This is a genomic window from Selenomonas ruminantium subsp. ruminantium ATCC 12561 (genome assembly GCF_000424065.1).
In the GTDB taxonomy this organism is placed as follows: Bacteria; Bacillota; Negativicutes; order Selenomonadales; family Selenomonadaceae; genus Selenomonas_A; species Selenomonas_A ruminantium.
On the sequence record NZ_AUJE01000002.1, the window covers coordinates 57,672 to 115,342 of the forward strand.

Consider the following 57,671-nt stretch of genomic DNA (forward strand, 5'->3'; position numbering starts at 1 on the left):
AGTAAGTAATGATACAATAGATAATCTTTACGATAGAGCACGCAAGGCAGGTGCTGTTGGTGGTAAATTATTAGGTGCTGGTGGCGGTGGCTTTGTAGTCCTGTATGTAGAGCCAGAACAACAAAGTCGGGTATTAGAAGAATTGCGTGATTTGCTTTATGTGCCATTTTGTTTTGAAAATGCGGGGACACAGGTTATTTATTATAATTCTGAGGATTATGAATTACCATTACGGTTTATGAATGCCTAAAGAGAAAAATTACATCTGCAAAATTATAATAGGATGTGTTTTGTTTGATTAGAATACAGGATTTCTTTCTTGCATATACATTGTTCATAATGTTGATGCCAGGTAATGTATTTAAACTGACAAGTCTTTATCACATGGAAACGCCTGGATATATAGGATATACTGCCGTTGATTACGATTTTAGTGTATTGATGATTCCAATTATTTTATATGGTTCATATATTTATTATAAAAATTATGATTATCGATATTTGGCATTATTAATATTATTGTTTGTTAATGATGTTATGAGAGATATGTTAGACTTGGGAAAATTCTTTGCTATTGGTGATTACACATATTACTTGGCTTTTACGTGTGGCGTTTTATCAGCGTATATATTCTATTATGTATTGTTAGAGAAAAATATAAAATATTTTCATTATTTTTGGCTAGTAAATATAATAACACAAGTAGGAAATGTTTTTTGGGGAAATTCACCATTTGAGGGGCGCTGGTATGCTATAAATTTCGGTTTGGCTGAAACAGGAATAATATCAATGATGGGATTGTTTATGATTATATTTTCAGGAAAAAATAAATCAAATTTTGAAAAGTTTATGATTCCTATATATTTACTATCTATGATTTTGGCTGGCTCAAGAAGTAGCTTTGTTTTTCTTTTATTAATTTGTTGTATTTATAAAATAAGAAATGCAAATATATCAACAAAAAGCATTGTTAGGTTTTCTATATTTTTTATATGTATGTGTAGTGTTGTTATAATTATTTTTTTGACAAATGACAAAGTACAAAGTAGTGTATCAGAAATGGTCGAGTTTTATAATTACCTATTGAGTATAGATTTGCAATCGTTAAATTTGACTAAGATAGATGAGCGCATTGCAACAGAATCTTTATTTGGAAGATTTTATTCGATATATTGGGGAATTTTAATTTTAATAGATAATCCATTTGGTTTGGGATCTTCTGTTATTTTGATTCAGGATGGTATAAAATCTTTAGGCGGTTATCCATCTTTTCCACATTCGAGTTTTTTGTCATATTGGTTATTGTTTGGAATAGTAACATGGATAATTATTATTTATGGTATTACAAGACTCAAGGCACTTATTAAAGAAAAATCAAAATATGAAATGATAGGGTGGTATTTGTTTATATCCTTTTGGTTTTATGGTGGGCCACCTACAATGAATTTTAAGGCTTGGTTCATGTGGGGAAGTATATTTTTAATAATTAGTAATGAGAAGTATTTAAAAAAATATGATAATGATGTTAGTGAGGTTTGATATTATAATGAAGATTCTTGCAATGTATTTACCGCAATATCATGAAATAAAAGAAAATAATGAGTGGTGGGGAGAAGGATATACTGAATGGAATGCGGTGAAAAATGCAAAAAAACTTTTTAAAGAGCATATACAACCAAGGGTTCCTTTGAATAATAATTATTATGATTTATCTGACGAGAATGCTAAAACTTGGAAATGGCAAGCTAATTTAGCCGAGCAATATGGTGTGTATGGATTTTGTATATACCATTATTGGTTTGGTGAAGGAAAGCAATTGCTAGAAAAACCTATGGAAATTTTATTAAAGCATCCTGAAATTAAAATTAATTATTGTGTTTGCTGGGCAAACCATAGTTGGCGAAGAACGTGGTATGGAGTGCAGGATGAAATGCTCATGGAACAAAAATATGGTGATGAGAGAGAATGGGAAAAACATTTTTATTATTTATTACAATTCTTTAAGGATAAAAGATATATAAAAATAGATAATATGCCTGTAATAAATATCTATCATTCATGGGATATTGAATGTTTAAAAGAAATGCGTGTTATTTGGGATGAATTAGCTAAGCTAAATGGGTTTAATGGTGTATATATTGTTTCTGGTAATACAGGAGTTAAATTGGAAAATAGATATGATTTAATTGATGCATTTTATAATTTTGAGCCTAGTTTTACACTTACGAATAAAATGAATATATATAAGCGTGTCGGATACGTTATAAAAAGAAAATATCGCTCACTTTTTAATAAAATGAAAAGAGAAAAAATGTTAGAGGGGGGGATAGTGGATGCAAATGATTTATACGATATAAATTATAAATGTATTGCAAGAGGTGGTAAAAAATGTTATTTGGGAACATTCCCTCAATGGGATGATACACCTAGAAGGCAATATAAAGGAATGGCTTATATTAGCGATAAAAATAAATTCAAAGATAACTTGATAAAAATAAGAGATACATTACGAAAATATAATAGAGAAGATGATTTTGTTTATATCAATGCATGGAACGAATGGGGGGAAGGTGCATATCTTGAGCCTGATGAAAATAACAGATATTCTTTCTTAGAAAGTATAAAAAATATTCAGTTATAAGTTATTATATCTAGGTGATGATTTTGATAAAATATAATTATCAAATGTGATAGATGCATGCTGATTGAGTAAATAGTAAATATAGACGTTCTTTGTAGATAAAAATAAAGGATGGGATTATAATTTTACAAAAATCTTTTTTTTCGCGTGTTGCCAAAGTGTTTGTCCTTAAAGTTTTTGCAGCAATTTTAGCATTTATTATACAAGTACAACTGAGTGGATTGTTGGGAATAGATGGATATGGAAGCTTTAGTTTAATTTTATCTGTAGCCAATGTGATAAGTATTTTTCCGCTGTTAGGAATGGATTCGGGATTGATACGCGAGGTTGCATCTGCAAGTTCACTTGGAGTCAGAAAATGGTATGCGCTAGTATCATTTTTATGTTCTTTTGCATTGCTGATTTTTCTTGGGATATTGATGCTGCCGATTTTTCCATATATTGCAAAAGTGTTGTCATTACCGGCTGATATGTTGTTGTTACTGATGAGTTATCTAGTATTACTGGTGTTTAATACCCTAGCTGGTGCATTCTTGCAAGGGGAGCAACGTAATGTTTTTAATGATGGAACTTTGGTTTTGACACTAATAGGAAAATTGTTTTGCATTTATTGGTTAGGAATAATTGGAGCTGGATTGCAAGATGTTTTATTTGCTTATATTTTCCTAGAATTTATTTGTACTGTGGGCCGATGGAGCAATATTGTCTTTCGTTATAGGCATATGAATATTGAACGGCAGCCTCTAGTGGATGTAAAGAGATATTTACTATATTGTATACCACTATTTTTTGTATCATCCATTGGTATAGTTCAGTGTTCTTTACATCGATTTGTCACAGCATTTTTTATGGATAATTATAACGTGGGCATTTTGCGTGTATGTGAGAATTTTAGTGCAGGGTTAGCACTTTTTGTTGCACCGTTTGTTACAACATGGCCATTAATGGCGGCTTATTATAAAGAAGCACGTTTGGATGATATACGAAAAATGTTTGAGGAATCATCTGTAATAATAACAATGTTAATCATGCCTGCTTTAACATTTATTTTGGTATGTGCACCAGAATTGTTTCAATTGTTTCACTTATCCGTTCTTGATAATCCAACTTTAATAACCGTCTTGTTCATTTTTTGCTTAGGTACGGTGTACGATGCAATTATCGGTCCAGCAGGAGCTTTATTGAAAATGACAGAGTACTCAAGGGTTGCATTTTATAATTCAGCAATTTTATTGGTGTTAACGATTATATTTAGTTATGTGCTTATACCAATGTTTGGTTTAATCGGTGCAGCCAGTGCATTATCACTTTCACATTTTGTAATAAATACTATGAATGCTTATCAAAATTATAGATTCTTTAAATTGATGCCTTATGGTAGACGGCAAATAGAATTAATTTTATTTGCCGTTCCAGTTGCTGGAATGTTATTGTATTTACGAGAAAAAGTTATTTTCACACCATTTCTCAATATTATAATTTATGGCATCTCTATTTATTTTATCTTTATGATATGGGCTTATATACGTAATCCAGTATTATTTAAAAAAACAATTAAAAGGTAATTATGATAAAGGTGATTTGAATGATATATAGATTAATAAATAAACTATCTGCACCAGTGATTAATGCTTTGGTAATGGTTCTTAATTTGTTTATTAGACGTGATAATCATATTGTATTGTTCGGCGCATGGATGGGGATGAATTTTGCTGATAATACACGTAATTTATTCCAATATCTGCATAATCATGGTCATGAATATGGATTTCATAAAGTGATTTGGGTTACGCGAAAACAATCCATTTGTGATGAATTAACAAATATGGGATATGAGTGTTATATGATGTATGATATTCGGAGTATTTATTATCATATTAAAGCAGGATATCATATTAATTGCAATTGTAATTATAGTTCCGGTAAATATGCTGGTGATTTTATAGGGCATCTTTCCGCGGGGGCAAAAAAGTATAACCTGTGGCATGGTATTCCATTAAAGGCTGGAAGTGATGTAAAGTTTCGCCGAAAAGATAATATTGTTAAAAAGATATACAATAAATTTTCATATAGCAAGTTTTTTAAATCTCTGTTTACTCAAGGGCAATGGGATAAAGTTCTATATGCTTCATCTGGCAGGTTATGTACAGAAAGATGTTCTATATTCCATGGAAGAGAAAAATCAAGCTATATAGAGTGTGGATTTCCAAGAAATCTGCCAGTACCTAAGATGACGTGTAAAGAGCAAATAATTTTGGATACGATAGAAAAATTTGACCATGTTATAATTTATTTGCCAACTTTTAGAGATAATGGTTCCTATGAGCACCCTTTGATGAATGATATGTTGAAGGATTATATAGTGGAAAATGATATATTGTGGATAGAAAAGGAGCATTCGGCAGAGAAACATGATATTCCGAAGATAGAGGATATTCATTTTTGCTATTTGCCTAAGAGTTTTGATGTGAATGTGATTTTATCTTCAATAGAGTTGTTGATTACAGATTATTCATCTGTTTGTTATGATGCTTTCTATTGGAATAAACCTGTCCTATTTTATAGTCCTGACTTTGAAGAGTATAATAATAATGAACGTGGTTTCTTATGTGATTATTTATCAGTTGTTGATAAATTTTGTGCTTATGATAGTGATGGATTGCTTGTTAATATAAGAAGATATGTGGAAGATAATGGTTATAAGGATAAACTGGTAGAACATAGTATAGTGCAAAAAAATAAAGCGTATGATTTTGAGTTTAGCTATTATAGTATATGTGGAAAGTTATTTTCAAATAAATGAGTTTATTAAAAGCTTTGGTGATAGGTGATGAATAATAACGTTATAAAAATAGGAATTGGGAGAATTTATGAGATTGAACGTACTCTCAAAGATTATGGAGTGTCTGGAAAAGTTTTATATATTGCTGGCCCATATGTTGATTCTCTTTATGGGAATGTAGTACGTCCACAAATAAAAGCTGTTGGAGAAATAAAAGAACAAGCGGTTGAATATAATACTATAACCTATGCTATGGAGGTGGCAGAGCGAGTTATTGCTACAGATATAGCATGTATAGTGGCTATGGGCGGCGGAAAAATATTGGATGTTGCCAAATATGCTGCGTTTATTTCTAAACGTCCGTTTCTCTCGATTCCTACAACTATGGCACATGATGGAATTGTGTCACCTATAGCAGTTCTTAAACGGCAGGATGGAAAACCTAAAAGTTTAGGTTGTACTATGCCATCGATGATGGTTATGGATACAGGGCTTATAGCAGATTGCCCGCTACATTTGATTCAAGCAGGGATAGGAGATACAATTTCTAACTATATGGCGCTTAAAGATTGGGATTTTGCTGTTGAACGTGGAAAAGATGAAATGAATGGATATGCCTATATGATGTCACGTACATCTTTAGACGCACTAATGAAGACACAGTTTGATAGTATATGCCCAGAGTTTTTAGAGGTTCTTGCAAATTCGTTGATATTATCAGGGATTGCTATGGACTATGCAGGAAGTAGTAGGCCGGTAAGTGGTTCGGAACATCTTTTTTCACATGCGTTAGACTATTACTGTGATAAACAGAACTTGCATGGTTTTAATGTAGCTTTAGGAACTGTAGCGGTTTTGAAAATTATAGGCGAAGATCCTTCGTGGGTTATTTCTTATTTGAAGAAATTTGATGTGGATATAAATCCGGTAAATATGGGAATAGATGAAGATACATTTATTTATTGTATGCAACATGCGACAGAAATGAGAAAAAATCGATATACTTATTTGCATGAAGCAGATTTGAATGAAAAGAAACTTAGATTGGTTTATCGCGAGCTTGAGGAGGAGTTGTAAATGAAAGCACTTATTTTAGCAGCAGGATTAGGAACTAGATTGGCACCGATTACTGATAAATTACCAAAATCATTGGTTCCTGTTAACGGAAAACCAATATTGGTTAAGCAAATTGAGAATTTGCTTGAAAACAATGTAACAGATATAACCATAGTCTCTGGATATAAATCTGATATATTGAAAAAAAAGATTCATGATATTTGGCCGGAGATAAAGATAGTTGAATCTGTTGATTATGCCAATACTAACAATATGTACTCTGCTTATCTTGGAATAAAGAAAATGTTTCCTGATAATATATATGACTCGTTTTTGATGATGAATGCTGATGTGTTTTATGATGCGTCAGTTATTGCAGCATTATTAAATGATTCTTCTTCGAATGCTATTGTAGTTGATATGGGGAGATATCTGGATGAATCTATGAAAGTAGTAGAAAATGATGGGAGAATCACATCTATATCTAAACAGATTAGTGAAAATGAGGCATTGGGTACGTCGATTGATGTTTATAAGTTATCTTCTGAAGGTGGGAAAAAATTATTTAATCATTGCGTGGATTATATAGAAAACAAAAAAGAACTAAAGCTTTGGAGTGAGGTGGCATTGAATGACACTTTAGAAGATGTTGAATTTCATGCTTGCCCTTTACAGGGGAGATGGCTGGAAATTGATAACCATGATGACTTAGCTGCTGCAGAGGAGCTGTTTGCTAAATGAATGATTGCTTTGGAGTAGATGCAACTGAATTGAAAAAGAAAAAGTTGTGGCTATTTGATATGGACGGAACTATTGGTGAAGAAGAGATTCTTTATTCTGGCAGTTTGAAGTTGCTGAACTGGATTGCGGATAATGGTGGAAGGTATGTTTTTATTACGAATAATTCATCAAAGTCTGTTGAAGATTATGTATTAAAGGTTAATAATTGGGGGATAAAAGCTGATAGGAATAATTTCTTTACATCAGCTCAGGCAACTATACTTTGGTTAAAAAAAAATATGCCGAATGCTAAGGTATATTGCCAAGGAACTAGGAGTTTCTTGAATGAATTAGTAATGGAAAATATAGATATAACTACAGAAGTGGAGCCGGTAGATGTCGTTTTGGTTGGATTCGATATGGAACTTACTACTAGTAAGGTGAGAAATACATGTGAGATATTGAGTACTCAAGATGTTATGTATATAGCTACTAATCCAGATTGGGCCTGTCCGGTCAAATTTGGATTTATTCCTGATTGTGGAGCAATCTGTGAGATGATTAAGCGTGCTACAGGAAAATGGCCAATTTTTATAGGCAAGCCTGAAGCTACTATGGTTGATATTGTAAAAGATAAGTTAGGGTATGAAGTGAACGAAATATGTGTAGTTGGAGATAGATTGTATACAGATATTGCAACGGGGATGAATGCAGGGGTTAGCACGGTTTGCGTGTTAACCGGAGAAGCAAGTATTCATGAAATATTAGAGGGGAATATTAAACCTACCTATACATTTGCTAGTGTTATGGATATTTATAATTGTTGTTTATAAATTGACGGCTTATACCAATGAAAGCAGGCATGACTGTTAGCGTGGTCATGCCTGCACCTTTTAGATGGTCCTCTATAAAGTGATTTATCTAGTAATATTTATCCTGAGTGGGTATTCTGCAATGCGTTTTGCAAGTTGTATTATATCGCTATAAATACTGGGGCGTTTAGTGTTTTTGCATAAGATTCTAGGTTAGTAAACATTTCCTGTGTTAATCTGTTAACATAGCAGTGTGTTTGTATGGCATCTTTTCTATCGCTGTAAATTTATCTTCGAAGCGCATGAGGTAATAGGGAATGAATGGCCAAAGATTTCTTTGATGGCTGGGATTATGGTTGGAGGCAACTTTTGTAGTATGAACATGGTATGGTGTACATCATCATTGAAGCTAGTGCCTTGAGGAAGACTTTTATCACTTTTTATTTTCAAAAAATAACCTTATATCAATACTTATATTATACCTTAAAAAAGGGGGCAATAGAGTGGGAAAAACTAAAAGTACCCTATATCATTATTCAGTGAGCGTTTGATTGTTGGAGGTATAGTTTATAAATGAAAACAGTTATAATGGCCGGTGGCCGTGGTACAAGGATTGCTGATTACAGCAAGGCGCTTACCGGGAAGGTGCTGCCTAAGCCTATGATTCCTATTGATGGTGTGCCAGTATTGGAATGGGAAATCAATTCTTTGCGTGAGCAAGGTTTTACGCAGTTCATCATTACCGTATCCTATCTGGCTGAGGAAATCGTGGATTATTTTGGTGATGGTTCAGGCGTCAGCCCTGTTACGGGTAAGCCTTTTGGGGTGCAGATTGAATATTTTCATGAACAGGAACCACTGGGCAATGCGGGTGCTCTTTATAAGTTGCGGGATAAGCTGGTTGATGATGCAGATGGCAGTGAGGACTTTTTGCTTCTGAATGCGGATAGTATCTTTGATCTGAATTTTCAGCGTTTGGTGGCGTATCATCGTGCCAAGGGGGCTCGGGCGACTTTGTTCACGCATCCCAATTCGCATCCTTATGACAGCGGCCTGATTCTGGCGGCTGTTGATGGTGGTGTGGAAAAATGGCTGACCAAGGAAGATGTGCGTCCGGAATATTATAAAAACCGCGTCAATGCAGGCGTGCATGTAATGAATGTGGCTGCATTGGATAAAGCTGCAGTAGTGTCTGGTATAGATGTGTCGCAGATAGGTAAGGTTCAGGCTGATAGCAAAATCTATAAGGTCGATTTGGACAGACAGATTTTGAAACCGCTTTGCGGCAGGAATGTAGCTGGCGGGTACAACGTATACTGCTACGATTCGCCGGAGTATGTCAAGGATATGGGCACACCCGAGCGTTTTGAAGCGGTGGCAAAGGATTTTAAGGCTGGAATTGTTCAGGCCAAGAATCTTTCGCACAAGCAAAAGGCCATATTTTTGGACAGAGACGGTACATTGAATAAATATGTAGGTTTCTTGCGTAAAACGGATGAATTGGAATTGTTGTCAGGAGTAGCAGAGGCTATTCGAAAAATCAATGCGTCAGGGTATTTGGCTATTGTTATCACCAATCAGCCGGTCGTAGCACGTGGTGAAGTAACTTTTGAAGGATTAGAGGAAATTCATCGTAAGCTGGAAACGGACCTGGGCAAGGAAGGTGCTTATATCGATGCGTTGTATTACTGTCCGCATCATCCGGATAAGGGCTTTGCTGGTGAGGTGCCGGAACTGAAGATGGATTGCACCTGTCGTAAGCCGAAGCCCGGAATGATTCTGCAGGCGGCCAAAGATTTTAATATTGATTTGGCAGCTTCGTGGATGGTAGGTGACAGTGAAGCGGATATTGCGTGCGGGAAAAATGCAGGTGTGCATACTGCTTTGCTAAGTCGGGAAAAGACGGATGATTATGGGCAGGAGGTTACTGTCGATAATCTGCTGGATTTTGTGGAAGAACATATGGAGGCATAAATGAAAGATTATTCATTAACCAAAATTGAAGAACTGGTTGAGCGTTATCCGGAACTTCGCGTCAATAAGTCCGAAATCGTGAAAGCTGCAGAGTGCATCATAGATGCCTACAGAAATGGGAATAAGATTTTGTGCTGCGGCAATGGCGGCAGTGCAGCAGACTCTCTGCATATCGTTGGTGAGTTGATGAAGGCGTTTGTTTGCAAGCGAAAAGTAAGTGCTGAATGGCAGGAGAAATTCTCATCTTGCAAGGATAGTGATTACATCATCAGGAACCTGCAAATGGCTCTGCCGGCCATTTCCTTGGTCAGCGAGACGGGGCTTTTGACGGCTTATGCCAATGATGTGGCACCGGATATGAATTTTGCCCAGCAGGTCTTTGGGCAGGGCAAGGAAGGTGATGTTCTGATTGCAATAAGCACTTCGGGAAATTCTGCGAATGTCATTTATGCAGCCGAGGTGGCACAGGCAATGGGGATAAAGGTGATTGGTCTGACGGGGGAATCTGGCGGGGCACTTAAAGTTTTGGCAGATGTGCTGATCAATGTGCCGCAAAAAGAAACGTTTAAAATTCAGGAAATGCATCTGCCTGTATATCATGCTATCTGTTTGGCGGTTGAGGCAGAATTTTATCCTGATGAGATGGGGGATAAACGTATTTAATTGGTTAAACTATAGTAAGCAATTAGGAGTGTTTTCCATTGATCAATAAAGGAATAATATTGGCAGGTGGTTCGGGAACTCGCTTATATCCATTAACGAAAGTGGTTTCCAAGCAATTGATGCCTGTCTATGACAAGCCAATGATTTATTATCCTTTGAGCACGTTGATGCTGGCGGGGATAAAGGATATTTTGATTATTACCACGCCGCAGGATAACGAATCCTTTAAAAAATTACTGGGAGATGGCAGCCAGCTGGGAATCAGCATTTCCTATGCAATTCAGCCCAGTCCCGATGGCTTAGCGCAGGCGTTTATCATTGGTGAAGAATTTATCAATGGTGAAGGCTGTGCATTGGTGTTGGGTGATAATATTTACTACGGTTCAGATTTAGCACAGTCGGTACAGCGTGCTGCATCGATGGAAGACGGTGCAACAGTCTTTGCTTATTATGTGTCCGATCCGGAGCGTTATGGCGTAGTGGAGTTTGATGAACATGGCCACGCGTTGAGCTTGGAAGAAAAACCAGCACAGCCCAAGTCTAATTATGCGGTAACTGGTCTGTATTTCTACGACAAAGATATTGTAAACGTAGCGAAATCCATTAAACCTTCGGCTCGTGGTGAACTGGAAATCACGGATGTCAACAAGGTGTATTTGGAACGCGGCAAGCTGCAGGTGGAGAAGATGCGTCGTGGCTATGCGTGGCTGGATACCGGCACGCATGAATCCCTGCTCGATGCAGCCTCTTTTGTGCGGACGATTCAGGCACGGCAGGGACTGAAGATTGCTTGCCTTGAGGAAATTGCCTATCGTATGGGCTATATTGATGCAGCACAGGTGGAGCACTTGGCGCAGCCTTTGCTGAAGAATGAATATGGCAAATATCTTATCCGCATGATTCGGGAATAGAGGGAGTTTTTGTTTGGCATGAAGGTTATTAAGACAGATATCGAAGGTGTGCTGATTATCGAGACGGATGTATTTGGTGATCATCGCGGTTATTTTACGGAAACGTATAACAAACCGAAGTATGAAGCGTTGGGCATTACGAATGATTTTGTACAGGACAATATGAGTTTTTCCGCGCAGAAGGGGACTTTGCGCGGGCTTCACTGGCAGAATCCGCCCTATGCACAGGCGAAATTGGTTTCCTGCTCCAAGGGCAGGGTTATCGATGTGGCTGTGGATATCCGCAAGGGCAGTCCAACCTTTGGCAAGTGGGTTTCGGTGGAACTCAGTGCAGAAAATCATCGTCAGTTCCTGATTCCGCGTGGCTTTGCGCATGGATTCCTGACCTTGACGGATGATGTGGAGTTCCGCTATAAATGCGATAATGTCTACAACAAAGCATCAGAAGGCGGCATGCGTTATGATGCGCCGGAGGTAAATGTGGACTGGGGCTCTTTGCTGGCTGGCATTGAGCCGGTGCTCAGTGAGAAAGATACAACCGGGCCGACTTTGTCCGACAGTGATAATCAGTTTGTCTATAAGGAGAATTGTTAAATGAAAATCGTTGTAACTGGTGGTGCCGGTTTTATCGGCGGAAACTTCGTTTATCATATGCTGAAAAAACGTCCGGAAGATACGATTATCTGCCTGGATAAGCTGACCTATGCGGGTAATATGGAAACCATGGCTGAAGCCATGAAAAATGACCATTTTAAGTTTGTACGCGCAGATATTGCTGACCGTAAGGCTGTGTACGAGTTGTTTGAAACGGAAAAGCCGGATGTTATCGTGAACTTTGCGGCAGAATCCCATGTAGACCGTTCGATTGAAAATCCGGAAATCTTCCTGCAGACCAATGTTATCGGCACGAGTGTGCTACTCGATGCCTGCCGCAAGTATGGGATTAAGCGGTATCATCAGGTGTCCACGGATGAGGTTTATGGGGATTTGCCGCTGGACAGACCGGATTTGTTTTTCACGGAGACAACTAATCTGCATACGTCCAGCCCGTATTCGGCTTCCAAGGCTTCGGCAGATTTGCTGGTGATGGCTTACCATCGCACGTACAAAGTGCCGGTGACCATTTCTCGCTGCTCGAACAACTATGGACCCTTCCATTTTCCGGAGAAGCTGATTCCGTTGATGATTATCAATGCGCTTTCGGATAAGAAAATGCCGGTCTATGGTGACGGCCTCAATGTCCGTGACTGGCTCTATGTGGAAGACCACTGTGCGGCCATCAATCTTATTTTAGAGAAGGGCAAAGTCGGTGAGGTTTATAACATTGGCGGCCATAATGAGCGGGCTAATATTGATGTGGTTAAGACAATCCTCAAACAGTTGGGCAAGAGTGAAGATTTGATTGAATACGTTGGTGACCGCAAGGGCCATGACCGCCGTTACGCCATTGATCCGACTAAGATTCATAATGAACTGGGCTGGCTGCCGGAAACGAAATTCGAAGATGGCATAAAAGCCACGGTACAGTGGTATTTGGATAATCGCCAGTGGTGGGAAAATATCATCAGTGGTGATTATCAGGATTATTATGAGCGTATGTATGAAAAAAAATAAAGAGGTATGTTATCGTGAAAGTTTTAGTGACAGGTGGGGCTGGCTTCATTGGTTCACATTTAGTGCGTCTGCTATTGCTGAATAATCATAAAGTAACAGTCTTGGATAATGTGAGCACAGGAGCATGGGAACATTTGCCGCAAGGTAAGGATACTTGTACTTGTTGGGAAATGGACATTCGTGATAAGTTGGTTCGAGAAAAGATTGAGCAAGGTAGATTTGATGTTATAGTGCATTTGGCAGCCCAAACTATGGTAGATGTATCTATCAAAGATCCAGAATTTGATGCATCAGAAAATATCATGGGTACGGTAAATGTTTTGGAGGCGGCCCGTCATAGTGGCGTCAAGCGTGTAATTTTCGCTTCTACAGCGGCTGCTTATGGTAATGTTTCAGAAGATAAGCTGCCTATTCAAGAGAGCGAAACGCTGGCGCCCATGTCATTCTATGGTCTAACTAAGGTGACCGTGGAAAAATACCTGCAGCTTTATCATGATTTGTACGGTCTTGACTACGTAGCCTTGCGCTTTGCCAATGTCTATGGCGAGCGTCAAGGGGATACCGGTGAAGGTGGCGTTATCAGCATTTTTGCTAAGCGTATTGCCAATGGACAAGATATAACGATCTTTGGTGACGGTAAACAAACACGTGACTTCATATATGCCGGGGATATTGCTAGTGGTATCATTGCAGCCATGACTACGGATAAGGCCAATACTGTTTATAATCTTAGTAATCAGACGGAAACCAGTCTGTTGGAACTTGTTGAGTTAATGTCTAAAGCTGCAGGGAAAGACGTAAAGCCTAAGTTTGCAGATCCAAGAGAAGGCGATATCAATCGCTCGATGTTATGTAACGAGAATGCACGGCAGAATCTTGGTTGGAAGCCAGAGATGGATTTAGCTGATGGGCTAGCACGTACCGTGGCATATTTTAAGGATTGTTGATAATAAAGAATCTTTATCGTGAAAGATTTTCTACGATAAAGATTTTTCTTTCGATGATAAAGACAGAATATACAGCCAAATAAAATAATTTAGATATGTAACAAATAATATTGACACCTCCAGCAATTTGGAATAAACTGCAAACGAGTATTGTGCAACATGCAGCTGCGCATGTATTTCGCTCCGTAGAACCAGGTCAATATCCTATTGAGAGCCACTCGTTATGCTGCACGGAGCCACTTATTGTCGTGGTACAATGAATATGTGGAATGGTTTATGGATTTCATTATATAGGGGGGGTTAATTTGAGTAAAGAAAAATTCGAAAAAATAAATATCGAGGATATTTTAAGGGAAGATATATATGACATTGATTCTGCAGATTTTGGTTGGCAAAGAGATGTGGAATCTCATTCAATTATATCTTTTGGCTATATAATGTCATATAAAGAGGCTGGCGATACTCTGATTGAAAATCATGGAGCTGCAGATATAATGATGTTTGCTATATTTTTTAGTTATAGACAATATCTCGAACTATTACTTAAAGAGGTATATCGAAAAAAAGTTAATTATGATAATGAATTGTTTTCTGAGTTTTTGCATCGTGTAGGTCATGACTTAGATAAAATTTGGAAAGAAACGAGTGATATTGTTAAAGAATATTTGAATGGATATAATTTTAAAGAAAAGAAGATAAATCGTTTTATAGATTTTTTTGGTAAAATAATAGCAATTTTTGCAGAATTAGATCCGATGTCATTTAACTTTCGTTATCCAACTGATAAACAAGCTAATGATTCACTAAATGTCATTTTACACATTAACTTTAAACATCTAAAAAGAGCGATAGAAGCAATAGACGATATAATGTATGGAGTATATGGACTTTAACATAATAAACGTAAGGCTCCCACTGGGGATCTTTTGTAGTTGTGCCACAAAAGTGGGGGATGATGGTTATTATAAAAACTATAAGAGATGCATAATGGGAGGTTAACTATGTCGAAATTTAATTTTTATAGATATGATAATGAGAAGAAATGTGTAATAGCAACTAATGTACCACCAAATCCTGATGGATCAGATAAGGGAGAATACATGAAACCTACAGGATTAAAGGATAAAAATAATAAAGATATATTAGATGGCGACAGTGTAAAAAACATACATAATGATACGATTGGAACTGTAATTGCTAATATAAAAATTGAAGAACCACAAGGAGATGTTAAAATAAAAAATATTGTCATAGATGATAACAATAATGTAATAATTATTGACAAAGATAATTGTTCTTCATATGAAAAAAATAGTTGATAGGTGAAGACATGTAAGAGGCTTTAGATATGATAAAAAATGATTTACGAAAGTTAAGAAAAGCACGCGAGTTAGTTAGTATTTGCCTAGAGAAAATTAGAGAACAGAAAAAGCATGGTATTGATACACATAAGTATGTTTACCAAGTAATAGTATCATATCGTAGTTTGTTTTATAATATTTTTTATGAAGATCGTTTTAGAATAGATTCACTTTTCACGTATATTTTTCCAATTGATAAGTTTGATAATTTTTCTAACGTATTAAAAATTATATCAACTGCAAATGGGTCATCTTCAAGTAATAATGGTATAATAATTTCTTCTTCGTTTGGATTACAAATACAAATTAATATCTTAGAAAAATTGCTTGAGGAAATAAGTACAATACTAAAGGATGCTTTAAAACAAGAATCATATAAAATTTTTTATTCATGGCAGGGTGAATTATCTTTTAAAACAAATAGAAATCTTATAGAAAATGCATTGGAAAATTCTATAAAAGTATTAAGTAAAGAATATTGCTGTCCATTAATGCTTGATAAAGATACTAAAGGCAAAGCTGGGGCGCCAGAAATTACGAAAACTATATGTGATAAAATTGACACCTGTATTGCGTTTGTTGCAGACATATCTTTCGTAGGAGTAGATGGTAAATCAGGTCGAAAATATCCAAACTCAAATGTAATGCTGGAATTGGGGTACGCGATTAATTCGGTAGGAGATGAAAATTTAATACTAGTATTTAATGTTGCCACAGGAAAAATAGAGGAATTACCATTTGATTTACGTGGAAAACGTATATTATGTTATGAATGTAATGAAGCAGATGATGATGATTTAAAGAAAAAAGTTAAAGTTGATTTAAAGAAGTCAATTCATGATGCATTAAAGTTAATATATAAAAATAATTTTATTTGAATGTGAGAGAGAAATTTTTATTCGAATATAATCCTGTGATACAAAGGGGGAGAAATACTTATGTGAGATGAATGACATCTTATCACTGACGCGCTCGTCTATATAATGTCGCTTTTGAAATTCCCAATTTTAAAGCAGCATCATCGGCAGTGATATCTCCAGATTTCCATTGACTATATGTGACGTCCCAATCAGCTGTAATAGTTGCTTTGGGGCGACCATACTGTTTGCCGGCCTGCCTTGATGCCTCTATCCCTTGGCGTTGCTTTTCAAGTCGCTTTTTTGCTATCAGTGCATCGACACGCAACTCACAGTCAATTTGGTTGTTAATACGGAGCCGGCCTTCGTCAGATAAGCGGTTGTATTTATCAACTAATTCCTTTATATCTTCTGGCATATCCTTGTCTGGAGTATGGCCTAGCAAGTAATCAACCGAGACTTCATAAAGGTCCGCCAACTTAATCAGCATAGCAATATTCGGCTCGCGGGATTCTCTTTCGTAGTTAGGGCGTGTTGAAAAACTCAATAATCCAATATACATGTATTTCTAAAAACGAGAATCTTTTCTTTTTCCACAAAAAACATAGGTAACCTCCCCTATAATGAATTTGACGAAATATCCAGAAAAGGGGGATCACCTATGTCAGATTCATTATATACAATCCATGAGTCATATGCAAGATACAGTTTAACTGATGAGGCATACGAGAAAATACGGGAATATTTGCCAAAAGAAAAAACAACTGGCAGACCTGGTATTGAACGCCTTTTTCTGGATGCATTGATTTTTATCGTGCGTGAGGGATGCAGCTGGCGAAGTATCCCCGCAGCATATGGAAAATGGAATTCCATTTACAAGAAATTCAGGTCGTGGGAATCTCAAAATATTTTCCAAAGAATTTATTTTTGTTTAATGGGATTATGTGACCCAAACGCAGATGGTCTTGTCCTTGTCGAGCAGATTTACTATGCCATTTTCATAGACAGTACCTCGAACAAAGCCCATCAGCATGCTGCCGGCGCCCGTAAAGACGCACCTGAATCAGATGTAAAGCAACATATAGGCACATCTCGTGGTGGACAAAACCCCAAAGTTCATGCATTGGTTAATGATGAATTGGAAATGGTGGCATTTGAGCTTACGGGTGGACAGGTTCATGATTCAAAAATGGCAATTTCACTGTTAGAAGCAGCGAATATAGCTTCAATGCAGACATGGCATATGGAAACAAGAAAATACGTGAATACATTAAATCACTTGAAGCAGATATGGCGTGCCCCAACAAGTCCAATGCCAAAATTATTTACAAATTTGACAAAGGACAATATAAAGGGCGTAACGTTGTGGAAAGATACTTTCAAAAGCTAAAATGTTATCGCCGAAACGCAACACGCTACGATAAATTGGCTTGTGTTTACCGAGCCTTTATATACATTGCATCAATTTTGGTAAAAATAGGAAACCAGGCAAGAGGAAGCACTCTAAAGACAACATGCGCTACAGGTGTGCAAAAGTCTTTTTAAGCAGACTTTTTCAACACGCCCTAAGCAAATGTATAAGACATACCTCAATCTGGCTACCAATACATATTTCTATTTTATTGAAAGTGAACATGAAACGGCGCATTATGGAATTGAGCGTCAAAAGTTCGGATTAATCAAAAGATACTGTTTTAGCATGAAAGTATTGGAAGATTTTGATGCAGAGTTTCATTTTTCTGATGAAGAGAATAAAATATGTTTATTCAGCATACTCTAACTATGCTCGAAGGTGTCCGGTGGGGTTATCGCTAACTCCAAGATAAGATTTTAATGCTTCTTGGAATATATGTGAATAGTTAACTTTTTCACGACGAGCCAGCGTATCGAGCCAACGAGGTATGGTTACGGTTTTGCTGGTCGATTTGTTGGACATTTTTTCGCGGAAGGGCGGCATCCAAGCTTCAATCATAGCTAAAGAGTCACCAGCATTTAGTTGCATTGAAGCAACGGATGAGGGACTAGGGATATCCTCGTTATCCTCTTCCATGCCGAAGATATGAAGTTGCAGTGCTTCTTTTGCATTGTTAAAAGCTTCCTCCATTGTTTGAGCATAGGGAAGGCAACCAGGGAGATCCGGAAAAGTAATAGAGATACCATCATCAGCGGAGTGGAAAATAGCAGGGAAAATATATAGGTCTTTCATATCAAATCCTCCAGATAATCAATAAGGCATCACGGGAAAGTGATGCCTGCCTGCTGTGAAATGCTTTTCAATGTTTCGTATGGTATGTCTTTGCGAGGGTGAGTCACTGTAACGCGTCCTTTTTTTGAAGGATGCTTGAATTGGTGATGGTCGCCAACACAATTGACTTCATACCAGCCATCAGCTTTCAAGATTTTGAGCACTTCACGCGAAGAATAACTTTTCATGAGCTTCCTCCGTGTTAACATAATAACACATATAATAATACGTGTCAACTTTTGGGGTACTGGGTGATAGAAAGGATAGTAAGAGATATATTTTGAAATGAAAACAGTTATAATGGCCGGTGGCCGAGGAACAAGGATTGCTGATTACAGCAGGGAGATTACCGGAAGGTTCTGCATTCACTGGCTGCGTTTTCTGGTGGACAGTTTTTTGTATTGGTTTACATGTATTTTGTTTGTTTGCCCCGTCCGATGCGGGTAATTCTTTTCTTCATTAGTAGAGTCTGTAATATTCTTGTGGCTGTGGACGTACTGGTGTTTAGGAGAGTCTCGATATCTTTGCGGGTAACGGCATGATGTTGTTTGATGTAGGCAAGTACCTTGTCTTCAGGTGAGAGGGGAGAATCGTTTACATAATCAGGGGCTTGCTCTAATCGGGGGAGTATAACCTTGAATACGTTGGGAGAAATCCGTAAATCTGGCTGAACAAGAGTGGCTTCGTAGGCATTTTGGATTTTCAAAAGTCCGGTGCCATACGCCTCGATAAGTTCCAACCGGTAAAAAATGTTGGCTAGTTTTGGATTGCGGCAAAGGGAGATCCCCAGCAAAATATCTTCCTTTTGTAATCCGGACACAAGTCCGCCGATAGACGTGAATTCAATGCGGTTATTGTAAACGCTGACAAGGTTGCTGGCACTAAAGGCATAGTCACGGTGTACGATGCTGTTGAGTAGAGCCTCTCTAATGGCTTCTTCGGGATATCTTTTACAGTCGCTGCGATATAGTCCCTGAAATTTGGCTGATGTTGGATTGTTAAGCTGTAAATAGGCGAAACAGTCTTCGAGTTGTGTTAATAGGGCCCCGGAAAATTCGCGGCGGTCCTGGAAGTTTTTTTGACCTGTGTCCTGGAATACGGCAGCTTTAATGGTAAAAGGACATTGGTCGGATAACAGGAGCCCAAGGTTTGTGTATACACCATCAGTTTGCATAATCCCCAAGGAAATCATTTGTTCTGAAGCAAATTTTAGATTTTTTTTGTGGAATATATCGGAAGTCTTTTTGAATGTCAGTTCTTGATTGAGGGAAATATTGTCTTCAAAAATGTCTCCGTCAGCATCTTTTATCATTTGTCGTATCTGCTCAGGTGATGCTTGTACAGAGGCGCTGCCTTGGCGAACATATACACCGGATGGTTTGAGTCCGTTTTTTATCAGGTAATATGGTTTGTTGGTGCCGCTGGAGATAAGAAGGTGTATAATGTCTTTATTTTCTTTTTGCTCAGCTTGAATAGAAACGAACATCATTGCGTCAGGATGAATAGAATCTCTAAGCATACTGGCTATACGAAGCATAATTTGGTCGCTGTCTGTTACGCCTGCGATGGAGCCGTCATCATTAACGCCAATATAAATCGAACCGCCTTGGGTATTGATGAAAGCGAGAACTTCTTTTGTTAGCCCGTTGGTAAGTTCACGTTTGTATTCCGTTTGCTCATTTTCTTTTGGCAGCATATCAATCACCTCTTTCTAATCAATATTATAATCATTCTATTCATTATCGTCAATAAAATAGAAAAAAGCATGAGGCTGCAATAGTTTGGCGCCTCATGCTTTTTATTAGGATATATTTCCTGCCAAGGTGGTCAGATGCCCATCTCGATATTGTGGATAATCGTGGTCAGTTTTTCCATTTCTGCACTGGTGCGTTCGTTGATGGCATCCAGTGCTTTGATGGACTGGGTCGATTTTTGGATATGGGTGATACCTTCGTTGAGGTTTTTGTGCAGTTCCTTCATCTGCTTCGCGAAGTTGGCATCGAAATCGTTGATGCGTTCTTCAAAGTCCTTGTTATCGGCCAGAATCTTGTTGATTTCGTTGACGTCATGGATAAGGGAACTGATAGCGTCATCGGAAACATGAACATTGGTCTGGGTGTTTTCAGCCAGCTTGCGTACTTCCTGAGCCACAACGGAGAAGCCGCGGCCTGCCTCGCCTGCGCGGGCGGCCTCGATAGCGGCGTTGAGGGACAGGAGGTTGGTCTGGGCGGCAATCTCGTTGATGAGCTTCATGACATCGTTGATTTTCTGGGTGCTCTGGGAGAGCATATCCAGTTTCGGGGTGATTTCCCGGTTGCGGTCAGTCAGCTGGTTAAAGAGGCCGTTCTGCTCGTCAATGCCGCTGGACAGCTGCTTGATGGCATTTTGAATCTGGTCGACATCCGTGGACATACGCATGATGGTCTTGACGATATCCGGCATTTTGGACTGATAGTCCTGGAACATATCAATAAGGTTGTCTTTTAGTCTTTCAGTGTGTTTTTGCCGCTCAATGATACGGTTGAAGAAGAACGCATGACAGTTGGAGTAAATATGGGCGAAGTTGTCGATGTAAGCATCGGAGAAGTGGGTTCCTTCAGGCACATGATAGAAGACGATGGCCGTCAGGGTTTCGTTTACATGCAGCCCGGAAATTTCGCCAAAGCTGGAAAAACCAGCTACGGGAATGTCTTTGAACTCGTCAATATGCGTGATTTCGTCCGGATAACCTAAACGGCGGAGAATGCAGTCGTTTAAGATTGCGCCGATGGGGTGGGGTTTGTTTTTGCTGAATTCGCGCAAATCCCGGGATAAGGTCTGTGACAGGGATACGCGCTTCATCAGGTGCAGGCGTTCGCCTGTGACCACATCGCAGAAGAAATTGATGCGGTTGTTGGCTTCATCGAAACCGGAAAGTGTACGAATGTAATCTTCACCATTTACATCGGTAGCAAAGGTATAACCCTGCATACAATCCTGTACTTCGCTTACGGTCTGTACATGGAAATAGTCTTTCAGGGCATCGATAATCGGAACTTCGCCTTTTGGCCCTTCAACGGTTTCGATATAGCGCAGGGCACTGTTGGCACTGCCGACAGTCACCGATTTATCTGTCCGTTCAACAGCCTGAGATTTCAGAATGCCATAGCGGTATTCTTTGCTCAGGCGGCAGATAATGATGATGGCGTGATTTTCCAGGCAGGTATTGTCATCGTAGATATAGGTATGGGCAAAATCCAGATTGCCGGCGGAACTGCCGCCGATAAAGGGAATGGGGAATTGTCCGGAGGCGTACAAAGCCTGTGATACGAAGGTTTCACAGCTGGATACGCCATCGATATAAACCATGGCAAAAGTATGGTTTACACTTAAACGGAAGGGCGGACGATGCTTGTCGATTTCCTTGCGAATAGCGTCTACGCGGTCGTTGACAGTCATGCTTACCGTGCCGCTGCGCAGGTCTTCATTGGGCAGCGGAATATGCATGGTAAAGGTTTGTTCAAGCATGCGCTTGGAGAAAGACTGCAATAATACTCTGCCACGACGTTCAGGTGCGTCACAGTACAGCGTATGACTGCCCTGTGGACGGCAAAGTTCACCGGAAGTCGTCATGAGCAGCAGCTTGGCAGAGGACGGAATTTCGGTCTTAATCAGGCGGGCAACTTCCGGGACATCCAAATCCGGGGAAACAAAGCCAATAATCATAGACGGGCCGCCAGCCACATCGACCAGTTCTTTCAGGCGCAGGGCGGTCAGTTCGCTTTTGGCCAGATATGCTGTCTTGATATCGGGAAGGTCAGTGGCTGCCGGAACAGCAGTGGGTGCAGCCGGCGCAGCTGCTTCGGCCCTTTTGGGCGTTTCGAATAGTTTGAACATGTATAAACACCTCTCAAATTTAATCAGTATCCCATATCCATAAATCCATTTGTTTGTTCTATTCGTGTTTTATAGCGAAATTCCTTCTTTATACTCAATATATTTCGGATAAATAATAATGGAATGCTGAAGGCAAGCTGTATTTTTCAGTTAATTCGGCTGGTGTAACCCAGGTAAAGGGCAGAGTATTTTCCTGCAGGAGATGGTCAGAAGGTGGTGTGAGTTCTATCCGCCAGCCGGAAAGATGCCATTCGATATGGGAAAAGACATGTTTGGCTGTCGGCAGTTTTTGTATATGCTTAACCGACAGACCCTGCGTTTGCAGCCATTCGTTTACGGCTGTTTTGTCAAGTTTTCCCTCGATGTTGGGAAATTCCCAAAGGCCTGCCAAAAGTCCTTTTGGTGGGCGTTTATGCAGGGCCACGGTATCTCCCTGCATCAGCAGGAGAATTGTGCGGTTTTCGCGGCGGCGTTTTTGTGGAGAGCTTTTGCGGGGCAGTTCCTGCTCCAGTCCCTCGGCATGGGCAAGGCAGATTTTTTCCAAGGGACAGCAGGGACAATGGGGCGTGCCTTTAGGCAGGCAGATGGTGGCGCCTAAATCCATAAAGGCCTGATTGAGGTCTCCGGCGGTTTCGCCTTGTGGGTAATGGGGGAGAAGGGCCTGTTCCATACTGTTTTTGGTCGCGGGCAAGGCGATGTCAGCAGTAGAGGCAAGGGCGCGGGAGATTACCCGCAGTACATTGCCGTCAACGGCAGGCCAGGGCTGGCCAAAGGCGATGGAGCCGATGGCGCTGGCGGTATAGCGACCGATGCCGGGGAGAGCCAGCAAGGCTTTGAAATCCTGCGGAATTTTGCCGTTATGTTCCTGACAAATAATCGTGGCGGCTTTTTTGAGGTTGCGTGCGCGTGAGTAATAGCCCAGTCCTTGCCAGAGTTTCATAAGGGCATCATCATCGCAGGCAGCAAGTGACGCGATATCCGGCAGGGCGGCGAGGAAGCGTTCGTAATAGGGAATCACGGCGCTGGCTCGGGTCTGCTGCAGCATGATTTCCGACAGCCAGGTGTGATAAGGCGTGGGGGACTTTCGCCAGGGAAGTTCCCGCAGGTCAGACTGGCTGCGGTACCAGCCGGGAAGTTTTTGCAGTATCTCCGGGATAAGTTCAGTATGCGGAAGCGTAATCGTCTGTGGCAAGATAATGTCCTTTCTGCGTCAATAACAATCTTTTTCCTAGTGGGGCTAATTGTATCATGCGCGCTGTAAACCTTGCAAGCTAGTGTCATGTATATAATTTTCAAAAAAAAGTAACAAGAAAAACTTTTTAATTCTCTGTGAAAGACAAATGTATAATATAATCGTCATGTAAAACTGCTTGTGTATGTTTATGGTGGAAGAAAATCTCGAAAATACACAAATAAGATTAAAAAAGTTACATAATGGTGTTGACAAAAATATCTATTCGCGCAATAATGTATACATATTTACAACTTTACATATTGAATGGACAGCTTAAACGTGTTATGATGTTTTTGTGTGAAAAACAAGGGGGATTGCAGGATGAAACATGTCTTGTCTGTGTTTGTGGAAAATCAGACTGGTGTGCTGGTCCGGGTTGTAAGTATGTTTTCCAGACGCGAATTCAATATCGACAGTCTCGCAGTTGGCGTGACGGAGAAAGAAGGGTATTCCCGCATCACGGTTGTTGTACACGGCGATGAAAATCTCATTGAGCAGATGATTAAACAGCTGGAGAAAATGCCGGTGGTGCAAGCCGTACAGCGTTTGGATGAGAAAAATGCAGTCTGCCGGGGGATGACGCTGATCAAGGTCAGGGCAAATGACACGAATCGTCTGGATGTTCTGAAGATGGCGGAACTTTTCCGCGCCCATGTCGTGGATGTGGACAGTTCCATGGTTATCTTCGAGCTGACAGGCAGTGATGACAAGGTGACGGCGTTCTTGAATCTCATCAAGCCGTATGGTATCGCCGAGGTCATTCGCACTGGTCTTATCGCGCTGGAACGCGGTGAGCATACTATTTATGAACATTGTGAGGAGAGAGAGTATTATGGCAAAAACTTATTATGATCAGGATGCAAATTGGGAAGTTCTTAATGGCAAGAAAGTGGCAATCATTGGTTATGGCAGCCAGGGCCATGCACATGCTCTGAACCTCAAAGAGAGTGGCGTTGATGTTGTGGTCGGGCTCTATGAAGGTTCCAAGTCCAAGAAAGTTGCTGAAGAACATGGCCTGACGGTTAAAAATGTTGCTGATGCAGTAAAAGAAGCAGATATCACGATGGTTCTGATTCCGGATGAGAAGCAGTCCGATGTCTATAAAAATGAGATTGCGCCGAACCTGAAGGATGGCAGTGCTCTCGCTTTTGCACATGGCTTTAATATTCACTACCAGCAGATTGTTCCGCCCGCTAATGTGGACGTGTTCATGGTGGCTCCGAAAGGCCCCGGTCATCTCGTTCGCCGTACGTATACGGAAGGTTCCGGTGTTCCGGCTGTATTCGCTGTTTATCAGGATGCTTCCGGCAAGTGCTTTGACCTCGCTCTGGCCTATGCCAAAGGTCTTGGCGCTACGCGTTCCGGTGTTCTGCAGACGACCTTCCGCGATGAAACGGAAGAAGACCTGTTCGGTGAACAGGCTGTTCTTTGCGGCGGCGTTTGCCAGCTGATGCAGACGGGCTTCGAAGTGCTCGTTGAAGCCGGTTATCCGCCCGAAATGGCTTACTTTGAATGCTTCCATGAGATGAAACTCATCGTTGACCTCTGCTATGAAGGTGGTTTCACGAAGATGCGCAAGTCCATCTCCGATACGGCTGAATATGGCGACTACATGGTAGGCCCGCGTATCATCACGGAAGAAACCAAGAAGGAAATGAAGAAAGTCCTGAAAGAAATCCAGGATGGTACCTTTGCCCGCAACTGGCTGCTTGAAAACCGTGCAGCTGGCCGTGCAAACTTCATGGCTCAGCGCCGTCTGCATGCTGAACATCAGATTGAGAAGGTCGGCAAGGATCTCCGTAATATGATGCCGTGGCTCAAGGGCGCTGATGATTTGGCTAAAGACTAATATGAAACTCCTGAAAAGCAGGAATATATCCATTTAAGTCGAATGTTTTAATTAAACAGTTGTGAGAAGCCTTCCCCTTCCACCTAACGGGAAGGCTTTTCTTGTAGAAAACGGGAGAGTGAGAGCATGGGTATGACGATGAGCGAGAAGATTCTCGCCAAACATGCAGGGCTGGAACGCGTGGAAGCGGGCCAGCTTGTGACCTGTAAACTGGATATGGTGCTGGCCAACGATATTACGGCGCCGCCGTCCATCAAAATCTTTGAAAGCATTGGCCGTCCGGTCTTTGACAATGAAAAAATCGCCTTGGTGCCCGACCATTTTCAGCCGGCCAAGGATATCAAGTCCGCAGAATTGGCGAAAATCGTGCGGGATTTTGCGGTCAAGCATAAGATTGTGCATTACTTCGAGCAGGGGCGTGTGGGCATTGAGCACGTTATCCTGCCGGAACAGGGGATTGTGGCACCGGGCATGTTGACCATTGGCGCGGATTCCCATACCTGCACCTATGGTGCAGTCAACGGCTTTGCCACGGGCGTAGGTTCCACGGATTTGGGGGCGGCCATGGCTACGGGCGAAGCCTGGTTCAAGGTGCCGCAGGCCATTAAGGTCGAACTTACAGGCTCGAAGCCTGCCGGTATCAGCGGCAAGGATGTTATCCTGACGCTGATTGGCCAAATCGGCGTGGATGGAGCGCTGTATAAATCGCTGGAATTTGCCGGCGAGGGTGTGAAGTCGCTGACCATGACGGACAGGCTCACGATTTCCAATATGGCGATTGAAGCCGGCGGCAAGGCAGGCATCTTCCCCTATGATGAAATCACGGCTGCATACGTCAAAGACCGCGTAAAGAAGCCGTTTGAACCAGTGGCCGCTGATGATGATGCGGTTTATTGTCAGGTTGTGGAGATTAATCTTTCGGAGTTGAAGCCGGTTGTGGCGTTCCCGCATCTGCCGGGCAATACCAAGCGGGTTGAGGATATCAAAGAACCGATTGCCATTCAGCAGGTAATTATCGGTTCCTGCACCAATGGCCGTCTGGAAGATTTGCAGATTGCCGCTGAAGTGTTCAAGGGGCATAAAGTCGCTGATGGTGTGCGCTGCATTGTGATTCCCGGCAGTCCGGCGGTGTATAAAGAAGCCATGAAGCTGGGCTATATTGACACCTTTATTGATGCGGACTGTGCGGTGTCCACGCCGACCTGCGGGCCGTGCTTAGGCGGTTATATGGGCATTATGGCGGCAGGCGAGAAATGCGTTTCCACGACCAACCGCAATTTCCGTGGCCGCATGGGGCATGTGGATAGTGAAGTTTACTTAGCTGGCCCTCATGTGGCGGCGGCAAGTGCAATCCTGGGCAGAATTGCCACGGCAGAGGAGGTTCAGTGATATGAAGTTAGAAGGAAAAGTTTGGCGTTATGGGGATAATATCGATACGGACGTCATTATCCCCGCAAGATACTTGAATACTTTTGATCCCAAGGAACTGGCCAGCCACTGCATGGTGGATATTGATGAGAGTTTTGCCGGTAATGTGCAGGAAGGCGATATCATGGTGGGCGGCCGCAACTTTGGCTGTGGTTCCTCCCGTGAGCATGCACCGGTAGCCATCAAGGCTTCGGGGATTCCCGTGGTCATTGCGGCCAGCTTTGCGCGGATTTTCTATCGCAATGGCATCAATATCGGCCTGCCTTTGCTCGAAATCGGTGATGATGTGGAAAAAATCCATGCCGATGATAAGTTGCAGGTGGATGTGACGACGGGCGAAATCAAGAATCTCACCACGGGTGATGTGTTCCATGCGCATCCCCTGCCGGGCTTTGTGCAGGAGATTGCCGAAGCAGGCGGTTTGATTGAATATATCAAAAAGAAAGGGTAAGTGTGGTTACTTATGGCATATAATATTACGGTTATTCCCGGTGACGGCATTGGCAAGGAAATCACCGACAGCGCTGTGGAAGTGCTGAAAGCTGCGGATAAGAAATTCGGTTTGGGACTTAACTTTGCTTACCATGATGCCGGCGGAACGGCTTATGATAAATTCGGCACCCCTCTGCCGCAGGAAACCATTGATGCCTGCAAGGCGTCAGACGGCGTGTTGTTCGGCGCTGTGGGCGGCGATAAATGGGATAAGGTAGACCCGGCCAAGCGTCCGGAAAAGGCTATTTTGGGGCTGCGCAAGGAATTGGGGCTTTATGCCAATCTGCGTCCGGTCAAGGTAGCTGATGCACTTATTGAATATTCGCCGTTAAAACCGGAACTCGTGCGCGGAGCTGACCTCGTTATCGTCCGCGAACTTATCGGCGGCATTTACTTTGGCGAAAAATGCGAATCCGAACAGCATAATGGCGTGGAACGGGCCTGGGATTTGGAAAACTATTCCGTACCCGAAGTGGAGCGCATTGCCAAACTCGCCTTTGAGACGGCCAAACTGCGCCGTGGCAAGGTGACGTCTGTTGACAAGTCAAATGTGCTGGCTACTTCCCGCCTTTGGCGTAGAACTGTGGAAAAAGTAGCCAAGGCTTATCCGGACGTGGAGTGCAATAATCTCTATGTGGATAACTGCGCTATGCAGATTGCCGTAAAGCCGACACAGTTTGATGTTATCGTGACGGGCAACCTCTTTGGCGATATTCTTTCCGATGAAGCGGCTGTGGTTGGTGGTTCCATCGGTATGCTGCCGTCTGCTTCCATTGGCGAATGTACGAGCCTCTATGAGCCGATTCATGGCAGTGCGCCGGATATTGCGGGCAAGGGCATTGCCAATCCGATTGGCACGATTCTGTCGGCGGCTATGCTGCTCAGGTATTCCTTGCATGAGGAAGCCGCAGCCGATGCCATTGAAGCGGCTGTGGACAAGGCGCTTGCCGAAGGTTATCGCACACCGGATTTGTGGAAGGACGGCTTTACCAAGGTCAATACCAGTGAAATGACCAAAATCATCAGCGAGAGGGTGTAATTATGAACGGAGCACAGGCAGTCGTAGCATGTTTAAAAGAACAGGGCGTCGATACGGTGTTTGGCTATCCCGGGGGGATGATACTGCCTTTATACGACGCTTTATATGATAGCAAGGAGATAAAGCAGGTTCTCGTGACCCACGAGCAAAATGCCGCCCACGCCGCTGACGGCTATGCCCGTGCTTCGGGAAAAGTTGGCGTCTGTATCGCAACTTCCGGCCCGGGAGCCACGAACCTCGTGACAGGTTTGGCTACGGCCTTTATGGATTCCATTCCGGTGGTGGCCATTACCGGACAGGTGGACACGGCGCTATTGGGCCGCGATGCCTTTCAGGAAACGGATATCCTCGATGTGACCATGCCGATTACCAAGCACAACTACAAGGTAAAAGACGCTAAGATTTTGGTGGACACGATTAGAGAGGCCTTTGCCTTGGCGAAAAAAGGCCGCCCCGGCCCGGTGCTTGTGGATGTGCCGCGTGATTTGTTCTTTGAGGAGGTTGCTTGGCAAGAGGCCGTAGAAGAAACGAAAAAAGCGGGCAAGCCGGATGCGGATTTTCTGATTTGTGCCGCGGAAGCTGCCCATGAAATCGTCAAGGCGCAGAAACCGGTGGTCATTGTCGGCGGTGGTGTCATTTCGGCAGGAGCAACGGCTGAAGTTACGGCCTTTGTGGAAAAATATCATCTACCGGTGGCCCATACCCTGATGGGCCTGGGGGCTATCCCTAGAGAACACCCGCAGTCCCTGGGCTTTGCCGGTATGCATGGCGAAAAAGCCGCCAATCATGCTGTGGCGGCGGCAGATTTAATCATTGCCATTGGCAGCCGCTTTGGTGACCGTCAGACGGGCAATGTCAAGAAGTACACGCAGGATACGAAATTTATCCATATCGATATTGACCCTGCTGAGATTGACAAGAATATCGGCAACAGCCTGGGGCTGGCTGGCGATATGAAGGTTATTTTGAGCTTGCTGATGAAGCAGGAGACCACGGGGAATCTGGACGAATGGTGGCAGCAGATTCAGGGCTGGCAGGAGACTTATGATTATGACTACCATGTGAATCGGCTGACAGTTCCCTGGGCTTTGCATCAGGTGGCGAAAAACACCAAGGGCAAGCCTTATGCCTTTGCGACGGATGTGGGTCAGCATCAGATGTGGGCGGCTCTGCATCTGCGCATTGAAGAACCGCGCACCTGGCTGACTTCGGGCGGACTGGGCACGATGGGCTTTGGCCTGCCGGCGGCGATGGGGGCGCAGATGTATTACGGTGACAGTCGGCGCGTCATCCATGTGGCTGGTGATGGCGGCATCAAGATGACGGGCAATGAGTTCTATACAATCGCCCGCCTGCAGCTGCCGGTGATTTCCCTGATTGTCAACAATACCAGCCTGGGCATGATTCGCCAGCTGCAGAAGGTCATGTATCAGGAACGCTATATTGCCTGCGAGTTTGACTATCAGATGGATTATGCCGCCTATGCGGGCAGTTTTGGTATCAAGGCCGAAACGGTTTCCACGCAGGAGGAATTTGCCGAAGCACTGAAGCGGGCGTTGGAGGATAAAGACCATCCACGGGTTATTGTCCTCAATGTATGGCGCAGCTTTGTGGAGCCCATGATTAAAGGCGGGGCGCGCATTGATGAATTCGTCGAGTTTAAGTAATCTTGCGATGGCCCGGCAAATGGTATATACTTGTGGTAAGCAATACAGTTGCATATAAGCAAAGGGGCTGAAAAGCCCCTTTCTTTTTGCAGGATAACCATTGACGTGTAGGAAAGGGCAAGGTTATGGAACAGTTTATCAAAATCAAGGGGGCAAGAGCCCATAACTTAAAGAATATCAATGTGGACATTCCGCGGGATAAATTGGTCGTGGTTACGGGCCTGTCGGGGTCAGGGAAATCCTCGCTGGCCTTTGATACGGTCTATGCCGAGGGCCAGCGGCGTTATGTGGAGTCGCTGTCCTCCTATGCCCGGCAGTTCCTGGGGCAGATGGACAAACCGGATGTGGATAATATCGACGGTCTGTCGCCGGCAATTTCCATTGACCAGAAGACCACGAGTCATAATCCGCGCTCCACGGTGGGCACGGTTACGGAAATCTATGACTATCTGCGTCTGCTCTTTGCGCGGGCGGGGCGTCCACACTGTCCCAAGTGCGGTAAGCCTATTACCCAGCAGACAGTTGACCAGATGGTGGACCAGATAAAGGAACTGCCCGAGCGCACGAAGCTGCTCATCATGGCACAGGTCGTGCGGGGTAAGAAGGGCGAGCACCGCAAGATTCTCGACCATATCCGCCATGAAGGCTATGTGCGGGTACGCATTGATGGGGAAATCTTCGACATCAACGACGATATCAATCTGGAGAAGAACAAGAAACATACCATCGAAGTCGTGATTGACCGTCTGGTGGTGCGCGAAGGCATGGACCAGCGGCTCGCCGATTCTTTGGAAACCGCGCTTAAACTCGGCGAAGGTGTGGTCTATGTGCAGGTAGTGGACGGTGAACTTTTGATGTTCAGCGAAAATTTCGCCTGCGTGGACTGTGGCATCAGTCTGCCGGAAATCACGCCGCGCATGTTTTCCTTCAATAATCCATATGGTGCCTGTCCTGTGTGTATGGGGCTCGGCAGCCATATGGAATTTGACGAGGAACTCGTGATTCCTGACCCGAAGCTGTCGGTGGGCGGTGGCGTCTTTGCACCCTTGTCGAAGAACGTCCATTCCTATGCCATGTGTGCTATGGGAGCCGTGCTCAAGGATTATGGCTATGACCTCGATACGCCCTGGAAGGATATGGACAAAAAGACGCAGAAGGTACTGCTCTATGGTTCGGCAGATGAAAAATTCCGCTTCCATTACACCAATATGTTTGGCGAAAACAAGGAATACAATGTGGAATTTGAGGGTGTTATGCCGCTGCTTGCCCGCCGTTACCGCGAAACGGATTCGGACGAAATGCGGGAGTCCTATGAGAATTACATGACCGAGATTCCCTGCTCGGCCTGTCATGGGGCACGCTTAAAGCCGGAAACGTTGTCGGTTCTGGTCGGCGGCAAGAATATCCATGAAGTGACGGATATGAACATCCGGGAGGCAGAGAGCTTTTTCCAGAATTTGGAATTGACACCGCGGGAAGCCAAGATTGCCAAGCAGATTTTGAAGGAAATCCATGCGCGGCTGAATTTCCTCTTAAATGTCGGATTGGATTATCTGACGCTGTCGCGGGCGGCAGGTACGCTGTCCGGCGGAGAGGCGCAGCGCATTCGTTTGGCTACGCAGATCGGCTCCGGCTTGCAGGGCGTGCTCTATGTACTCGATGAGCCTAGTATCGGCCTGCATCAGCGGGACAACAACCGCCTGCTCGAAACCCTTAAAAATCTGCGGGATTTGGGCAATACCCTGCTTGTGGTCGAACATGATGAAGACACGATGTATGCTGCTGACCATATCATTGATATCGGTCCGGGCGCCGGTGAGCATGGTGGTCAGGTGGTAGCGCAGGGAACGGCGCAGGAAATCATGCAGGTGCCGGAATCGGTGACGGGGCAGTACCTTTCCCGCAAGAAGTTTATTCCCGTGCCCTCCCGCCGCCGTCCGGGCAATGGCAAATGTCTGGAAGTCGTGGGGGCTGCGGAAAACAATCTCAAGGATATCAACGTGAAGTTCCCGTTGGGCACGCTGACGCTCGTAACGGGCGTGTCCGGCTCGGGCAAGAGTACATTGGTCAATGAGATTCTCTACAAGGGCATTGCCTCACGGCTCTATCATGCCAAGGGCAAGCCGGGCAAACATAAGAAAATCAAGGGCTTGGAGCATATCGACAAGATTATCGATATCGACCAGCAGCCCATTGGCCGCACGCCACGTTCCAATCCGGCTACATATACCGGCGTTTTTGATGCGATTCGGGAGTTGTTCAGTCAGACTAGTGAGTCCAAGGTGCGCGGATACAAGGCCGGGCGGTTCAGCTTCAATGTTAAGGGCGGGCGCTGTGAAGCCTGCAAGGGTGATGGCATTTTGAAGATTGAAATGCACTTCCTGCCGGATGTTTATGTGCCCTGCGAGGTCTGCAAGGGAGCGCGGTACAATCGCGAAACGCTTGAAGTCCGCTATAAGGGCAAGACCATTGCTGATGTGCTCGATATGACGATTGATGAAGCGGTGGTGTTCTTTGCCAATGTGCCGAAGATTGCCCGCAAATTGCAGGTCATTCAGGATGTGGGCTTAGGTTATATCAAGCTAGGACAGCCGGCGACTACGTTATCCGGCGGTGAGGCGCAGCGTGTAAAATTGGCTACGGAACTTTCCCGCCGCAGTACGGGTAAGACGCTTTATATTTTGGACGAACCGACTACAGGCCTGCATTCAGCGGATATTCATAAGCTGTTGGGGATTTTGCAGCGGCTGGTCGATGGCGGCGATACGGTCGTGGTCATTGAACATAACCTCGATGTGATTAAGACGGCTGACCATATTATCGACTTGGGGCCGGAAGGCGGCGATAAGGGTGGTACCATTGTGGCCTCTGGCAGACCTGAAGATATTGTGAAGGTTTCGGCTTCTTATACTGGGAAGTTCTTGAAGCCGCTGTTGGAAGAAAAGAACGAATAATAATACGCACGATGGTGTTCGTGGTGATTGGCGCGCGGCCTGGGCCTTGCCTGCCATTCGCTATGGTGCTTAGCTAAAAACGATTTTTGCCTATCAATTAGGTATCTGTAAAAATCAAAACTCGCTTTGCTCAGACAGTAGATTTTTACAGATAATATTGCGGTGGGCAGAAATCGTTTTTTTTACGCTAAGCGCCATACGCTGCTGACAGGCAAGGCCCCGGTCGCGCTTAATGCCATCGCTGGCACTTATGGAATGCGTTTTATAAACGACTTCTGCGAATAGTGGCTAAAAGTACGTTGTCGATGTTTATGGAAAAGCTGGATTTAAGTTTCGCTGTGTTTATCCGATATATGGATAAAAGGGGATTTGTCGATTCTAAGGAGGGACGGACAATGCGGATTGTGCAGAAGCTTACGCGCAGTGAGTTGGATGCTTATGTCAAACAGCCAACGGCGAAGAAACTTAGGGATAAGGTGATGAAGGACGGCGTTTATATTCCTGAAGGGGATAAGGAGGCGGCGGCGGTTTATGTGGATTCACGGCAGAAAGAATTGGCGGCGGGCAAGGCAGAGGGGCAGGATAGTGTGGAGATTTCTGCTGATGGCTATGCCTTGAAGGCACAGGAACAGGAGACGGAGAAGGATGCGTCTTTTTCGTATACGCGTATTGGGGATTCCAACCGGTATCGCTTGCAGTTTGACAACACGGCGATGATTAGCCGGGCGGTGAAACAGGGCTATGTGGAGATTGAGGGGCAGCGGGTGGATTTGTCGGATGAGGTCAAAAAGCAATTGCTCGCTGCCGGGAAGGAAATCGACGGTGTAAGAAAGCAGATTTCTACGCATAACTTCTTGTTGCATGAAGCGGCTTATGCACAGCAGAGCCGGGATGCCATGCAGGAGGAAGGGGAGAAGATGTCCCGGGTGATGATGACGGTCAGCCGTATTATGCATGGGCGGAAGGTTTCACCGGCGGACGAAAAGGAACTCATGGAGTTCAATAAAGATCTGTACGCCATGGCGAAAAATGCAGCGGCGTTGGAGCGACACCGTCACAAGCATGATGCGGAAGACGACAAGATTTCTGCGGAAAATGAGCGGGCCAGAGAGCGGGCAGCGGAGCCGAAGGACTACAGTGTTGAGGAGACGCCTATGCCCAATATGACCACGGAAATGACCGTGGACTTGGAAGGGGAAATGCCGCAGATAGAGGATGTGGGAGCCGTGTTGCGGGATTGAAAAATTAATCCTTGCTTTTTCAGGATGTCCGCGCTATAATTACATACAAAGCAGACGAGAGCTGCTCAAGGACAAATGAATACATTGCCTTTTTAAGATGCGTACTGCGATGCGCATAAGGGGAGCCTGACATAAATATAGCTATAAGTATAACTATAACTGGAAGTAAAGCGGGAGCTTTCTTATGCATACGCATAAGGAGCTCCCTTTTTTGTGCTTTATGCAGGCATATTTTCAAAGACAATGGATTTCTCCTTGAAAGTTTATGCAAACTTAATGTATAATTATTAATGTCAACCTGTTAAGGAGTGAATGACTTGGAGAAAAACAAATTGTCCCTGCGGGGAAAGAATGTTCTGGGCCTGGAAGATTTCAGCCCGGAAGAGATTCGCTTGGTGCTTGATACTGCCAAGGAAATGAAGAACATTATTCATCGGGACATCAAGAAGGTTCCGACCCTGCGCGGCAAATCCATTGTCACCCTGTTTTATGAACCAAGTACCCGTACCCGTACTTCCTTTGAACTGGCGGGCAAATACCTCGGCGCAGATGTGGTAAACATCACGGCTGGTTCGAGCAGTATCGTCAAGGGCGAAAGCCTCAGAGATACGCTCTACACCATCGAGGCTATGGGCGTAGATGCCATCGTTATGCGCCATAAGGCGGAAGGTGCGGCAGAATACGCATCGCGGGTGGTAAGTCCCGTAATCCTGAACGCCGGTGACGGCGCACACGCACATCCTTCGCAGGGCCTGTTGAACCTCTTTACCATCGAGGAACATAAAGGCCATCTTGAAGGGCTGAAGGTCGCCATTATCGGTGATGTGCTCCACAGCCGTGTAGCCCGCTCCGATATCTACGGCATGCGCAAGATGGGCATGGAAGTGCATATCGCCGGCCCCAAGACCTTGCTGCCGCGTTTCCTCTATGAAGAACCGGGCATTGTGGTGCATGAGCGCATTGAAGATGCTATCGCCAACGCTGATGTAATCGAAGTGCTGCGCATTCAGCTCGAACGTATGAAGGGCGGCCTGTTCCCGACAACCCGCGAATATGCACGGATTTTCGGTCTCAACGATACGCGTCTGAAGCTGGCCAAGGATGATGTGCTGATTCTGCATCCGGGCCCCATGAATAAGGGCTGGGAAATCTCGCCCTTCACGGCTTACGGCAAGAATTCGGCCATTCAGGAAGAAGTACAGAATGGCGTAGCGGTGCGCATGGCGCTCTTTACCTTGGTGCTGACGGGAGGAAAACAGGCATGAAAATTTTGCTCAAAGGCGGACGCGTAATCAATCCGGAAAATAAATTCGATGCAGTGGCAGATGTGCTCGTAGAAGACGGCAAGATTGTAAAAATCGGTGCAGGAATTGAAGATAAAGCTGACGAAATTTATAACGTTGCGGGCAAAGTGGTAACGCCGGGACTTATTGATCTGCATGTACACCTGCGGGAACCGGGCCAGGAAGCCAAAGAGGATTTTGCCTCCGGCTCCAAGGCGGCAGCTGCGGGCGGTTTTACGACCATCTGCACCATGCCCAACACCAAACCGGTGGTGGATTCGGCAGCGCTCGTGCGCAGCCTGAAGATGCGGGCACAGGAAGCCGCCTGCGTCAATGTGGAAATCATCGGTGCGGTAACGAAAAATCAGGAGGGCAAGGAACTGGCTGAAGTCGGCGATATGATTGAAGCTGGAGCCGTAGCCTTCTCTGACGATGGTCATTTTGACGCCAATGCCAAGGTCATGCTGAATGCCTTTGACTATCTGCATACCTTTGATAAAGTCATCATCAACCATGAGGAAGAAACAACGCTCGTCGAGGAAGGTGTGATGAACGAAGGTCATCGCAGTGCGATGCTCGGTCTTAAAGGCCGCCCGTCTGTTGCGGAGGATATCGCCGTAGCCCGCGATGTGCTGCTGGCTGAATATGCTGGCGCCCGCGTCCATGTGGCCCATATCAGCACGGCCCGTTCCGTGGATATCGTACGCCAGGCCAAGAAGCGCGGTGTAAGGGTGACGGCAGAAGCCACGCCGCAGCATCTGACCATGACGGAAGACTGTGTCAATCTCTTTGATACCTCCACGAAAATCAATCCGCCCCTGCGGGCAGCAAAGGATTGTGAGGCAATCCTCGAAGGGTTGAAAGACGGCACCATTGATGCCATCGTCACCGACCACAGCCCGCATGCGCAGGAAGAAAAGGATAGGGAGTACATCTACGCGCCAAGCGGTTTCCCGGGCCTTGAAACGTCTCTGGGCATTATGCTGACGGATTTGTATCATGAGCAGAAACTGGACCTGCCCCTGATTATCTCCAAGATGAGCTATGAACCGGCGAGGGTTTTTGGTCTTGAAGCAGGCAAGCTCAGCGAAGGTGCGCAGGCTGATATCACGGTTATCGACCCGGAACTGGAGTGGACGGTTGACGAAAAAGAATTCTATACCAAGGGCAGCCATAGCCCGTTTGTGGGCCGTAAGCTCAAGGGCAAGGCGGTGCTGACCATGGTTAAAGGTAAAGTAGTTATGCAGGATGGTAAAATCTTGGACTAACAGATTAATGAGGTGTTTTCATGAAGGGTAAATTAATCCTCGAAGACGGCAGCGTTTTTACGGGGCAGTTATTAAATGACAGCCGGGCGACCGGCGAAGTGGTGTTCAACACCAGCATGACGGGGTATCAGGAAAGTCTTACGGACCCCAGCTATTGCCGCCAGATTTTGACGCTGACCTATCCTATGGTAGGCAATTACGGGATTGCCGATATCTTTATGCAGTCCCGCAAGGCTTTTGTGGGCGGCTTTGTCATCGGCGAACTTTGTGAGCTGGGCAGCAACTGGCATTATGAGGAAAGTCTGGCGGAGTTTTTGACCCGTCAGAATATCCCTTGCCTGTATGATGTAGATACCCGCGCCGTGACCCGCAAAATCCGCAATGCCGGTACCATGAAGGGGATTATCGTACCCGCAGATGCCGAGCAGGCAGAAATCGACAAGCTTATGGCGGTGCCCATCAAAAAAGAGGTGGTTATGGAAGTAACCACGAAGGAAGCTTACACGATGGAAGCCGAGAACGAAGATGCACCGCTGGTTGTGGCCATGGACTTCGGCGTTAAGCAGAACATCCTGACTTCTCTGCACAATATCGGCTGCAAGTTGCAGGTCGTGCCGGCCGATACCAAGGCTGAGGATATCCTCGCGATGAATCCGGACGGGATTTTCCTCTCCAACGGCCCCGGCGACCCTGCCGATGTGCCGGAAATCGTCGAAGAAATCAAAAAGCTGATTGGCAAAAAGCCCATCTTTGGTATCTGCCTTGGCCATCAGCTGATTGCCCGCGCTTTGGGGGCTAAGACCTACAAGCTCAAATTCGGCCACCGCGGCTCGAATCAGCCGGTCAAAGACCTGCGCACGGGCAAGGTGCAGATTTCCTCGCAGAATCACGGCTTTGCGGTCGAGGAGGAATCCCTCAAAGACTTGCCGCTGGAAGTAACCCATATCAATGTCAACGATGGTACGGTGGAAGGTATGCGCCATAAGGAGCTGCCGCTGTTCTCCGTGCAGTATCATCCGGAAGCCTCGCCGGGCCCGGACGACAACCTCTATCTGTTTGACGAATTTTGGACCATGTTGAAGGGAGAATAAGATGCCAAAGAAGGAAAATCTCAAAAAAGTAATGGTTATTGGCTCTGGCCCCATCATCATCGGTCAGGCAGCCGAATTTGACTATGCCGGTTCCCAGGCCTGCCGCGCCCTCAAAGAAGAAGGACTCGAAGTAGTGCTGGTAAACTCCAATCCGGCAACCATCATGACGGATACGCATATTGCTGACCGCGTGTATATCGAGCCGCTGACGCCGGAATTTTTGGCCGAAATCATCGCTAAGGAAAAGCCAGACGGTTTACTGGCAACCCTGGGCGGTCAGGCAGGACTCAATCTTGCCGTACAGCTCGCAGAGCGCGGTGTACTTAAGGAACACGGCGTAGAACTCTTGGGAACGCCGCTGTCGGCCATCAAGCAGGCCGAAGACCGGGAACTCTTTAAGGAAACCATGGAAAAACTCGGTGAACCCATCCCGGAAAGTACCATTGTGGAAGATGTGCCCAGTGCTGTGGAATTTGCGAACGGCATTGGCTATCCGGTTATCGTGCGCCCGGCTTACACCATGGGCGGCACGGGCGGCGGCATTGCCGAGAATGAAGAAGAACTCATTGATATCGTCATCAAGGGCCTGAATTACTCCCTGATTGGCCAGGTGCTCATCGAGCGCAGCGTGGCCGGCTGGAAGGAAATCGAATACGAAGTCATGCGTGATGGCAACGACAACTGCATCACCGTCTGCAATATGGAAAACTTCGACCCCGTGGGCGTGCATACCGGTGACTCCATCGTTGTCGCACCGTCGCAGACGCTGACTGACCATGAGTATCAGATGCTTAGAAGTGCTTCCCTGCGCATTATCCGCGAACTCGGCATCGAAGGCGGCTGCAACGCGCAGTATGCCCTCGACCCCAACAGCAACCGCTACTATGTTATCGAAGTAAATCCTCGTGTAAGCCGTTCCTCGGCGCTGGCGTCCAAGGCAACGGGTTATCCGATTGCCAAGGTTTCGGCCAAGATTGCCATCGGCTATACGCTTGATGAAATCACCAATGCGGTAACGCAGAAGACCAAGGCCTGCTTTGAGCCGTCGCTTGACTACTGCGTCGTGAAATTCCCGCGCTGGCCCTTTGACAAGTTCGTCTATGCGGATAAGACGCTGGGCACGCAGATGAAAGCCACGGGCGAGGTCATGAGCATTGACCGCCACTTTGAAGGCGCTATCCTCAAGGCTGTGCGCTCGTTGGAAATCGGCGTACACCGCTTGTCCATGCCGAAAATGGCCGCCTGGGATGATGCAAGAGTCAAGAAGAACCTCAACCGCATCAACGACGAGCGTATCTTCGTGATTGCCGAAGCCCTGCGCCGCGGCATTGCCACGGTGGATGAGATTCACGCCATCACGAAAGTGGACAAATGGTTTATCAATAAAATCAACAACATCGCGCAGGTGGAAAATCAGCTGGGCAGCGAACCGTTGACGCCGAGCCTGATGCTGGCGGCGAAGAATGTGGGCCTGGCCGATGTATCTATCGCCGAAATCACCGGCAAGAGCATGGATGAAATCCGCACCACGCGCAAGAGCATGGGCGTAATGCCCTGCTACAAGATGGTTGATACCTGTGCGGCCGAATTTGAAGCTGCAACGCCGTACTATTACTCCACCTTCCGCGCGGAGCAGGATGAAGTTGCGGTGTCGGATAAGCGCAAGGTCATCGTGCTGGGCTCCGGGCCTATCCGCATCGGTCAGGGTGTGGAATTTGACTACTGCTCGGTACATTCCGTATGGGCGCTTAAGGAAATGGGCATTGAAGCCATCATCATCAACAACAATCCGGAAACCGTATCCACGGACTTTGATATCTCCGACCGACTGTATTTTGAACCGCTGACCACGGAAGATGTGCTCAACATCATCGACAAGGAAAAGCCGGAAGGCGTTATCGTCCAGTTCGGCGGGCAGACGGCCATCAATCTGGCCGCATCCCTGCAGAAGGCCGGTGTCAAGGTGTTCGGTACTTCCGTAGATGACATCGATAGAGCCGAAGACCGTGAGCGCTTCGATGAAGTGCTGACCCAGACGCAGATTCCCCGTCCGCAGGGTATCAGCGTGACGAACCTCGAAGATGCCATCAGCGGGGCTGAGCGTATCGGCTATCCGGTTATGGTGCGTCCGTCCTATGTATTAGGCGGCCGGGCAATGGAAATCGTCTACAATGAAGCGGAACTGCGTGACTACATGAGCCGCGCCGTAAAGGTGACGCCAGACCATCCGGTACTGGTTGACCGCTATATGCAGGGCACGGAAGTGGAAGTTGACGCCATTTCCGACGGCATGGATGTGCTGATTCCGGGCATCATGGAACATGTGGAACGCGCTGGCGTACACTCCGGCGACAGTATCGCCGTATACCCGCCGCGCACCCTGTCCTCCAAGGTGCTGTACACCATTATCGACTACACCAAGCGGCTGGCGGTGGCGCTCCATGTCAAGGGCCTTTTGAATATCCAGTTCGTAGTCGTCAATGACGAGGTTTTCATCATCGAAGTCAATCCGCGTTCCAGCCGTACGGTTCCCTTCCTCTCGAAGGTTACGGATGTGAAGATGGTCAATCTGGCCACCCGCATTGCACTGGGCGCATCACTTAAAGAAGTCAGCGAACGCACAGGTCTGGTACCGCCCAAACCCTATGTGGCGGTGAAAGCGCCGGTGTTCTCCTTCGCCAAGATGACGGATGTGGATATCGCCCTCGGCCCCGAAATGAAATCCACGGGTGAGGTCATGGGCATTGACTATCACTATGCCCGTGCCCTCTACAAGGCCATTGTCGGCTCCGGCATCAACGTGCCGACCAAGGGTTGTGTGCTCTTTACGGTAGCCGATAAGGATAAGGAAGAAATGAAGCAGCTGGCCAAGGCCTTTGCGGATTTGGACTTCCAGATTGCCGCGACAGAAGGTACGGCCAAGGCCATCAAGTCCATGGGCATTGATGTGGAAGTTGTGGGCAAGGTTCACGAACGCAGCTCCGATATCATCGAAAAAATCAAGACGGGCAAGATTCATATGGTCATCAATACCCTGACCCAGGGCAAGCACTCACTGAAGGACGGTTTCAAAATCCGCCGCGCTACGGTGGAACATGGCATTGCCTGCTTGACCTCGCTGGATACGGCTTGGGAAGTTATGCGGGTGCTCTCCTTTATGCGCGAACGTCGTCTGGTCTATTCGCTGGCCATTCAGGACTATGTGGGAGGCGGTGACGACCTTGCCTAAGGTGGCTGTTGATGGCGAAATCATTGCCCAGCATGAACTGGCAAAAGATGTATGGCGCATGGAAGTAGAAGCAAGAGAAATTGCGCGGGAAGCAGAGCCGGGACAATTTGTCCAGCTGCAGATTCCCGGGGGCGCTTTTACCCTGCGCCGCCCTGTGGGGATTGCCGAAGTCAGCCTGCAAAAAGGCACGGTGGCATTTATCTATCGGGTAGTGGGCAAGGGCACTAAAGCCCTCTCACAGCTTACGGCAGGCACGGTTATCAATGTGCTGGGGCCGCTCGGCCACGGCTTTAGCTGTAAGGCTAAACGCCCCCTTTTGGTGGGGGGCGGCATGGGCCTGTCCCCGTTGCTCTTTTATGCCGAACATGCAAAGGGCAAGGCTGATGTATTGATGGGCGGCCGCTGCGAGCGGGAGCTTTTCTGGCAGGAAATCTATAAGCCCCATGTGCAGGACGTTTTCTGTACCACCGATGATGGTTCCTGTGGAACCAAGGGCTTTACCACAACCCTGTTGCCGGAACTGCTGCAGAAGGGCGATTATGATTTGGTCATCGCCTGCGGCCCGGAAATCATGATGAAAGGCATTGCGAGAATCGCCCATGAATATAACATTCCCTGTCAGGTATCACTCGAAAAACGCATGGGCTGTGGCCTGGGTGCCTGCCTGTCCTGCTCGATTGATACGACCAGCGGTGAGCGCAAGAAAGTCTGCAAGGATGGCCCGGTATTCTGGGCAGAGGAGGTGTTTGACCTCGCATGAGCAGAGCAATCAATATGGCAGATAAACGCCTGCATACGAATCTTGCGGGCATCTACATGAATACGCCGGTGCTGACCGCTTCGGGAACCTTTGGCTTCGGCGAGGAGTTTGCCGAATTCGTTGACCTTTCAAGGCTTGGCGGCGTCATGGTCAAGGGCACGACCTTAAAGCCACGGCGTGGCAATGAGGGTGTGCGTATTACAGAAACGCCGATGGGCATGCTCAACTGCATTGGCCTCGAAAATCCCGGCGTGGAGGTTTTCCTGCAGGAAACTCTGCCGCGGCTCGCGAATTACAATATGAATGTAATCGTGAATATCTCAGGCAGTACCGTGGAAGAATATGGCATCCTGGCCGAAATGCTCGATGTGCCCAGCGTTGCAGCTATTGAACTCAATGTCTCCTGTCCCAATGTCAAGGAGGGGGGCATTGTGTTCGGCACTGACCCCAAAGCTGCCGCAGCGGTGGTCAAAGAGGCCAAGGCCCATACGAAGAAGCCGGTTATCTTGAAGCTGTCGCCCAATGTGACGGATATTGTCACGATGGCTAAAGCGGTGGAAGATGCGGGGGCAGATATCATCTCCTTGATTAACACCCTAATGGGCATGGAAATCAATATCCATACGCAGAAGCCGACCCTCGGCAATGTCACGGGCGGCCTGTCCGGCCCCTGCGTGAAGCCGGTGGCCCTGCGCATGGTCTATCAGGCAGCCAAGGCCGTAAATGTACCGCTTATCGGTATGGGCGGCATCAGCTGTGCGGAAGATGCCATTGAATTCCTGCTCGCCGGAGCCAGCGCTGTAGCAGTGGGCACAGCGAATTTCAATGACCCAACGGTGACCATGAAAATCTGCGATGGCATCAATGATTATCTGGCACAGCGCCATTTGGAATCGGTACAGGATATTATCGGTGCAGCACTTTAATTAAAATTTTACAGTATACAGGAGGGCCAGGTTATGGCAGATGAACGCTTGATAGCAGCACTTGACGTCCACACGATGGAAGATGTGGAACGGCTGGTAACGACATTAGGAGACAGTGTGTCCTATTATAAGGTGGGCATGGAGCTCTTTTACAGTGTGGGCGCTCAGGTAGTAACCTGGCTCAGGGAGCAGGGAAAAGATGTTTTCCTTGACCTCAAACTTCACGATATTCCCAATACGGCGGCGGGAGGCATCTGCTCGCTGATGCGCCTGGGCGCGACCATGCTTAATGTGCATGCCAGCGGCGGCTATACCATGATGAAGACTACGGCAGAGCGCATGCACGCCGAAGCGGAGAAAATGGGCATTGCCTGCCCAAAACTCATTGCTGTTACGGTTCTGACCAGTATCAATCAGGAGGACTGGGAGGGCATGGGGCAGGCTTTGCAGATTAAGAGTGCCGTGGTGCGCCTGGCAAGGCTGGCCAAGAAGGCCGGGCTGGACGGTGTCGTGGCATCCGCACAGGAAGCGGCGCTGATTCGCGAGGCCTGCGGTAATGATTTTCTGATTGTCACCCCGGGCATCCGTCCGGCGGGCAGCGATGTCAACGACCAAAGCCGCGTGGCAACGCCTGCCAACGCCTTGACCGATGGTTCCACCCATTTGGTTGTAGGCCGTCCGATTTATGCCGCTGCCGACCCCAAAGCCGCTGCCGAAAAGATTATTAACGAAATGGAGAAAGTAAGATAAGATGACTGAACAGGAAGTAAAAGAATTACTGATTGAAACCGGTGCGATTATGGATGGCCATTTTCTGCTGACCTCCGGCCTGCACAGCCCACATTATGTGGAAAAGTTCAACGTGCTCCAGCAGCCGAAGTACACGGAAAAACTCTGTCAGGCCATGGCTGAAAAGTTCAAGGATGCCCATATCGAAACCGTAGTCGGCCCGGTGACCGGCGGCATCCTGCTGGCGCATGAAACCGGCAAGGCTTTGGGCACTCGCGCCATCTTCACCGAACGCGTGGATGGCAAGATGACCTTCCGCCGCGGCTTTACCCTGCATGAAGGCGAACGCTGCCTGATTGTGGAAGACATCGTGACGACCGGCGGCTCCATCAAGGAAGTCATCGAAGTGGTCAAGGCCCATGGCGGTATCCCCGTAGCGGTAAGCATGCTCGTAGACCGCAGCGGCGGTAAGGCCAATTTCGGTGATGTTCCCTGCACGGCGCTCCTGCATATGGATGTGGAAACCTACAAGCCGGAGGAATGCCCTCTGTGCAAACAGGGTGTGCCGATGACTAAAAGGGGCAGCACGGGCAAGTAAAACACGTATCATATTGAGGTGTAAAGGCGCCCGTGGGGGCTGGTAATATTTTCCTTCGCCATAGACAGGCTTGTCAAAAGCTGCGGAAAACATTACCAGCCCCCACGGGCTTACTGCGTATTACAATGAAGTGCAAAAGACGCGTGGCGACTGGTAATACCTTTCCTTCGCCATAGACAAGCTTGTCAAAAGCTGCGGAAAGGCATCACCAGTCACCGCGCTTAGTGCGTATATTACAATGCGGTGCTAAGGCGCCCGATGGCTGATAATACTTTTCCTCTGCTTAGACAGGCTTGTCAAACGCGACGGAAAAGCATTATCAGCCACCGGGCTTACTGTGTTATTTGGTTGTCAGTTAACATCATAATGCAAAGACGTCTGTGGGAACTGGTAATATTTTCCTTCGCCATAGACAAGCTTGTCCAAAGCTACGGAAAACATCACCAGTTTCCACAGGCTTACGGCGTATATCCATTGTATGGGGGTGCAGCGAAGTGTTAAGTTCAGGCTGGCAGTGAGGAGGGAGGGGGCGGGGATGGCTTTCGGCAGCGTTTGGCAAGCCTGTCTAAGCAGCCGAAAGTTATCCCCGCCCCCTCCCTCCGTCTTTTTATGTGTGATGTTGTAGGAGTAATGCGGATTTTTTTTGATTACCGGATATCAAAATGATATAATATAATAGTATGATTTTTTAGACCGCGGTTTTGCCGCATACTGGAGGTGTCCTTTTGACACAGTTTGATAAACGCAATATAACGATGATGATGGACTTCTATGAAATGACCATGGCTAATGGTTATTTTCAGGACCATGATAAAGATGTACAGGTAGCTTTTGACGTATTTTACCGCGCCAACCCGGATAAGGGTGGCTTTGCCATTTTCGCAGGGTTAGAGCAGGTCATTGAATACGTGGAAAATATGGAATTCTCCAAGGAAGATGTGGATTATTTCCGCCAGCAGAAGATGTTTTCGGAAGAATTCCTGCAGTATTTGGAAAACTTCCATTTTAGCGGGGATATTTATGCCATGCCCGAAGGCACGATTATGTATCCGAATGAGCCCTGCATTACGGTGGTGGCCCCGCTAATTGATGCCCAGCTGGTGGAGACGGCGATTTTGGCACAGGTCAACCACCAGTCCTTGATTGCGACCAAGGCGCGCCGTATAGTCAAGGCCGCTAATGGCCGGGCGGTGTCGGACTTCGGTGCCCGCCGTGCGCATAATATGGATGCAGCAACTTATGGTGCCCGTGCAGCTTATATCGGCGGTGTAGTCGGCACGGCAACCGTATCTGCCGGTCAGATGTTCAACATTCCCATCTCCGGCACGATGGCGCATAGCTGGGTGATGTTCTACGGTGATGAATTCACGGCGTTCAAAAAATATGCGGAAACCTATCCGGATGCTACGGTTCTGCTGGTGGACACTTATGATGTCATTCACTCCGGCATTCCTAACGCCATCCGCGTGGCGCATGAAATCTTAGAACCGATGGGCAAGCGCCTGCGCGGCATCCGCATTGATTCCGGCGACCTGGCCTATCTTTCCAAGAAAGTGCGCAAGATGCTTGATGCGGCAGGGCTTGAGGACTGTATGATTGTGGTATCCAACAGCCTCGATGAGTTCACGGTGGCATCGCTTTTAAGTCAGGGGGCCTGCATTGACAGCTTCGGCATCGGTGAGCGCCTGATTACGGCTAAATCCGAGCCGGTGTTCGGTGCGGTTTATAAACTGGCTGCTGTCGGGGAAAATGGCGAATTTGCGCCGCGCATCAAGGTATCGGAAAACGTGGAGAAAATCACCAATCCGGGGCTCAAGGATTTGTACCGCGTCTATGATGCCGATGGCAAGGCTGTGGCCGATATGCTCGCCATTTGCGGCGAGCCGGTGGATATGAGCCAGCCCTTCCGTTATGTTGACCCGCAGAAACCGTGGAAGAACCGCACCTTTGAAAACTGCACGCTGAAGAATCTGCGCAAGCTCTATGTGCGTCAGGGCAAGCGGGTAGAAGATATGCCGACTTTGGATGAAATCCGCAATTATGTAAAGGCGCAGCTCGACAATGAAATCTGGGAAGAAGAACAGCGCTTTGAAAATCCGCACCGTCATTATTTGGATATGACGCCGGATTATTATGAGCTGAAGATGGAACTCTTGTCCAAAACCCGTGAGGAGCATGCGTGATGATTACCGGAAAAACGCAGAATTTAGGGGTTATCGGCTGGCCTATCGCGCATTCGCTGTCGCCCGTTATCCAAAATGCGGCGATTAAAGAGGCGGGAGTGGATTACAACTATACTGCCCTGCCCGTGGCGCCGGAAAATCTGGCGGCGGCAGTGGCGGGGCTGAAAGCCCTGAATTACCGCGGCTGGAATGTGACCATTCCCCATAAAGCAGCCATTATGCCGCTGTTGGATGAAGTGGATAAAGCAGCTGAGATTATCGGTGCGGTCAATACCGTAGTCAACGATGATGGCAGGTTGACAGGCTATAATACTGATTATTTAGGCTTTATGGGCGCGCTGAACAGCCGTAAGATTGAGCTTGCCGGCAAGACGGCGGTTTTGTTGGGAGCTGGCGGCGCAGCACGCGCCGTTATCTGGGGGCTCTTGCAGGCAGGAACTGCCGAAGTGGTGCTCGCCGTGCGCAATCCGGCGAAGGCACAGCCCTTGGCAGAAGAATTTTCACCTTATGGTAAGGTAACGGTATGCCATTGGACAGAGGATTTATGCGCAGAACAATTGAAAAAATGCAGCCTGCTGGTCAATACCACACCGCTGGGCATGACGCCGAAGGTGGAGGCTTGTCCGCCGGTTGACTGGTCAACGGTCAATCCGGCAGCGTTTGTCTATGATATCATCTATACGCCAGCGGAAACCCGTTTCCTGCGGGAAGCGCGTGAGCATGGCCATGCGGTGGTGAACGGCGAGGAAATGCTGGCCGGGCAGGGGGCGGAAGCCCTGAAGCTTTGGACAGGCATACAGCCGGATTTAGGCTGCATGCAAAAGGCATTGCGTCAGGCATTAGCTTAAAGATAATAAATTTGCCTCGACAGGATTTTTAGCTGTCGAGGCGAATTTTATTTATATAGATGTGTGGTGAGAAGAGGAGGCGTGACGATGTCGGAAAAAATGTCTTATCTTGAACATGCTGCTGTGACGGTGGCGGATATCGAATGGAGCCAAAAATTCTTTGCTGAGGTTTTGGGCATGACGGAAACCCGCCGCAAGGAAAAAGATGGCAAATTGCAGCAGCTTTGGTTAAAAGGCGGCCTGCAGCTGGTGGCTGCGCCCGATAACCCCGCTGCTGGTCGGGGCCATCACTTAGGAATCGTGGTGCAGGATTTTGCCGCTGCCTTGCAGGAAATGCTTGCCTATGAGGGCGTTCATGCTATGGAAGGCAAGCCGGAAAAATGGGTGCAGTTGCCGGATGGCCTGGTGCTCGAACTCTTTCAGGAAAAGCCGGGCGCTATTGAAAAGGTGCTGGCGGTGGATGTGAAGTGATGAAGTGGTCTATTCGCGGACGCATGATGTTGCTATCCTTTGCCGGTGTCTTTGCTGTTTTGCTGGCCGTAGGCATCGTTGCTCTTTATGGCCTTTATGCTGCGCAAAGCAGTATGCGGGAACAGGAAGAAAGACTGAGTTCCTATATGACCGAATCCATGGAAGGCTATGCTGAAAAACACGCCAAAGATCGGCTCAGGGAAGTGGCGCAAAGCAAGGCCCTGCACTTGGACAGGGAACTCTATATGGTGGGGGAAGATGTGGGCTTTATGTCCGATACACTCTCCCGCATCTTAAAAAATAAGGAGAATTATCGTCCACGCACCTTGCCAAATACGCGTGATGTGCCGGATATTGTTTCTGGACAGCCCTATATTCACTATAGCCCTGATTTTCATGATGGAAATGGTGAACTGCAGGCAGAAATTGCGCTGGCAGCAAATTTTGCTGATGGTCTGGAATCCATCAGCAAATCCTATGAAGGGTACCGTACGTCGTTCTTTGCTGGTTCAAAAAATGGCTATCTTATCTGTTTGGATTTGATTCCTCCGGATGCCGGAACGAATAGCATTTATCCATCGGAAGAAGTGCGGGAGGATTTTGTTTCGCATTATGATCCGCGGAAGCGTTACTGGTATGAAGCGGGGCAAAAGGCCAATAAGCCGGTTTTTACCGATGTGTCCAGGGGGGCAGATGGACATGTTTCCCTGAGCTGTGCAATGCCGTATTATGATGCAGACGGTTTTGCCGGTGTTGTGGGAATAAGCTACAGTGCAGAGGATATTTACCAGTCAATTTTAAGTACTGCAGTAGGCGAAAAATCCACAACCTTTGTTTTGGACAATATGGGAAATGTGATGTTTTCATCGGAAAAAGATGGTTTTTTGGCTGTAAGACCAGACGCGCAAGATTTGCGTAATGTAAATAATCCGTCCATTGCTGAAGCTGCCCGCCGTATGGCTGCCGGGGAAAATGGTGTTATGTCCGTGGATTATGAGGGGGATATCTATTATTTGGCCTTCGCACCGATGAAATCAACCGGCTGGAGTTTGGGAACGGTTATCGAAGATGATGAAATATTGGATCCGGTAGCTGAAGTGGGAGCTGCTGTGGGGGAGAAAATGGGCTATTTCCAAAATGTCATGGAATGGGCCTTTTATGATTTATTCCTGCGGGCAGGGCTCATTTTGATTCCGATCCTGCTGCTTGTTTTTTATGGCAGCGGCAGGATGGCCAGTCGTATGTCCAAGCCGATTCGCCGATTAGCGGATGGTGCCAAAGAGATTTCGGCAGGTAATTTTGACAAGAAACTGGATATACATACTGGTGACGAAGTCGAGTATTTGGCGGTATGTTTCAATGACATGACCATGGCGCTGAAGGAGTATACGGAGAATCTGGCTAATGCTGCAGCCGAACGGGAACGCGTTCGCACAGAACTATCCGTAGCAGCACGGATTCAGGAAGATATGCTGCCCAATCTTTTCCCGGCTTTTCCTGAGCATAAGGAATTTGCTATTTATGCGACAATGGATGCGGCGATGAATGTAGGCGGCGACTTTTACGATTTTTATCTGCTCGATGAAAATCATCTGGTCATTACGATTGCGGATGTGTCCGGCAAAGGTGTGCCGGCGGCGCTCTTTATGGCAAAATCCCAATCTGTACTAAAAAACAGTATTTTGCGCGGAAAGACGCAGGACAGATTATCAGCAGCTATCGAAAATGCCAATCGGCAGCTTTGCCGCAATAATGATTCTGCTATGTTCGTGACAGCTCTCGTCGGTATATTGGATATGCAAAGTGGACATTTTACCTATGTCAGCGGTGGACATTGTCCGCCACTGTTGGGAAGAAATGACCATTATGAATTCCTGCCCATAAAGAAATGCAGCATGCTGGGCGTGATGGAATTGCCCTATACCCAGCAAAGTGTTGACCTTCTGCCGGGGGATACGCTCTATCTCTATACCGATGGTGTTTCCGAGGCGATGGACGAACAGGGCAGACAGTTTACCGAAAGACAGATTAAGGAAAAGCTGAATGGGCTGCCCCATATGTCCATCGAAGATATTTTGGCCCAAATGCGGGAATTTGTTCGGCAGCATGCTGGCACAGCGCCGCAATCGGACGATATCACCATGCTGGGCCTTAGATACTATGGCTGTGCAGGCAGAAAAGAATAGTCGCTTTATTGGTTTTCTGTTTTTGTCTTGTCTGGCGGTGGAACGAGCAGCAGAAAACAGGCGAGAATATCATCGACCTGTGAGGACTTGGCTACGCCGGTTTTGCACCAAAAGGCAAAGTGTTCGCAGTTGTTGAGCAGCAGGTCATAGCCCTGCTCCCCCAACTTGCTGCGGGCACGGGCTATGGTTTCCTGTGGAGAAAAAGGCGTTATTTCGTCATCGAATACCCGCTTGATAATCCAGTCAAAAAGATTGTTTTTGGCGGATGGGCCGATACCATTCAGAACATATAACGTATCACTGTCGGACATAAACTCTGCCAGTGTAGTTTCGGTGATAATCCCGTCGCAAAGCAGGGGATTGCGTTCCTTGTAATAATGAATCACCTGCTGATTTCCGGCATATATGCCAAAATGGCGATATCCTCTGCGTTTGACGTAGACGATATCGCCTTTATTTGCCATCGTCATAAAGACCGCTCCTTATTCATATATTTGTATCTACTATTCGTGGAATACAGGGGATATTCCTTGTACAAACAGTAAAAAAACAGCTTTTTGTAAGGGGGAGGCTTACAGAAGACAGAAAGCCCTGTAAAATGCTCAAACGTGCTTATAGAGACATGATTGGAGGAGTTTTATTTTGCATTTTTCGACAATATATCCTGATTTTTATGCGGATTTTTGCTGTAAGGCCGACAAATGTCAGCATACCTGCTGTGCCGGCTGGGAAATTGATATTGACCCGTCAACAGCGGCCAAATATCAGCAGCTTGAAGGCGCGTTAGGCGGGAAAATCCGGCAGAATATCGTTGAAGTCGATGGTATCTGGCAATTTCGTCTGGGTGAGGGCGATCGCTGTCCGTTCCTGCGTGAGGATGGTTTATGTGAACTTATCCGTACGGCCGATGAATCCATACTTTGTGACATTTGTACGAATCATCCGCGTTTTTTCGTGACTTTAGGCGATTATGAGTTGGCTGGGGTGGGGCTTAGCTGTGAAAAAAGCTGCGAGTTATTATTAGCGGATACAGCGTCGTTAGGCTTTCAGTTGGAAAATGGCGAGAAAATGTCGCTCAACGAACTATTGCAGCGACTATCGTTGCCGGCAGATGACGAGGATTTATGCTACCAGGCAGGTCTTACGCCTGATGATGCAGCTTTTGTGCTCGACTGCCTGCAAAAGACGGAGCCGATTGATGCAGAGTGGACGGCACAACTGGCGCGGCTGCGTTCCGAACAGTTTGCGATTGGTGTTGAGGTCCCGCAGGTTTTTGACCGCATCTATCAATACATTCTTTATCGTGCACTGGAGCATGTGCCGCAGTATGGCTGGGGAACGGTGCTTTCCTATGCTCAGTTGAATGCCGATTTTATCTATTTGACGTATTGTTTTACCGGGCAGCTGGGTGAGTCCATACGTCGCTGGTCGGAGCAGATTGAGTACAGCACGGAGAATGTCCAAATTCTTTTGGAAGCACTTTCTGCTGGAGGAGCGTAATTTATTCGAAAAAAGCAGGTAAAAGCCGGTATCATAGCGAATACAATTAACGGTATTTTTACGAATAGAAAGGCGTGGTATGGTGAAATCGTTCAAGAAAAAACTGTTGATTGGTGCATTGTCGGCTATGGTCTGCTGTAGTTTTGCCTATGAGGCAGAGGCGGCGAGCCGTGCGGAAATCAGCCAGATTGCCGTGAATCAGAAGGGGAGTAACTTTCAGTATTGGAATAAGGATGCTGCCTCCTATCAGGTGCTTACGAATTATGTGAAGGACATTACGGATAAGAGCAGTAAAAATTATATTCCCGAGAAAGACCGCGTAGCGGTGTTTGATATGGATGGTACGATTCTCTGTGAGACGGCACCCTATTATCTGTCGCAAATGTTGATTGTTGACCGTACACTTCATGATAAGACGTTTACCCCACAGGCAGATGATGAAAAGTTCGCGCGGCAGCTTGAGACGTGGCTCAAGGACAAGTCTGCTGTCAGCAAGCCGGGCAGCAGTACCCCGCATTTTGCTTCGGTCTTTAATGGGATGACGGCACCGGAATTTAATGCCTATGTGAAAAACTTTATGGGCAAGCCGGTGGAAGGATTAAGCAATATGGCCTGGGGCGAGGCCTTTTATCTGCCGATGGTCGAGGTCATCAAATACTTGCAGGCCAATAAGTTTGCGGTATATGTTGTCTCCGGCTCCGAACGTCAGCTCGTGCGCCAGCTTGTTTCGGATATGCTCGCGATTCCGGAAGGAAATATCATTGGCACGGATATGGAAATTTTGGCGGCCCATCAGGGGGATACCGATGGGCTAAAATACATGTATCGTCATGATGATTATTTGGTGCGCGGCGGCTTCCAACACAAAAACCTGCAGATGAATAAGGTGACAGCTATTGCTCGGGAAATTGGCAAGCAGCCGGTGTTGGCCTTTGGCAATTCCAAAGATGATGCCAGTATGTTAAATTATGCCATCAGCGGGAATAAATACAAAAGCGCTGCCTTCTTTGTTCTCTGTGATGACCAGACGCGGGAACTCGGTGATTTGGATAAGGCTGAAAAATGCCGGCAGCTTGCCGCGCAAAACGGCTGGAACACCATTTCCATGCGGGATGATTTCAAGACGATATATGGAGAGGACATAAAGCGTACGGCAGCACCGTCCTCTGCGAAAAAAGAGCTGGCAGCCAAGGATAAGTCGGTAGATTATATGGTTTTCGTCAACAAAACCCATAAGCTGCCGGATGATTATGAGGCAAAACTGCCGTTGATAACGGTAAAGAATTCGTTTGGCAAGGAGTTCCAGATTGAGCCGGAAACGTATCGGCATTTTGAGCAGCTGCGCACGGCGCTGAAACAGAAGGGGATTCAGGTTGAACTCGATTCAGTATATCGGAGCGTAGCCCGCCAAAAGGAAATCGTGGCCGAATTTACCCAAAAGTATGGGGCCGATTATGTAAAGCAGTATGTAGCGGTTCCAGGTTATTCCGAGCACCATACGGGACTGGCTGTGGATATCTGTTTGGTCGTGGATGGAAAGATTATTGATGATAACGATGAAATGATAGCGCAGAAGGAAATTTTTGCGCAGATACATCCATTGCTGGCGGACTATGGTTTCATCCTGCGTTATCCGCAGGGAAAAGAAAACCTCACAGGATATAGTTACGAGCCTTGGCATTTCCGCTATGTTGGCCAGGAGACAGCGAAAAAAATCAGCGGTGCAGGCTTGGTCATGGAAGAATATATGAAGTAAATATTTTATAGCAAAAGGACAGCTGGTTCGTTTCCGATACAGCTGTCTTTTTGCTTGGGTTATGCTTATGTAGATGGGGATTATGCTTTGCAAATGCTGTCTATCCAATTAAAGAGTTCCGGCAGGTCGTAGTCACCGGCATGGCCGCGGTTCCATGGCGAGTAGAAATTTACATCTACGCCGCTGTTTTGCAGTTTCAGTGCCAGAATGGCCGGAATCGCCAGTGCCGTATCACGGTCGATGGCACCATGGCGAATGCGGAAGTGTTTGGCTGTCACAGCCTTGCCGTTGCCGATGAAATTCATGGGATTCATGAGTTTTATGGTTTCGCTGTCGGCCATTTCGCCTGTTTTGCTTTCGTACTGCTTAGAGATAGCCGAAAAATGCTTGGGCGTATTGTTTTCGGTGCCAAACTCGTCATTTTCCGCTGAACTTAAATTCAGCTTGTCAAAGGCAGGGGCAGCTTTCATGCGGGTGGCTACGGCAGGGTAGGCGTCCAAATCCACATCTACGACTTTGCCGTTTTTCACCTTTACCCAACTGGCAGAGGAAACATCAAGGCCACGGCTCAGTGCATCCTGTGCCGATTGCATATACTTGCCTTTGATGTAATCGCTGGAGGCAAAATATCGTCCCGTCTGTTTATATCCCAGTCGTCTCTTTCCAAGCACATCAGTCAGTTGGAAAAAGAAGTAGGGGTACCGCTTTTTGACCGTACCGGGCGGACGCTGCATATTACCACGGCGGGGATGGACTTTGCTGAATTTGCCAGGGAAACCGTAAGTAACGCAGACGCTGTCCTGCGGCGCCTGCACGATAAAACACCTTATACGGCGACCTTGAATATAGGAACGATTCCTGTACTTTCGCAGTATGGGCTGCATACAAAGCTATTGACTTTTCAAGAAAAAAATCCCCATATCCAGCTCAACCTTGTTGAGGATAGGGGAGAGGAAATCCTGCGTATGCTCGATGGTGAATTGGTGGAATTAGCTGTGTTGCGTGCGAGCAGTCTGCCGGATGACCGCTATAAAACATTAACGCTGGGCACAGATAAGCTGGTGCTGGTTTGCAGCAGGACACATCCCTTGGCTGCATCAGCAGAAGTCCATCTCAAGGACTTTCAGCAGGAGGACTTTATCCTGCTGGATATGGGGCAAAACTTCGCGGATTCGGTCTATCATGCTTGCGCGCGTGAAGGTTTTGCACCGCATATTCGGCAAAGATTTACCCGAATGGAAACCATCCTGGGTTATGTGGCTGCCGGCGCTGGTGTATCGCTGCTGATGGAAAAGGAATTGACGGCGTTTAACCTGCAAAATATTGAAGTCAAAAAATTATCGCCGGCCATTTCCGGCAGCATTGCGCTGGTATTTCCGCATGGGCGTCATTTGTCACCGGCGGCTGCTGCTTTGCGGAGCTTTTTAGAAAATTTCACAGGGAAAAACAGGTAATTTAGAGAATAGTATCATGGTGAGAAATTATCTGTGAGAAAGGACTGATGTTCATGAACAAAAAAATACGTGTTTTCTTGTGTTGGGCTGTGCTGATGTTGCTGACTATTGGAACGGTTTTTGCAGGGCATTTGGAAGATATTGCCGCCAGAGGTACTATCCGTATTGGGACAACAGGTGATTACATTCCGATGTCTTATCTGAATCCCCAGACAGGCGCATACGAGGGCATTGATGCCGAGTTATCGCAGCTGATTGCCGACTCTCTGGGCGTGAAAATCGAGTATGTGCCCACGAGTTGGCCAACCCTTACCGCAGATACGCTGGCCGGAAAATTTGATATCGCCCTGTGTGGTATCTCCAGAAACTATGCAAGAGCTAAGACCATGGCCATGTCGGATGCCTATGGTGAAGGTGTTTTCGGCAAAACCATTCTGTGCCGGAAAAGCGACGCCAAGAAATATCAAAGCCTTGCTGATATTGACAAGCCGGAGGTGCGTGTCATGATTAATCCCGGCGGCACCAATGAAAAATTCGCCCATGCAAATCTTAAAAAGGCAAAACTGATTGTTCATCAGGAAAATGCCGATATTCCCCGGCAGGTGGCGGAGGGCAATGCTGACATCATGATAACGGAAACCGTGGAGGCCGCCCGTTATATTGAATTGAATGATAAACTCGCGGCTCCGCTGATGAAAGCACCGTTCACCCGTCATTCCTGCGGTATACTCATGCAAAAAGGCGACCAGGAGTTTTTGAACTACATCAACTTTGTTTTGGCAGAACTGAAAATGGACGGAACCCTGGCAAAGCTGGAGAAGAAATACCTATATAAGTAAGAAGCTGGAGAGATACTGTATGGAATTTTAGGGATTTATCCGGCGTAAACAGGTAAAAGCGTTGCGAGGTATTTTATGCCTATTTTCAGGACTGGGAAAATTTAACGCCACCATCGGGAAAGTTTTGGGGAGGAGAATCCGCTTGCCAAAAAGAAATATACTAGGACAAAAGTTGTTTTGGTTCTTGACAATGGCTTTTCAAAGCGAGAAAGAATAAAAACCAATATGCCCCCTACTATTCTCAAGGGGGCTTCGGAATTATTGCCGACAGAGGCCAATATGTACCTTTAAAAAGAACTCCTCCACTTTCTGTTTTGTTAAGCGGACAGCCGAGAAGCCAGCAACTACAAGGACGTATGCTGATTTTTGTCTGACCTTGGGCAAAAAGGGCGTACAGTTCCAGATTGTGCGTCGGAGAGTGACCGAACGGCACCTCAAGGAGGTTTTCATCATGTCTTTTTGGGATATGCTACCGATTTCGAAGGAAATCCGTAAAAAGGAAGAACGTGTTAAGCAGTTGATGGATGATATTGATGCTTTAAGAAAAGGCTTTATCGAAATGCAACTGCAATACAAGGAAATAAAGGACGAGTATCAGCGACTTGACGACGGGTACGATGATTACGTTTCGAGAATAGAAACACAAAAGCAGCTCCTAAGGAAAGAAAAACAGGCATTAAAGGACAAACTTCAAAGAGATTGTGACGACCTGAAAAAGCAACGAGAGGAATTAAGGGTCAGCTATAATACCGAACTTGAACAGAAGCAGGAAAAGCTCAGACAAGAGTGTGCCGACCTTATAAAGAAGAAGGATTACCTAGCTGACAACTATGCTGTTGAACTCGAAGAAACCCGGCAGAGAATAGAAAAAGAGCTGGAAAACGAGCACTGGGAACTTAAAGCAAGGATTGCGAGGGATAAAGAAGAAGTCATTGAATGGGACGACAGGGTGCTGTTGCAGTCATTTGCTTTGTATAAGCCAAAATATCCCATGAGTTATTCACTGGAATATGAGGACTTGCTAAATGCTGTCAGAGAACGGCAAAAACAAATGATTAGAAATGACGCAGCCTGCATTTGCAGCACTACTTGGACTATCAACAACAGTAGGACAGCAGGTGATAAACTGATAAGGGATACGAAGAAGTTGCTGCTAAGGTCTTTCAACTTAGAGTGTGATGATATTGTTGGCAAGGTCAGTTACAGCAACCACGAAAGCTGTTTGAAACGCATGGAGAAATCATACGAAACCATCAACAAATTGGGGAAAGTACACGCCATATACATAAACAGCGATTATTTGCAGTTAAAACGGGAAGAGATGTATCTGGCTTTGGAATATGCACAAAAGAAAAAAGAAGAACGTGACCGCCAACGGGAGCTACGTGCCGAGGAACGGGAGAACCTTAGGATAAAGAAAGAGCTGGAGGCCGAGCGGGATAAGGTAAGGAAAGAGAAAAGCCATTACGAGAACGCACTGGAAGCTGCCAGACAACAAATCCGTGATATGGCAGAAGAGGAAAAGCAGGAACTCCTCGAAAGGATTAGGGAGCTGGAGAATCACTTGCAGGAAGTAAACGACCACTTGAAAGATGTCGATTATCGGGAGGCGAATCAACGAGCCGGGTACGTTTATATCATCAGCAATATTGGCTCTTTCGGCGACGATGTATATAAAATCGGAATGACCAGACGACTCGACCCCATGGAACGAATCAATGAGCTTGGAAGTGCGTCCGTCCCGTTCAACTTTGATGTTCATGCGATGATATTCACCGATGACGCCCCAAAACTTGAAGCAGCATTGCACAGGGCGTTTGAAGACAAGAAGGTAAACATGGTGAACACCCGCAGGGAATTCTTTAGGTGCTCCTTGGAAGAAATTAAGAAAGTTGTAAAAGAGAACTACGATGGCACGGCGGAATTCTATGAGACCGCCGACGCGGAGCAGTACAGGGAAAGTCTTCGTATGAGAGAGCAGATAAAAAACGAGATGGATAATATTGAATCAGACAATTTATGGCGGAGGTGAATCGAAATGATAAGACGAATAGCCCTGCTGTGGGGACTGGCTTTTGTTCTGATGGTTCAGTCCATAGTATATGCAGTCCCCCATAACTGGCAATGGATTGAGTCCGATGATGAATTTGGTTACTTTGTTGACATGGCAAATATCACCAAAACCAC

General features: G+C 46.1%; 52 protein-coding genes (2 of these 52 cut by a window edge). 44 read left to right on the top strand and 8 right to left on the bottom strand.

Annotated elements, in window-relative coordinates; translation table 11 throughout:
* The 17 genes from G598_RS0101085 to G598_RS18375 form a co-directional block, all read left to right on the top strand.
* Positions 1-250, top strand: partial view of a GHMP family kinase ATP-binding protein gene (locus tag G598_RS0101085; protein ID WP_026765376.1) — the final stretch only. The gene continues 764 nt to the left of window position 1, outside the view; the window shows 250 of its 1,014 coding nt (coding positions 765-1,014); its start codon lies beyond the left edge, outside the window; its stop codon occupies positions 248-250.
* 44 nt (positions 251-294) lie between these two features.
* A complete protein-coding gene (locus G598_RS0101090) occupies positions 295-1,539 on the top strand; it encodes an O-antigen ligase family protein (RefSeq protein WP_026765377.1) in 1,245 nt (414 codons plus the stop codon).
* 7 nt (positions 1,540-1,546) lie between these two features.
* Complete coding sequence (locus tag G598_RS0101095) at positions 1,547-2,641, top strand: glycosyltransferase WbsX family protein (RefSeq protein ID WP_026765378.1); 1,095 nt, start codon at positions 1,547-1,549, stop codon at positions 2,639-2,641.
* A 158-nt stretch (positions 2,642-2,799) separates the two neighbouring features.
* Entirely contained in the window at positions 2,800-4,206 is a 1,407-nt protein-coding gene (locus G598_RS0101100; RefSeq protein ID WP_071837928.1) for an oligosaccharide flippase family protein, read from the top strand.
* Between the two features lie 20 nt (positions 4,207-4,226).
* Positions 4,227-5,444 carry a CDP-glycerol glycerophosphotransferase family protein gene (locus G598_RS0101105; RefSeq protein WP_026765380.1) on the top strand — a complete coding sequence of 406 codons (1,218 nt, stop codon included), beginning with the start codon at positions 4,227-4,229 and terminating at the stop codon, positions 5,442-5,444.
* 27 nt (positions 5,445-5,471) lie between these two features.
* Positions 5,472-6,500 carry an iron-containing alcohol dehydrogenase family protein gene (locus tag G598_RS0101110; protein ID WP_026765381.1) on the top strand — a complete coding sequence of 343 codons (1,029 nt, stop codon included), beginning with the start codon at positions 5,472-5,474 and terminating at the stop codon, positions 6,498-6,500.
* Positions 6,501-7,220 carry a phosphocholine cytidylyltransferase family protein gene (locus tag G598_RS0101115; RefSeq protein WP_026765382.1) on the top strand — a complete coding sequence of 240 codons (720 nt, stop codon included), beginning with the start codon at positions 6,501-6,503 and terminating at the stop codon, positions 7,218-7,220.
* Positions 7,217-8,032, top strand: a complete 816-nt coding sequence (locus G598_RS0101120) for an HAD-IIA family hydrolase (protein ID WP_026765383.1) — start codon at positions 7,217-7,219, stop codon at positions 8,030-8,032. The genes G598_RS0101115 and G598_RS0101120 overlap by 4 nt, the downstream gene beginning before the upstream one ends.
* Before the next feature lie 552 nt (positions 8,033-8,584).
* Entirely contained in the window at positions 8,585-9,985 is a 1,401-nt protein-coding gene (locus tag G598_RS0101130; RefSeq protein WP_026765384.1) for an HAD-IIIA family hydrolase, read from the top strand.
* A complete protein-coding gene (locus G598_RS0101135; protein WP_026765385.1) occupies positions 9,986-10,648 on the top strand; it encodes a D-sedoheptulose-7-phosphate isomerase in 663 nt (220 codons plus the stop codon).
* 38 nt (positions 10,649-10,686) lie between these two features.
* Entirely contained in the window at positions 10,687-11,559 is an 873-nt protein-coding gene (gene rfbA / locus G598_RS0101140; protein ID WP_026765386.1) for a glucose-1-phosphate thymidylyltransferase RfbA, read from the top strand.
* A gap of 18 nt (positions 11,560-11,577) precedes the next feature.
* Positions 11,578-12,153, top strand: a complete 576-nt coding sequence (rfbC, locus tag G598_RS0101145; RefSeq protein ID WP_026765387.1) for a dTDP-4-dehydrorhamnose 3,5-epimerase — start codon at positions 11,578-11,580, stop codon at positions 12,151-12,153.
* Entirely contained in the window at positions 12,154-13,173 is a 1,020-nt protein-coding gene (rfbB, locus tag G598_RS0101150) for a dTDP-glucose 4,6-dehydratase (protein WP_026765388.1), read from the top strand.
* Positions 13,174-13,187: 14 nt separating this feature from the next.
* Positions 13,188-14,120, top strand: coding sequence for an NAD-dependent epimerase/dehydratase family protein (locus tag G598_RS0101155; RefSeq protein WP_026765389.1), 933 nt, complete (start codon positions 13,188-13,190; stop codon positions 14,118-14,120).
* A 305-nt stretch (positions 14,121-14,425) separates the two neighbouring features.
* Entirely contained in the window at positions 14,426-15,013 is a 588-nt protein-coding gene (locus G598_RS18370) for a hypothetical protein (RefSeq protein WP_026765390.1), read from the top strand.
* Positions 15,014-15,121: 108 nt separating this feature from the next.
* The gene (locus G598_RS0101165) at positions 15,122-15,439 is read left to right on the top strand and encodes a YopX family protein (RefSeq protein WP_026765391.1); all 318 of its coding nucleotides are present in this window, start codon (positions 15,122-15,124) and stop codon (positions 15,437-15,439) included.
* A gap of 29 nt (positions 15,440-15,468) precedes the next feature.
* Positions 15,469-16,359, top strand: coding sequence for a hypothetical protein (locus G598_RS18375; protein ID WP_051179756.1), 891 nt, complete (start codon positions 15,469-15,471; stop codon positions 16,357-16,359).
* A gap of 82 nt (positions 16,360-16,441) precedes the next feature.
* On the opposite strand, the gene G598_RS18380 is transcribed toward G598_RS18375, so the two are convergent.
* A complete protein-coding gene (locus G598_RS18380; protein ID WP_157833236.1) occupies positions 16,442-16,900 on the bottom strand; it encodes a helix-turn-helix domain-containing protein in 459 nt (152 codons plus the stop codon).
* Positions 16,901-16,999: 99 nt separating this feature from the next.
* Between G598_RS18380 and G598_RS16625 the strand changes: the two genes are divergently transcribed.
* Entirely contained in the window at positions 17,000-17,728 is a 729-nt protein-coding gene (locus G598_RS16625; protein WP_037362789.1) for an IS5 family transposase, read from the top strand.
* A 390-nt stretch (positions 17,729-18,118) separates the two neighbouring features.
* Here the strand turns inward: G598_RS16625 and G598_RS0101190 are convergent, their stop codons facing one another.
* From G598_RS0101190 to mutY, 5 genes are all read right to left on the bottom strand, one after another.
* Entirely contained in the window at positions 18,119-18,544 is a 426-nt protein-coding gene (locus tag G598_RS0101190) for a type II toxin-antitoxin system HicB family antitoxin (protein WP_026765393.1), read from the bottom strand.
* 29 nt (positions 18,545-18,573) lie between these two features.
* Positions 18,574-18,771, bottom strand: coding sequence for a type II toxin-antitoxin system HicA family toxin (locus G598_RS0101195; RefSeq protein WP_026765394.1), 198 nt, complete (start codon positions 18,769-18,771; stop codon positions 18,574-18,576).
* 218 nt (positions 18,772-18,989) lie between these two features.
* Positions 18,990-20,279 (bottom strand): RNA-binding domain-containing protein, encoded by a 1,290-nt coding sequence (locus G598_RS0101200; RefSeq protein WP_026765395.1) that lies wholly within the window; start codon positions 20,277-20,279, stop codon positions 18,990-18,992.
* A gap of 131 nt (positions 20,280-20,410) precedes the next feature.
* The gene (locus tag G598_RS20315) at positions 20,411-22,459 is read right to left on the bottom strand and encodes a methyl-accepting chemotaxis protein (protein WP_026765396.1); all 2,049 of its coding nucleotides are present in this window, start codon (positions 22,457-22,459) and stop codon (positions 20,411-20,413) included.
* Between the two features lie 94 nt (positions 22,460-22,553).
* Complete coding sequence (mutY, locus tag G598_RS0101210; RefSeq protein ID WP_051179760.1) at positions 22,554-23,651, bottom strand: A/G-specific adenine glycosylase; 1,098 nt, start codon at positions 23,649-23,651, stop codon at positions 22,554-22,556.
* A 363-nt stretch (positions 23,652-24,014) separates the two neighbouring features.
* Here mutY and ilvN point away from each other — a divergent pair, with 363 nt between their 5' ends.
* From ilvN to G598_RS0101315, 20 genes are all read left to right on the top strand, one after another.
* Entirely contained in the window at positions 24,015-24,545 is a 531-nt protein-coding gene (ilvN, locus tag G598_RS0101215; protein ID WP_026765398.1) for an acetolactate synthase small subunit, read from the top strand.
* Complete coding sequence (gene ilvC / locus G598_RS0101220) at positions 24,526-25,542, top strand: ketol-acid reductoisomerase (RefSeq protein WP_026765399.1); 1,017 nt, start codon at positions 24,526-24,528, stop codon at positions 25,540-25,542. Before ilvN ends, ilvC begins: the two co-directional genes overlap by 20 nt.
* 126 nt (positions 25,543-25,668) lie before the next feature.
* The gene (gene leuC, locus G598_RS0101225) at positions 25,669-26,931 is read left to right on the top strand and encodes a 3-isopropylmalate dehydratase large subunit (protein ID WP_026765400.1); all 1,263 of its coding nucleotides are present in this window, start codon (positions 25,669-25,671) and stop codon (positions 26,929-26,931) included.
* Between the two features lies 1 nt (position 26,932).
* Positions 26,933-27,421 carry a 3-isopropylmalate dehydratase small subunit gene (locus tag G598_RS0101230; protein WP_026765401.1) on the top strand — a complete coding sequence of 163 codons (489 nt, stop codon included), beginning with the start codon at positions 26,933-26,935 and terminating at the stop codon, positions 27,419-27,421.
* Positions 27,422-27,433: 12 nt separating this feature from the next.
* Positions 27,434-28,501, top strand: a complete 1,068-nt coding sequence (gene leuB, locus G598_RS0101235) for a 3-isopropylmalate dehydrogenase (RefSeq protein ID WP_026765402.1) — start codon at positions 27,434-27,436, stop codon at positions 28,499-28,501.
* 2 nt (positions 28,502-28,503) lie between these two features.
* Complete coding sequence (ilvB, locus tag G598_RS0101240) at positions 28,504-30,168, top strand: biosynthetic-type acetolactate synthase large subunit (protein ID WP_026765403.1); 1,665 nt, start codon at positions 28,504-28,506, stop codon at positions 30,166-30,168.
* A gap of 125 nt (positions 30,169-30,293) precedes the next feature.
* Positions 30,294-33,122: an excinuclease ABC subunit UvrA gene (gene uvrA, locus G598_RS0101245; protein WP_026765404.1), complete on the top strand. Its 2,829-nt coding sequence runs from the start codon at positions 30,294-30,296 to the stop codon at positions 33,120-33,122.
* A gap of 395 nt (positions 33,123-33,517) precedes the next feature.
* Positions 33,518-34,363: a hypothetical protein gene (locus tag G598_RS16630; protein WP_037362792.1), complete on the top strand. Its 846-nt coding sequence runs from the start codon at positions 33,518-33,520 to the stop codon at positions 34,361-34,363.
* 317 nt (positions 34,364-34,680) lie between these two features.
* Positions 34,681-35,628, top strand: coding sequence for an aspartate carbamoyltransferase catalytic subunit (locus tag G598_RS0101260; protein ID WP_026760555.1), 948 nt, complete (start codon positions 34,681-34,683; stop codon positions 35,626-35,628).
* Positions 35,625-36,914 carry a dihydroorotase gene (locus G598_RS0101265; protein WP_026765406.1) on the top strand — a complete coding sequence of 430 codons (1,290 nt, stop codon included), beginning with the start codon at positions 35,625-35,627 and terminating at the stop codon, positions 36,912-36,914. The genes G598_RS0101260 and G598_RS0101265 overlap by 4 nt, the downstream gene beginning before the upstream one ends.
* 20 nt (positions 36,915-36,934) lie before the next feature.
* Positions 36,935-38,005, top strand: coding sequence for a glutamine-hydrolyzing carbamoyl-phosphate synthase small subunit (gene carA / locus G598_RS0101270; RefSeq protein WP_026765407.1), 1,071 nt, complete (start codon positions 36,935-36,937; stop codon positions 38,003-38,005).
* A 1-nt stretch (position 38,006) separates the two neighbouring features.
* Positions 38,007-41,234, top strand: a complete 3,228-nt coding sequence (gene carB, locus G598_RS0101275) for a carbamoyl-phosphate synthase large subunit (protein ID WP_026765408.1) — start codon at positions 38,007-38,009, stop codon at positions 41,232-41,234.
* Positions 41,227-41,994, top strand: a complete 768-nt coding sequence (locus G598_RS0101280) for a dihydroorotate dehydrogenase electron transfer subunit (protein WP_051179762.1) — start codon at positions 41,227-41,229, stop codon at positions 41,992-41,994. Before carB ends, G598_RS0101280 begins: the two co-directional genes overlap by 8 nt.
* Complete coding sequence (locus G598_RS0101285) at positions 41,991-42,920, top strand: dihydroorotate dehydrogenase (protein ID WP_026765409.1); 930 nt, start codon at positions 41,991-41,993, stop codon at positions 42,918-42,920. Before G598_RS0101280 ends, G598_RS0101285 begins: the two co-directional genes overlap by 4 nt.
* 33 nt (positions 42,921-42,953) lie before the next feature.
* A complete protein-coding gene (gene pyrF, locus G598_RS0101290; protein ID WP_026765410.1) occupies positions 42,954-43,670 on the top strand; it encodes an orotidine-5'-phosphate decarboxylase in 717 nt (238 codons plus the stop codon).
* A gap of 1 nt (position 43,671) precedes the next feature.
* The gene (pyrE, locus tag G598_RS0101295) at positions 43,672-44,247 is read left to right on the top strand and encodes an orotate phosphoribosyltransferase (protein ID WP_026765411.1); all 576 of its coding nucleotides are present in this window, start codon (positions 43,672-43,674) and stop codon (positions 44,245-44,247) included.
* Between the two features lie 725 nt (positions 44,248-44,972).
* The gene (locus G598_RS0101300; RefSeq protein WP_026765412.1) at positions 44,973-46,430 is read left to right on the top strand and encodes a nicotinate phosphoribosyltransferase; all 1,458 of its coding nucleotides are present in this window, start codon (positions 44,973-44,975) and stop codon (positions 46,428-46,430) included.
* Positions 46,430-47,278, top strand: coding sequence for a shikimate dehydrogenase (locus G598_RS0101305; protein ID WP_026765413.1), 849 nt, complete (start codon positions 46,430-46,432; stop codon positions 47,276-47,278). Before G598_RS0101300 ends, G598_RS0101305 begins: the two co-directional genes overlap by 1 nt.
* An 87-nt stretch (positions 47,279-47,365) precedes the next feature.
* Positions 47,366-47,749, top strand: a complete 384-nt coding sequence (locus tag G598_RS0101310) for a VOC family protein (RefSeq protein ID WP_026765414.1) — start codon at positions 47,366-47,368, stop codon at positions 47,747-47,749.
* Positions 47,749-49,935, top strand: a complete 2,187-nt coding sequence (locus tag G598_RS0101315; RefSeq protein ID WP_026765415.1) for a SpoIIE family protein phosphatase — start codon at positions 47,749-47,751, stop codon at positions 49,933-49,935. Before G598_RS0101310 ends, G598_RS0101315 begins: the two co-directional genes overlap by 1 nt.
* A gap of 5 nt (positions 49,936-49,940) precedes the next feature.
* Here the strand turns inward: G598_RS0101315 and G598_RS16635 are convergent, their stop codons facing one another.
* Positions 49,941-50,405 (bottom strand): lecithin retinol acyltransferase family protein, encoded by a 465-nt coding sequence (locus tag G598_RS16635; protein WP_051179765.1) that lies wholly within the window; start codon positions 50,403-50,405, stop codon positions 49,941-49,943.
* A 172-nt stretch (positions 50,406-50,577) separates the two neighbouring features.
* Here G598_RS16635 and fliB point away from each other — a divergent pair, with 172 nt between their 5' ends.
* Both fliB and G598_RS20380 read left to right on the top strand, forming a co-directional pair.
* The gene (gene fliB / locus G598_RS16640) at positions 50,578-51,435 is read left to right on the top strand and encodes a flagellin lysine-N-methylase (protein WP_051179767.1); all 858 of its coding nucleotides are present in this window, start codon (positions 50,578-50,580) and stop codon (positions 51,433-51,435) included.
* A gap of 79 nt (positions 51,436-51,514) precedes the next feature.
* Entirely contained in the window at positions 51,515-53,191 is a 1,677-nt protein-coding gene (locus tag G598_RS20380) for a D-alanyl-D-alanine carboxypeptidase family protein (protein ID WP_051179769.1), read from the top strand.
* Positions 53,192-53,271: 80 nt separating this feature from the next.
* On the opposite strand, the gene G598_RS0101340 is transcribed toward G598_RS20380, so the two are convergent.
* On the bottom strand, positions 53,272-53,862 hold the full coding sequence (locus G598_RS0101340) for a hypothetical protein (protein WP_211221459.1): 591 nt from the start codon (positions 53,860-53,862) through the stop codon (positions 53,272-53,274).
* 9 nt (positions 53,863-53,871) lie between these two features.
* Between G598_RS0101340 and G598_RS18390 the strand changes: the two genes are divergently transcribed.
* The 4 genes from G598_RS18390 to G598_RS0101360 all read left to right on the top strand — a co-directional run.
* Positions 53,872-54,645 (top strand): LysR family transcriptional regulator, encoded by a 774-nt coding sequence (locus G598_RS18390; protein WP_245582720.1) that lies wholly within the window; start codon positions 53,872-53,874, stop codon positions 54,643-54,645.
* A gap of 53 nt (positions 54,646-54,698) precedes the next feature.
* On the top strand, positions 54,699-55,484 hold the full coding sequence (locus G598_RS0101350; RefSeq protein ID WP_026765418.1) for a transporter substrate-binding domain-containing protein: 786 nt from the start codon (positions 54,699-54,701) through the stop codon (positions 55,482-55,484).
* 451 nt (positions 55,485-55,935) lie between these two features.
* Positions 55,936-57,516 carry an SNIPE associated domain-containing protein gene (locus G598_RS16660; protein ID WP_211221448.1) on the top strand — a complete coding sequence of 527 codons (1,581 nt, stop codon included), beginning with the start codon at positions 55,936-55,938 and terminating at the stop codon, positions 57,514-57,516.
* Positions 57,517-57,522: 6 nt separating this feature from the next.
* Positions 57,523-57,671 carry the beginning of a hypothetical protein gene (locus G598_RS0101360; protein WP_026765419.1) on the top strand. It continues 745 nt past the right edge of the window, so the window shows 149 of its 894 coding nt (coding positions 1-149); its start codon is at positions 57,523-57,525; its stop codon lies off the right edge, out of view.

Bases quoted from the DNA above. Each gene is read 5' to 3' on its own strand.
- G598_RS18380 (WP_157833236.1), bottom strand. From the start codon at position 16,900: ATGTATATTGGATTATTGAGTTTTTCAACACGCCCTAACTACGAAAGA.
- G598_RS0101265 (WP_026765406.1), top strand. From the start codon at position 35,625: ATGAAAATTTTGCTCAAAGGCGGACGCGTAATCAATCCGGAAAATAAA.
- G598_RS0101350 (WP_026765418.1), top strand. From the start codon at position 54,699: ATGAACAAAAAAATACGTGTTTTCTTGTGTTGGGCTGTGCTGATGTTG.
- G598_RS0101135 (WP_026765385.1), top strand. From the start codon at position 9,986: ATGAAAGATTATTCATTAACCAAAATTGAAGAACTGGTTGAGCGTTAT.
- G598_RS0101195 (WP_026765394.1), bottom strand. From the start codon at position 18,771: ATGAAAAGTTATTCTTCGCGTGAAGTGCTCAAAATCTTGAAAGCTGAT.
- G598_RS0101310 (WP_026765414.1), top strand. From the start codon at position 47,366: ATGTCGGAAAAAATGTCTTATCTTGAACATGCTGCTGTGACGGTGGCG.
- uvrA (WP_026765404.1), top strand. From the start codon at position 30,294: ATGGAACAGTTTATCAAAATCAAGGGGGCAAGAGCCCATAACTTAAAG.
- rfbC (WP_026765387.1), top strand. From the start codon at position 11,578: ATGAAGGTTATTAAGACAGATATCGAAGGTGTGCTGATTATCGAGACG.
- pyrE (WP_026765411.1), top strand. From the start codon at position 43,672: ATGACTGAACAGGAAGTAAAAGAATTACTGATTGAAACCGGTGCGATT.
- G598_RS0101130 (WP_026765384.1), top strand. From the start codon at position 8,585: ATGAAAACAGTTATAATGGCCGGTGGCCGTGGTACAAGGATTGCTGAT.
- G598_RS16660 (WP_211221448.1), top strand. From the start codon at position 55,936: ATGTCTTTTTGGGATATGCTACCGATTTCGAAGGAAATCCGTAAAAAG.
- G598_RS0101095 (WP_026765378.1), top strand. From the start codon at position 1,547: ATGAAGATTCTTGCAATGTATTTACCGCAATATCATGAAATAAAAGAA.
- G598_RS20380 (WP_051179769.1), top strand. From the start codon at position 51,515: ATGGTGAAATCGTTCAAGAAAAAACTGTTGATTGGTGCATTGTCGGCT.
- G598_RS16630 (WP_037362792.1), top strand. From the start codon at position 33,518: ATGCGGATTGTGCAGAAGCTTACGCGCAGTGAGTTGGATGCTTATGTC.
- G598_RS16625 (WP_037362789.1), top strand. From the start codon at position 17,000: ATGTCAGATTCATTATATACAATCCATGAGTCATATGCAAGATACAGT.
- leuB (WP_026765402.1), top strand. From the start codon at position 27,434: ATGGCATATAATATTACGGTTATTCCCGGTGACGGCATTGGCAAGGAA.
- G598_RS20315 (WP_026765396.1), bottom strand. From the start codon at position 22,459: ATGTTCAAACTATTCGAAACGCCCAAAAGGGCCGAAGCAGCTGCGCCG.
- G598_RS0101120 (WP_026765383.1), top strand. From the start codon at position 7,217: ATGAATGATTGCTTTGGAGTAGATGCAACTGAATTGAAAAAGAAAAAG.
- leuC (WP_026765400.1), top strand. From the start codon at position 25,669: ATGGGTATGACGATGAGCGAGAAGATTCTCGCCAAACATGCAGGGCTG.
- G598_RS0101190 (WP_026765393.1), bottom strand. From the start codon at position 18,544: ATGAAAGACCTATATATTTTCCCTGCTATTTTCCACTCCGCTGATGAT.
- pyrF (WP_026765410.1), top strand. From the start codon at position 42,954: ATGGCAGATGAACGCTTGATAGCAGCACTTGACGTCCACACGATGGAA.
- G598_RS0101110 (WP_026765381.1), top strand. From the start codon at position 5,472: ATGAATAATAACGTTATAAAAATAGGAATTGGGAGAATTTATGAGATT.
- G598_RS0101115 (WP_026765382.1), top strand. From the start codon at position 6,501: ATGAAAGCACTTATTTTAGCAGCAGGATTAGGAACTAGATTGGCACCG.
- carA (WP_026765407.1), top strand. From the start codon at position 36,935: ATGAAGGGTAAATTAATCCTCGAAGACGGCAGCGTTTTTACGGGGCAG.
- G598_RS0101305 (WP_026765413.1), top strand. From the start codon at position 46,430: ATGATTACCGGAAAAACGCAGAATTTAGGGGTTATCGGCTGGCCTATC.
- ilvC (WP_026765399.1), top strand. From the start codon at position 24,526: ATGGCAAAAACTTATTATGATCAGGATGCAAATTGGGAAGTTCTTAAT.
- G598_RS0101165 (WP_026765391.1), top strand. From the start codon at position 15,122: ATGTCGAAATTTAATTTTTATAGATATGATAATGAGAAGAAATGTGTA.
- G598_RS18375 (WP_051179756.1), top strand. From the start codon at position 15,469: ATGATAAAAAATGATTTACGAAAGTTAAGAAAAGCACGCGAGTTAGTT.
- G598_RS0101230 (WP_026765401.1), top strand. From the start codon at position 26,933: ATGAAGTTAGAAGGAAAAGTTTGGCGTTATGGGGATAATATCGATACG.
- G598_RS0101105 (WP_026765380.1), top strand. From the start codon at position 4,227: ATGATATATAGATTAATAAATAAACTATCTGCACCAGTGATTAATGCT.
- G598_RS0101200 (WP_026765395.1), bottom strand. From the start codon at position 20,279: ATGCTGCCAAAAGAAAATGAGCAAACGGAATACAAACGTGAACTTACC.
- G598_RS16635 (WP_051179765.1), bottom strand. From the start codon at position 50,405: ATGACGATGGCAAATAAAGGCGATATCGTCTACGTCAAACGCAGAGGA.
- rfbB (WP_026765388.1), top strand. From the start codon at position 12,154: ATGAAAATCGTTGTAACTGGTGGTGCCGGTTTTATCGGCGGAAACTTC.
- carB (WP_026765408.1), top strand. From the start codon at position 38,007: ATGCCAAAGAAGGAAAATCTCAAAAAAGTAATGGTTATTGGCTCTGGC.
- ilvN (WP_026765398.1), top strand. From the start codon at position 24,015: ATGAAACATGTCTTGTCTGTGTTTGTGGAAAATCAGACTGGTGTGCTG.
- G598_RS0101285 (WP_026765409.1), top strand. From the start codon at position 41,991: ATGAGCAGAGCAATCAATATGGCAGATAAACGCCTGCATACGAATCTT.
- ilvB (WP_026765403.1), top strand. From the start codon at position 28,504: ATGAACGGAGCACAGGCAGTCGTAGCATGTTTAAAAGAACAGGGCGTC.
- G598_RS0101315 (WP_026765415.1), top strand. From the start codon at position 47,749: ATGAAGTGGTCTATTCGCGGACGCATGATGTTGCTATCCTTTGCCGGT.